Origin of the sequence: Micromonospora ureilytica (genome assembly GCF_015751765.1) — a bacterium.
Taxonomy (GTDB): domain Bacteria; phylum Actinomycetota; class Actinomycetes; order Mycobacteriales; family Micromonosporaceae; genus Micromonospora; species Micromonospora ureilytica.
Window position 1 is genome coordinate 1 of record NZ_JADOTX010000001.1, and the last position, 57,671, is coordinate 57,671.

Below are 57,671 nucleotides of genomic sequence, written 5' to 3' on the forward strand. Positions count from 1 at the left end.
TCCGGGCCCGCACCGCCGCTACGGCGCCGACCTGGTGGTGCCCCGACTGGTCCGGGCGCAGTGCGCCCTGCTCAAGGGCATCGCGCTGCGGTACGTGATGCGTCGCAGTGGCTTCCGGGGTCGCTACGAGCGGCAGCGCACGATGCTGGCCGAGGTGGTCGCCGCGCTGGTCCGGCGCGCCCCGGAGGGGCTTGATCCGATCTTCGCCCCGCTGTGGCGGGCCGCACCGGACGACACGGCCAGGCTGCGGGTGGTGATCGACCAGGTGGCGTCGCTCACCGACCCGGCGGCGGTGACCTGGCACACCCGCTTGGTCGGCAACGGGACACCCCTGACGGACAACTAGCCAGCTTAGGCTAGCCTAACTGGCATGACGGAACGCCCCAGGAACGTCACCTCGGCCCAGGTGCTGCGCACCGAGCGGCCCACCCCGCACCTGATCCGGCTCGTCCTCGGTGGGGACGAGCTGGTCGGTCTGCCGGTGGGCGAGTTCACCGACCACTACATCAAGGTGGTGTTCCCGCAGCCGGGTGTCGCGTACCCGCAGCCGTTGGACCTCGCCGCGATCCGCCGGGACCTGCCCAGGGAGCAGTGGCCCCGGCTGCGCGCGTACACGGTGCGCCGCTGGGATCCGCTGGCCGGGGAGCTGACCGTCGACGTGGTGCACCACGGCGACGAGGGGTTGGCCGGCCCGTGGGCCGCCGCGCTGCGCCCCGGCGATCCGGTGCACTTCGTCGGCCCCGGCGGCGCGTACGCCCCGAGCCCGGACGCGGACTGGCATCTGCTGGTCGGTGACGAGAGTGCCCTGCCGGCGATCGCCGCCGCCTTGGAGCGCCTGCCGCTGGGCGCCCGGGCCCACGTCTTCGTGGAGATCGCCGACCCGGCCGAGGAGCAGAAGCTGCTCAGCCCCGGGGCTGTGGAGTTGACCTGGCTGCATCGCGGCGATCGCCCGGTGGGCGAGGCGCTGGTCGCGGCGGTGCGGGCGTTGGAGTTCCCGGCTGGCCAGGTGCACGCGTTCGTGCACGGCGAGGCCGCCTTCGTCCGGGAGTTGCGCCGGCTGTTGCGCGGCGAGCGCGGCATTCCGCTCGGCCAGCTCTCCATCTCCGGCTACTGGCGGCGCGGCATGGACGACGAGGGTTGGCGCTCCACCAAGGCCGACTGGAACCAGCAGGTGGCGGCCGAGGAGGTAGCTGTCGCGGCGGCCTGAGCGCCGGTCATCCCTCGGGCGTGTTCGCCTCCTTGCCGGCCCGGGAGAGCCGTCGGCTGAGCAGTACGGCGTACCCGACGACCGCCAGGGAGAGCAGCGACAGCATCAGCCTCGGCTGGTGCACCGTCGCGGTGATCAGACTGACCGAGACCACGCCGTAGGCGGCGATCGCCAGCCGGGCGGCGCTCGGTCGGGTCCACAGCCAGTACAGGGCGAGCCCGCAGGCCGTCCACACCACCATCGAGGCGCCCAGCAGCAGCCGCAGCTCCAGCGGTAGCCGTGCCGCGTTGTCGTCGACCAGCCGGACCACCTGCCCGAGCGCCCAGCCGAGCAGCAGCAGGGCACCGCCGAGCGGGATGTGCAGATAGCTGTACGCCTGCCCTCCGCGCAGGCGGTTCTGGAGGAGTCGGGTGGTGACGAAGGTGGTGTAGACCCACCAGACGGCGGCCGGGATCAGGAACGCCATCGCGGCGGTGAGGATCATGTGTGGCGGTGGGTGGTCCGGCACGGCGAAGAGCAGGCTGGCCAGCGCGCTACCCAGCACGATGATGGTGAACTGGCCGATCCGCTCGGGCAGGTGCCGGTTGTCCACCGGCCAGCGGTTGAGCCAGCGCGCGCCGACCCACGGCGTGGCCAGTTCGATGACCATCGCGACCACCCACAGCGTCGGGCGCCGCTCGGCGGGGAGGGTCAGCGACACGAACCAGATCAGCCAGCCCGACCCGAAGCCGATCAGGTAGATGGTCGTCACCAGGCGGGCCATCGGGCTGGTCGGCCGGGCACGCAGGTACAGCAGGAGCAGGACGCCCCGCACGATCAGGTACCCGACCGGCAGGAGCACGCTCTCCGGCACCTCGTCGACGCCGAGCGTCATCGCGCCCGCGCCTACCAAAGCGACAAGCACCAACAGCCGGTGCAGCGCGTCGTCCGGGTCGAACCGGGTGTCGTAGAAGACCTGCCCCACCCAGGCCCACTGGATCACCACGAAGAGCCCGATCACGGCCAGCACTGCCGTCGGCGACGGGGTCGGATCGCTGCCCAGTCGGGCCACCACCGCCGCCAGCGCGTACACGAAGATGAGGTCGAGGAAGAGCTCCAGCCAGGTGGCGTGCCGGTGGCCGGCCTCGTCCGTCTCCGGGGCCTGGCCGCTTAGCCCCAACCACGCGCCGAACCATCGCGGCACGTGCGGGCCGTCGGTCCGTACCCTGCGCATCTGGTCATGGTCCCCGCGCGGGCCCGGCTCCCGGGCCGGAATCGCGCAGCCGGGGCAGCGGCCGCCGCCACACCGGCGTCCCCCGGCCGGCGTGTCGTCGGTCCGGCAGGGCAGGATGTACGGCGAGGGGGTGGCGCATGGCTGGGCGGATCCGGGACGAGGACATCGCACTGGTCCGGGAACGCACCTCGATCGGGGATGTGATCTCCGAGACGGTCACCCTGAAGTCCGCCGGCGGCGGCAACCTCAAGGGTCTGTGCCCGTTCCACGACGAGAAGAGTCCGTCGTTCAACGTGTCTCCGGCCCGCAACGTCTGGTACTGCTTCGGCTGCGGGGCCGGCGGCGACGCGATCAAGTTCCTGATGGACGCCGACCACCTCAGCTTCGTGGAGTCCGTCGAGCGGCTGGCCGGCCGCGCCGGCATCCAGCTGCGCTACATCGAGGACGACAAGGGCGCCCCGCGCCCCCGCCCGCAGCAGGGTCAGCGGCAGCGCCTGGTCGCCGCGCACGCCGCCGCCGTCGAGTTCTACCGCGCGCAACTGAGCACCGCCGGCGCCCGGCCGGCACGGGAGTTCCTGGCGCGACGGGGCTTCGACCGGGCCGCCGCCGAGCGCTACGGCTGTGGCTTCGCCCCGGATGGTTGGGACCTGCTCACCAAGCACCTGCGCCAGCAGGGCTTCACCCACCAGGAGCTGGTCACCGCCGGGCTGTCCCGGGAGTCCCGCTCCGGCACCCTGATCGACAGGTTCCGTCGCCGGCTGCTCTGGCCGATCCGCGACCTCGCCGGTGACGTGATCGGCTTCGGCGCGCGCAAGCTCTTCGATGACGACGACGGCCCGAAGTACCTGAACACCCCCGAGACGCCGATCTACAAGAAGTCGCACGTGCTCTACGGCATCGACCAGGCCAAACGGGAGATCGCCAAGCAGGGGCGAGCGGTGATCGTCGAGGGTTACACCGACGTGATGGCCTGCCACCTCGCCGGGGTGACCACTGCGGTGGCGACCTGCGGCACCGCCTTCGCCGCGGACCACATCTCGGTCCTGCGTCGGCTGCTGTTCGACAGCGACGAGGTGGCCGGCGAGATCATCTTCACCTTCGACGGCGACGCCGCCGGGCAGAAGGCCGCGCTGCGCGCCTTCGAAGACGATCAGCGCTTCGTCGGGCGCACGTTCATCGCGGTCAGCCCGGACAACATGGACCCGTGCGACCTGCGGCTGGCCAAGGGCGACCTGGCGGTGCGTGATCTGGTCGCCCGCCGCGAGCCGCTCGTCGACTTCGCGCTGCGACACGTGATCAGCCGCTTCGACCTGGACACCGTCGACGGCCGGGTGGAGGCGATGCGTCACGCCGCGCCGTTGGTCGCGCGACTGAAGGACCGGGAAAAGCGCCCGGAGTACGTCCGCAAGCTCGCCATGGACCTCGGCATGGAGATCGAGCCGGTGCAGCGGGCGGTGCTCGCCGCCGGCAACGCTCCGCCGCCCGGCACCCGCGATTCCCGCGACGCCTCCCCCGCCGCTCGGCCGGCCCCGGCCCGCCCCGAGCCGGCACTGGACAGCCCGCTGTCGATGGTCGAGCGGGAGGCGCTCAAACTCGCCCTCCAGCAGCCGGTCCTGGCCGGGCCGATGTTCGACGCGGTCGAGGCCACCGAATACCGCCACCCGGTGCACGTCGCGGTGCGGACGGCCATCGCGGCGGCCGGTGGTGCCGCGTCGGCGACCGGCGGCGCGGTCTGGATCGAGTCGGTCCGGGACGCCTGCGACGACCTGGCGTCCGCGGCGCTGGTCGGTGAGTTGGCCGTCGAACCGCTGCGGATCGACGGCGAACCGGACCCGCGCTACGTGTCGATCACCATGGCCCGGGTGCAGTTCGGGTCGGTGACCGCCCGGGTCCGGGACCTCAAGTCGCGCATCCAGCGGATCAACCCGGTGAACAACAAGGACGAGTACTTCGCCGCCTTCGGTGAGCTGCTGTCGCTGGAGCAGCACGCCCGGGCGCTGCGCGAGCAGGCTGCGGGAGGCCTCTAAATGGGACTGTTCAGCCGCAAGCCGAAGCTGCCGCCGGCCGACCGGCCGCCGCTGACCGCCGACGAGCGGGTGTTGGCCTGGGCCGCCGCCGGCAACGGCGAGGGCGACGGGGTGGTGGTCGCCACCAACCTCGGGTTGTGGCTGCCCGGTCGAGGGCAACGGCTCGGCTGGCACACCATCCTCAAGGCGGTCTGGTCCGGGCGGGAGCTGACCGTCACACCCGCCGAGCCCGTCGTCGAGCGGGACGGCTACACGATGGTCGCCGACGGTCCGGCCGAGACGTACCTGCTGCTCGACCCGGGGGAGCTGCCCCACCAGGTGCGGGCCCGGGTGACCCGCTCGGTCGCGTACACCGAGCACCAGCCGGTGCCCGGCGGTGCCGCGCGGGTCGCGGCCCGGCGCGTGGCCGGGGTCGACGGTCTGACCTGGACGGTCCGACTCGACCCCGGCACTCCGGCGGACGACGAGGCCCTGCTCGCCGAGACCGACCGGCTGGTCGGCGTGGCCCGCGCCGCCACCGCGCCGGCCGACGTCTGACCGGCTGGGTCAGTTCGCCCCGAGGTCCTTCAGCGCCTTCTCGGCACCGCGGTGCAGCGGCACCGGCAGGGTCCTGCGGGCATTCTCCAGCGAGATCCCCTTGGCCGCCGGGTTGGCCTGGGCCAGGGCGTCGCGCTTGTCGAACACCGTCCGGGTGATCGCGCAGGCCACGTTGGCGTCCAGGTCCTTGCGGACCAGCAGCACGTTGGGCACGACGATGGTCGGGGTGTCGGTCGCCGTCCGGTACGCGTCCCGCCCGATCGTGCCTTCCTGGTAGCCGGGGCTCAGCGCGGTCAGCTTCGGCAGCAGCGGCGAGATGTCGACGAACCTCACCGAGTCGCCGGCCGTGGTGAACAGGTCGGTGAGGCCACCGGTGGGCAGACCCCCGGACCAGAAGAAGCCGTCGACGCTGCCGTCCTTGATCCCCTCGACAGTCTTGGTCAGGTCCAGTCGCTGCGCCCGGATGTCAGTGGCCGGGTCGAGGCCGGCGGCCTCCAACAGCCGGTTGGCGATCACCTCCGTGCCGGACTTCGGCGAGCCGGTGGAGATCCGCTTGCCCCGCATGTCGGCCACCGAGGTGATACCGGAATCGTTGCGGACCACCACCTGGGTGTAGTTGTCATAGATGCGGGCCAGCGCCTCCACCGGCTGCGGCGCGGTGAAGCTGCCCTTGCCCTCGACCGCGTTGACCGCCGTGTCGAACAGCGAGAACGCCACGTCGTACTGGCCAGCGACGAGTTGCTCGACGTTCTGCACCGAGGCGCCGGTCTCGGCGGCGGTGCCGGTGAGCTTGCCGCCGGTCGCCCCGGACAACTGCCCGGCCAGGGCGTTGCCGACCACGTAGTAGACGCCCGTCGCGTTGCCGGTGGCGATGCCCACGCGGGTCTCCCGGGTCACTTCGCAGGTGACCTCGCTGGCCGCGTCGTCGGTGGCCGCGCCGCCCTGCTGACCTCCGCAACCCGCGGCACCGACCGTGACGAGGGCGAGCACGCTCAGGCCCGCAGCGAGCCGTACGTCGATTCGTCTCACAGTTGTTCCTCCACAGGGTTGGCTGGTGATCCGGACGATGGCCGACCGGCGGATCTCCGTCGGACGAACACGCCCGCCGCCGCGACGGCGGCCAGCGTCGCGCCGACAGTGACCGGCACGGGTTCGAGCCAGAGCAATGTGACGCCGGCGACGGCGCCGATGGTGCGTTCCGGGGGGCCGGCGGGGCCCACGCCGGGCAGCCAGCCACCGGCGGCGACGGCGAGCACCGCCACGCTGAGCGCGACGACCACTGCCGCGAAGGCGATCCGCTGGACACCACCGATGCCGAGCAGACCGAGCCCGGCCGGCGTGATGACGAACGCGACAGGGGTCAGGTACGCCGGCAGCGCGTACCGCAGGGTCTGCCACATGGTCGGCACCAGCCGGCCGCCGGTGACCGCGGCGGCAGCCACCGCGGCGAGTGCGGTCGGTGGGGACACCTCGGACAGCACCGCGAAGTAGAAGACGAACATCGCCGCCGCCGGCGCGGTGACGCCCAGGTCGAGCAGGGCCGGACCGACGATCACCCACCCGATCACGAACGACGCGGTGACCGGCACGGCCAGTCCCAGCAGGGTGAGCGCCACTGCGGCGAGCAGCGCGGTGAGCACCAGCACCAGCGTCGGGTCCGACGTGGCCGCCTGCGCCCCGCCGATCAGCAGCGCCGCCGCCTGCGGCCCGAGGCCGGTCTTCGTGGTGGTCGCCGTGATGATGCCGGCGGCGGCGCAGACCGCGGTGACGGCGAGGACGCCGCGTACGCCGGTGACGAGCGCTGTCACCAGCCGGCCCGGGGTGAGCCGGTGGGTACGGTCCAGGAACGACAACGCGACGGTGAGCAGAATGGCGAAGACGACAGCCCTCGTCGCGGACACGCCTACCGCGAGGAACACGATGATGGCGATCAGCGAGGCGAAGTGGTAGCCGAACCGGGCCAGCAGACGCCAGGGTGAGCCGACCTCGATCACCACGGGGCGTACGCCGGAGCGGCGAGCGTCGATCTCCACGGCGAGCAGGATGCCGAGGTAGTAGAGCACCGTCGGCACGGTTGCCCAGCCCAGCACCTGGAGGTACGAGACGCCCAGGTACTCGGCGATGATGAACGCCGCCGCGCCCAATGTGGGCGGGGAGAGGATGGCGCCCACACCGGCCGCGGCCAGCATGCCGCCGGCCCGCTCCGGCGGGTAGCCGGCGCGGCGCAACAGCGGCCAGGTGACCGCGCCGATGCTCACCGTCGTCGCCGCGCCGGAGCCGGAGACGGTGCCGAGCAGGAAGCCCGAGGCCACCGCCGTCCGACCGGCGGCGGTACGCGAGCGCCGGAACGCCGCGGCCGACAGCTCGACGAAGAACCGCCCGGCCCCGGACAGCTCCAGCGCCGCGCCGTAGATGGTGAACAACACGATGTACGAGGCGGCCACGTCGAGTGGCGTGCCGTAGAAGCCGCTGTCGGAGTTGTAGAACGCGTCGACCAGCTGACTGAAGTCGAGCCCGGAGTGCGCGACCGGCCAGGACTGCGGCAGCAACCCGCCGTAGTAGCCGTAGCCGAGGAACAGCAGGCAGACAGCGGGCAGGATCCAACCGGTGGTACGTCGACACGCTTCGAGCAGCAGGAGCAGCAGGACGGTGCCCAGCACCAGATCCGTCGGCGCCAGCAGGCCCTGCCGGTCGAGGAACGCGTTGTAGCCGCCGCCACCGCTGCCGATCCGGATCGGCAGGACGGGGTAGAGACAGGCCGCGACAGTCAGCGCGACCAGAACCCAGTCGGTCACCGTGGGTCGTGTCGACGCCTGTCGCGACCGTGCGCTTGCGGTGTTCGCGGCGTTGTCGGTCTTCTCGGCGTTGTCGGCGCGGCGTCGCCGGCTGCGGAGGCGGGCCGGCAGCCGCAGGTCGGCCGGGTAGGCGAGGAAGACCAGCGGGAGTACGCCGGCCAAGAAGATGATCAAGTAGTACTTGCTGCCCTGCGACAGAGGGCGGAACACCTGCCACAGGGCGAGAGCGCCGACCGCCAGCGCCGCCGAGGTGAGGAGCAGACCCGCCGGCCCGGAGAGCACGCGTCCCGGTTTCTCGTCCTCGAACTGGGCGGCCAGGTCCCGGGTCGCCCGCTCGGCGACGCCGGGCTCCGTCGGCTCGGCTCCCGGTCGTGGTCGGGGTGGCGCGCCGCCGGGGCTCGCCGCGGGCCCACCGGTGGGAGAGTTGGCTGGTCGGGCAGCTGACGACGAACCATCGGGCGCGCTGATGGGCGACACGAAAGGACGATACACGTCGATTGGCTGACGGGTGGGGCATCGAATGGCGTTTCGCCGTCAGTGGTACGGACGCCGGGGTGACCGGCCGGTCGTCGGGCGTATTGGCGTGGAGGGTTGTCGGATCCGGCGGTTAGGGTCGGGCGGTGACTTCGGGGCGACCACTGATTCGGGCTCGCGGGCTGGTGAAGCGGTTCGGCGATTTCACCGCCGTGGACGGCATCGATGTCGACGTGCGTCCGGGTGAGGCGTTCGGCTTCCTCGGGCCCAACGGCGCGGGCAAGTCGTCCACCATGCGGATGATCGGCTGCATCTCCCCACCCAGCGCGGGGGAGCTGCGCATCCTCGACATGGATCCGGTGGCTGACGGGCCGGCGATCCGGGCGCGCCTCGGTGTGTGCCCCCAGCTGGACAATCTCGACCCGGAGCTGACCGTCCGGGAAAACCTGACCGTCTACGCCCGCTACTTCGGCATCTCCCGCCGGGCGGCCCGGGAGCGCGCCGCCGAGCTGCTCGACTTCGTCCAGCTCACCGAGCGGGCCGACAGCTTGGTCGAGCCGTTGTCCGGTGGGATGAAGCGTCGGCTGACCATCGCCCGCGCGCTGGTCAACGATCCGGAGATCGTGCTGCTCGACGAGCCGACCACCGGGCTCGACCCGCAGGCCCGGCACCTGGTGTGGGAGCGGCTGTTCCGGCTCAAGCAGCAGGGCGTGACGCTGGTGCTCACCACGCACTACATGGACGAGGCCGAGCAGCTCTGCGACCGCCTGGTGGTGATGGACGGCGGACGGATCGTCGCGGAGGGCTCGCCCCGGGCGTTGATCGAGCAGCACTCGACCCGCGAGGTGGTCGAGCTGCGCTTCGCCGCCGAGTCGCAGGAGCCGTTCGCCGGCAAGCTCGACGGGCTGGGGGAGCGGGTCGAGGTGCTGCCCGACCGGGTCCTGCTCTACGTGCCCGACGGCGACGCGGCGGTCACCGAGGTCACCGCGCTGGGTCTCCAGCCGGCGAACGTGCTGGTGCGGCGCAGCGGCCTGGAGGACGTCTTCCTGCACCTGACCGGCCGCACCCTGGTCGACTGACCGCCCGCGATTGATCGTTGGCAGCGTCGCACGGTTGATCTGCCGGCGGCTCCAACGTGCCCGTGACCGCCACTCGATCCGCAGATCTTGGACACTTTCCGTTAACAGCTAACGGAAACTGTCCAAGATCTGCTCATGTCGCGGGCGATGTGCAGGGGAGCTGCCAACGATCGCCGCTCAACGGGCTCTGGCCCAGGTGATGAAACGGTCGGTCAGTCGGTCGTGGCCGGCGAGATCCCCGGCCGCCTCGTAGAGCAACGTGGCGAGGTAGATGAGCAGGCCGATCCGGTCCTCGCGGTACTCGCCGAGCAGCGCCAGGCGGGCCGGCGAGCAGGGCCATGCGGCGCCGCAGACCCGGCAGCGCCAGGACGGGCGTGCCGCCACGTGTGGGCGGTACCGCGGCATCAGAGCCCGCCGCTGTGGTGAGCCGACCAGGCGAGTCGCACGAGGAACCTCCATCGGGTGGGTGGGAGCGCCCCGGATCGGGGGTCACAGGGCGCTCCCGGCCTGGTTCCGCCCGCCGTCTGGATCCCGTGAGCGGTTCCGCTGCGTGACAGTCTGGTGAGGATCCGACTACGGTGGGAGGTTCCGCACGCCGACGACCAGGGCGTACGGCGATCGGCCCGGCACGGTACGAGGATGTACGGAGGCTGTCCGTGGAGAGTTCGTCCATGCTGGAGCACTTCGCCGAGGAGTTGCGGCTGGCTCGGGCCGCCAACGGGATGTCACAGGCCGCGCTGGCCGAGGCGTTGAGCTATTCCGGAGCGTTGGTCGCCAAGGTGGAGACATCCGAGCGGCGGCCGAGCCTGGACTTCGCCCGCCGGTGCGACGCCGTGTTCGGGGCAGACGGGCGGTTCGAGCGGATCCAGCGGCGGATCAGCCGGGAGGCCGTGGTGCCGTGGTTCCGCGACTGGGCCGGCATCGAGCAGGAAACCACCGCGCTGCGGTGGTTCGAGCCGCTCTACGTGCCGGGCCTGGTGCAGACCGAGGATTACGCCCGCGCCATCCTGGCCGGCGCCGGGCTCTTCGCGGCGGACGAGGTCGAGCAGCAGGTGACCGCCCGGCTCGATCGGCAGGGCGTGCTCACCCGGGACCGGCCGCCGCTGCTCAGCGTGGTCGTCGACGAGTACGTGCTGCGCCGTCACATCGGCGGGCCGGAGGTGATGCGCGAGCAGTTGCGTCACCTGGTGAAGCTCGGCTCCGCCCTGCCCCGGGTCCGAATCCAGGTCGTGCCGCTGTCCGCCGGTGCGTACGCTGGGCTCGATGGTCCCTTCGTGATCGCCACCGCCGCCACCGGTGAGGATGTCGTCTTCCTGGACGGGCAGCGCCACGGCCAGGTGATCGACCGCGTCGAGTACGTCCGGCAGATGGTCGAGGTGTGGGAGTCGATCCGGGGTGAGGCACTATCGCAGCAGCAGTCCCTCGACCTGATTGCGGAAGTGGCGGAGACATGGAGCTGACCGGCGCCCGCTGGCGCAAGAGCACCCGCAGCAACGGCAGCGGCGGTGCCTGTGTGGAGGTTGCCGCCAACCTGCCCGGGCTGGTGGCCGTCCGCGACTCCAAGGACCCGGCCGGCCCCGTACTCGTGTTCCCGCCCGACGCGTGGCGCGCGTTCGTCGACTCCGACTCGGTCCGCAGGTGACCGGCGGTCCCGCCGTCTAGATCCACTCGGCTTTCAGGAAGCCGGGGCATTGAGGTCGCTCTGACACCCCGACTTTCAGGAAGCCGAGTCGATCAAGTGCGACGCGGCGACGCGGCGACGCGGGGCCCAGGGCGACGCGGCGAAACCCGGGCGACACGTCGGTGGGGTCGTCGTAGGGTGGCCGGCGGTCTGTCGTACCCCGGGGGTAGACAGGTCGTGGTGGTCGGCGCGGTGGGCGGGGTGGTCGGGTGAGTGCGGCGGGGTCGGCGCGGTTCCCATGGGTGCCGGCATATGCGGTGTTCGAGCACTACCTGGTGGGGCTTCGACGCACCTGGCGGGCCGGGGTGTTCTCCTCGTTCCTGCTGCCGGTGCTGACGGTCCTCGGCTTCGGGGTCGGCGTCGGCGCCTACATCGACCAGGGCGTCGGGGGTGTGCGTTACCTCGACTGGCTGGTCCCCGGGCTGATCGCCTCGACCGCCCTCCAGGTGACGGTCGGTGACTCGACCTGGCCGGTGTTCAGCAACTTCCAGTGGGTCAAGACCTACTTCGCACAGGGCGCGTCGCCGCTGCGAGTCTGTGACATCGTGGCCGGGCACCTGGCCTTCGTGTTGTTCCGGGTGCTCACCACGATCGCGGCGTTCCTGCTGGTCACCGGGCTGTTCGGGGCGTTGCGATCGCCGTGGGCGGTGGCCACCCTGCCGGTGGTGGCGTTGCTCGGGCTGGCCGTCGCCGCGCCGACGTTCGCGTACGCCGCGTCGGTGTCGAGCGACAACTGGCTCGCGATGCTGTTCCGGTTCGCGGTCATCCCGATGACGCTCTTCGCCGGGGTGTTCTTCCCTGTCGAGTCGTTGCCGGACGCGCTGCGGTGGTTGGCGTACGTGACGCCGTTGTGGCACGCCGTGGACCTGTGCCGCGCGGCCACGCTCGGTGTCGCCCCACAGTGGTCGATCGTCGGGCACCTTCTCTACCTGGCCGCCTGGGCGGTCGCCGGCTGGTTGCTGGCGGTGCGCGCGTTCCGTCGCAAGCTCGTCGTCTAGGGAGGGAGGGTGTCGTGGTCACGCTGATCCTGCCCCGGCTGGTCGACGTCTCCGCCGCGTCCCGGCGGTCGGCGTCGGTGTTCGAGCGCAACGTCGCGGCGCTGAAGCCGGTCTACTGGCTGCTGCTGCTCTCCGGCTTCGTGGAGCCGCTGCTCTACCTGCTGTCCATCGGGGTGGGCGTCGGCGCGCTGGTCGGCGACCTGCCGTTGCCGGGCGGGCGGCTGGTCTCGTACGCCGAGTTCGTGGCCCCGGCGATGCTCGCCTCCTCGGCGATGACCGGGGCGATCTCGGAGACCACCTTCAACTTCTTCGGCAAGATGAAGTACATGAAGCTGTACGACGGGGTGATCGCCACCCCGGTACGGCCGTTCGAGATCGCCGTGGGCGAGTTGGGTTGGGCGATGCTGCGGGGGAGCGCCTACTCGGCGGCGTTCCTCGGTGTGATGGTCGCGCTGGAGTTGACAAGCGTCACCCGAGCGCTGACCGCTCTCCCGGCCGCGGTGCTTGTCGGGTTCGCGTTCGGGGCGCTCGGCATGGCGATCTCCACCTTGATGCGCAGTTGGCAGGATTTCGACCTGATGGCCTCCGCGCAGTTCACGCTGTTTCTCTTCTCCGGCACCTTCGTTCCGGCGCAGGCCTACCCGACAGTGCTGCACTGGCTCGTCGAGATCACCCCGCTGTACCGGTCGGTGCACCTGATCCGGGGGCTCGCGCTGGGCGGTGACGGCTGGCTCTGGCTGCTCGACGTGCTCTACCTGCTGGCGATGATGGCGGCCGGCCTGCTGGTGGCTTCCCGCCGAATGGCGAGGTTGCTCTACAAGTAGGGGTTATCCGCGCCCGTCCACGGGGCATGTCCGGAGGTGACACTGCCGACCAGGAGGAGGGGCGATGACCTCGGACGAGTCTTCCGCCCAGCGTGAGCGTGATCCGGCCACCGCGCCGGTCGGGCCCGACGCGGGCCCGGACAGCCCCACCGACCTGCCCGGCAGTGGCTGGAAGGCGGCGATGCGCCGGACGATCACCGAATTCCAGGACGACAGCCTCACCGACTGGGCCGCCGCGCTGACCTACTACGGGGTGCTGTCCATCTTCCCCGGCCTGCTGGTGCTGATCTCCCTGCTCGGCCTCCTCGGCGAGAGCGCCACCGAGGGCGTCAAGGACACCGTCGACCAGGCGGTGCCGAACGACAGCATCCAGGAGATCATCGAGGGCGCTATCAACACCGCCCAGCAGAACGGCGGCCTGGCCAGCATCGCGGCGATCGTCGGTCTGTTGGCCGCGTTCTGGTCCGCGTCCGGCTATATCGGCGCGTTCATGCGCGCGTCCAACACCATCTACGACGTGCCGGAAGGCCGGCCGATCTGGAAGACGCTGCCGATCCGGGCCGGTGTGACCGCGGTGATCGGCGTGCTGCTGCTGGTGTGCGCGGTGATCGTGGTCTTCACCGGCCGCCTCGCCGAATCGGTCGGTGACGTGATCGGGCTCGGCTCCACGGCTGTCACGGTGTGGGACATCGCGAAGTGGCCGGTGCTGCTGATCCTGGTCAGCCTGATGTTCGCGATCCTCTACTGGGCCTCACCGAACGCGCGGCACGGCGGCTTCCGCTGGGTCAGCCCGGGTGGCGTGCTGGCCGTGGTGATCTGGCTGGTGATCTCCGGCCTGTTCGCCTTCTACGTGAGCAACTTCGGTTCGTACGACAAGACGTACGGGACGCTGGCCGGGGTGATCATCTTCCTGGTCTGGCTGTGGCTGAGCAACATCGCGATCCTGCTGGGTGCGGAGTTCGACGCGGAGTTGGAGCGCGGTCGCGCGATCTCGGCCGGGCACGCGGTGGACGACGAGCCGTACGTCGAGTTGCGCGACGATCGCAAGCTCCGCAAGAAGCGCAACGCGGCGGGTCGCCGCTGACGGTCCCGCCCCCCAAAACGCCCCGCCACCGAGGATCGGCTGGCGGGGCGTTTGCGTGTCCGTCGATGGAACTGCGGGCGAGGGGCCGCGGGCCGTCCGTGATCCTTTCCTTGATCGACTAGTAGCTTTTGTTCTTTCGGACAAAAGTTGGTCGCGAAACGGTTGAAGCTCTGGACAGGCGGCGTGGAACGCTCTTACTGTGTCGGACACAACACATCGGCATTGCGTCGATGTGAACGCTGCCAAAGAAGAGGGGGCTCCCGGTGCGGACCGTCGACCCCCTACACGTGCGCCTGTTGCGGCTGCTTCGCGACGAGGGCGCCGTGTCCCGGGCCGAGCTGGGCGACCGCCTCCAGATGCCGCGTCCCCGCATGCTGGCCGAGCTTGATCGCCTGGTCGCGCTGGGTTACGTCGCCGAGGCCGGGCTCGCCGCATCCCGAGGTGGGCGTCGCTCGACCCTTGTCGAGTTGAACCCGAAGCTGCGCTTCGCCGCCGTCGACCTCGGCGCCAGCTCGATGGACGTCGAGGTGGTCAACGGCCGCCTCGAACCGGTGGCCCACTACGCCGAGGCGGCCGACATCCGCAACGGCCCGAAGGTGACCCTGCAACGGGTCAACGAGCTGCTGCACAAGGCCCGGGTCGACGGTGCGTACGAGCGCCTGGACGCGGTCGGCATCGGCGTACCCGGCCCGGTCAGCTTCCGCGACGGCGTTCCGGTCTCACCGCCGATCATGCCGGGCTGGGACCGGTTCCCCGTGCGTGAGCTGCTCAGCCGGGAGCACGGCTGCCCCGCGGTGGTCGACAACGACGTCAACATCATGGCCATCGGTGAGCGGCACGGCGGGGTCGCCCACTCGGTGGACGACTTCCTCTTCGTGAAGATCGGCACCGGCATCGGGTGCGGCATCTACCTCACCGGCGAGGTCTACCGGGGCACCGACGGCTGCGCCGGCGACATCGGCCACATCCAGGTCGACTCGCACGGTCCGATGTGTTCCTGCGGCAACGTCGGCTGCCTGGAAGCGCTGTTCAGCGGTGCCGCGCTGGCCAAGGACGCTGCCGCCGCCGCCCGCAGTGGGACGTCGCCGGCGCTGGCCGAGCGGTTGGCCCTGCGCGGTGTGGTGACCGCGCTGGACGTCGCCGAGGGCGCCGTCGAGGGCGACGTGACCTGCATCCAGTTGATCCGGGACGGCGGACGGCGGGTCGGCGGAGTGCTCGCCGGCCTGGTCAGCTTCACCAACCCGTCGATGATCGTGATCGGCGGCGGGCTGGCCCAGCTGGGCCACATCCTGCTCGCCGAGATCCGCAGTGTGGTCTACCGCCGGTCGCTGCCGCTGGCCACCGGCAACCTTCCCGTCGTCCTGTCCGAGCTGGGCGGCCGTGCCGGTGTCACCGGCGCGGCGGTGCTCGCGAGCGACGTCGCCTTCGGGGAAGCATCGTGAGCGCGAGGAGTGAGCCGGGTTTGCGAGCCCCGCAGTCGCGAACAAAGGCCGGCACCGTGAAGCTGTTCGAGATTCCGTCGTGAGCGAGGAGGAGACTGTGGCTCTGCCCGAGGATGACCCCGCCACCGCGTCGGCCGAGGCCGTCGCCGAGGCGCCGCTGGTCGAGGCTCCCGCCGACACCGTCGCGGGCGAGGTGGTCCTGCGCCTCACCGATGTGGTGAAGACCTTCCCCGGCGTACGCGCGCTCGACGGCGTGCAGCTGGAGGTGCGTGCCGGCGAGGTGCACTGCCTGCTTGGGCAGAACGGCGCCGGCAAGTCCACCCTCATCAAGGTGCTCGCCGGAGTGCACCAACCGGATTCCGGGCAGGTGGAGTGGCGCGGTGAGCCGGCCACGTTCGCCAACCCGCAGGCCGCCATGAAGGCCGGCATCGCCACGATCTACCAGGAGCTCGACCTCGTCGAGGACCTGTCGGTGGCGGAGAACGCGTTCCTCGGGCACGAGTACCGCAACTTCGGGTTCGTCCGGCGCGGCCGGATGGCCCGGCACACCCGGCAGATTCTCGGCCGGCTCGGCCACGGTGAGATTCCGCCGGGGCGGATGGTCCGGTCACTGCCGGCGGCGGGCAAGCAGATCGTCAGCATGGCGCGGGCGCTGTCGCACGAGGCCCGACTGATCATCATGGACGAGCCGAGCGCGGTGCTGGCCCACGACGAGGTCGGCAACCTATTCCGGATCATCCGTGAGCTGACCGCGCAGGGCATCGCCGTCATCTACATCTCCCACCGGTTGGAGGAGATCCGCGAGATCGGCGACCGGGTCACCGTACTCAAGGACGGCCGGACCACGGCGGCGAACCTGCCGGCGCGCGACACCCCGACCCGCGACCTGGTGAGCCGGATGACCGGCCGCACCATCGAGTACGTCTTCCCGGACCGGCCGACCGAGGACCCCGCGGGCGCCGACCTGCTCCAGGTGGAGGGGTTGACCCGCCCGGGCGAGTTCGCCGACGTCTCGCTGAGCGTGCGTGCCGGGGAGATCGTGGGTATCGCGGGGCTGGTCGGCTCCGGTCGTTCCGAACTGCTGGAGACGATCTACGGTGCCCGCCTCCCGGAGGCCGGCACGGTGCGGATGGACGGGAAGGTCCTGCGTCCCGGCGTCGGCGCTGCGGTTCGCGCCGGCATGGGGATGGCCCCGGAGGAACGCAAGAGTCAGGCGCTGCTGCTCGGCGAGCCGATCTACCGCAACGTCACGCTGGCCACCTTCGGCCGGTACGCGCGACTCGGCTTCACGAACGCCGCCAAGGAACGCGCCGAGGCGGACCGGATCGCGGAGACCCTGGAGCTGCGGCCCCGGGACGTCGACCGGCCGGTACGCACGCTGTCCGGCGGCAACCAGCAGAAGGTGGTGGTCGGGCGTTGGCTGCTCGGCGGCACCAAGTTGCTGCTTCTCGACGAGCCGACCCGGGGCGTGGACGTGGGCGCCCGGGCCGAGCTCTACCAGGTCATCCGGGCATTGGCCGCTCAGGGCGTGGGGGTGCTGCTGGTCTCCAGCGAGGTGCCTGAGGTGCTGGGTCTGGCCGACCGGGTGCTGGTGATGCGGGAAGGACGGGTCGTCCGCGAAGCCGCGGCCGGCGAACTCGACGAGAACACTGTGCTTGACCTCGTTATGGCGGGGTCCTTGATGGAAGGCGCACCGGCATGAGCGACGCGACTCCCACTCCCACCGCGACACCGGAGCGCCCGCAGCTTCCGGCGCAGTCGCCGCCGGTGGATCCGGCGGAGACGGCGGTGGCCAGCAACAAGTCAGGTTCTGGGGGCAAGCTCTCCTGGTGGCGGGGTGACGGTGGCGACGGCGCCAAGCGCAACCTCGGTCTGATCGGGGTGCTGGCCGCGCTCATCGTGGTCGGCGCGGTCACCAAGCCCGACCTGTACGGCGACCCGAACTGGGTCTGGAACAACGTCCTGGCCATCCTCCAGTTGGCCTCGGTCGTCGGCGTGGTCACGGTCGGGATGACCTTCGTGATCATCGGTGGTGGTATCGACCTGTCGGTCGGCGCGATCGTCGCGCTGGCCGGGGTCTGGTGCACCACGGTGGCCACCCAGAGCTACGGCGCCGCCGGCATGATCTTCACCGCCCTCGCGGTCGGCATCTGCGTCGGCCTCGTCAACGGTGTGCTCATCTCGTACGGGCGGCTGGTCCCCTTCATCGCGACGCTCGCGATGCTGGTGGCCGCGCGGGGGCTCGCGGCATCGATCTCCAACAAGCAGACCCAGGTGTCGAGCAGCACCTTCATCAACGACATCGCGGCGCGCAAGGTGATCGGGATCCCGATCCTCGTCTACATCCTCGGCGCGGTCGTGCTGGCCGGTTGGGTAGTGCTCAACCGCACGACCTTCGGCCGGCGGACCATCGCCGTCGGCGGTAACCCGGAGGCGGCCCGGCTGGCCGGCATCAACGTCCGGCGGCACACCATGCTGCTCTACGCGCTCTCCGGTCTGTGCTGCGGAATCGCGGCCATCATGCTCACCTCGCAGGCCACCTCGGCACAGGCGGCGATGGCCAACCTGTACGAGTTGGACGCTATCGCCGCGGCGATCATCGGTGGGACGTTGCTCAGCGGTGGTCGGGGCACGATCGTCGGCTCGCTGCTCGGCGTCATCATCTTCGCCACGATCACGAACCTCTTCGCCATCAACGGCCTCTCCATCGAGGCGCAGAACATGGTCAAGGGCGGCATCATCGTCGCCGCCGTCCTGGTCCAGCAGTTCCAGTTCAAGTCCGTCACTCGGCTCCTCGCGCGGAACAGGGTCACCACCGCAACCTGACGCACCGCACCGTTGTCCTGGCGACGTCGAGACATTTCGACGCTGGCCGGGCCTCGCACACCCTCAATAAGTCAAATCCCGCTCCCAGGAGGTCATTAATGACCCAGCACAGTCGCGACCTGTCGCGCCGCCGGTTGCTCTTCGGTGGAGCCGCGGTAGGCGCTGCCACCCTCCTCACCGCCTGCACCAGCAACGACACCCCGGCCGCCAGCACCCAGACCAAGGCCGCCGGAAACAGTGAAGGCAACAACGCCCCGGGCAAGAAGGTCGTCATCGGCTTCTCCGCCCCGGCCGCCGACCACGGCTGGATGGGCGCGATCCACGCGAACGCCAAGGCCCAGGCCGCGGCCTACTCGGACGTGGAGTTCAAGGAGGTCGACGGCGGCTCGAACTCCGAGGCCCAGCGCTCCACGCTCGGCACGTTGATCGCCCAGAAGCCGGACATCATCGTCGTGCTGCCGCACGACGGCAAGGAGGTCAACGCCGTTGCCCTCCAGGCGATGCAGGCGGGCATCCCGATCGTGAACCTCGACCGGGCGTTCCCTGACGCGCTGGCCTCGCGGCTGGTCATCAAGGGCGACAACTACGGCATGGGCGTCTCGGCCGGGCACTACATCGGCAAGATGCTCAAGGACAAGGGCGTCGCCAACCCGATCATCGGTGAGATCGCCGGTCTGGAGATCCCGCTGACGGTCGAGCGCAGCGAAGGCTTCAAGGCCGCCCTGGCGACCTACGGCTTCAAGGTGAACAACCGCCGCTCGGCGGAGTTCACCTCGGACAGCGGCCAGCGCGAGGCGTCCCAGCTGCTCCAGGCGCTGCCGAAGATCGACGCCATCTGGAACCACGACGACGACCAGGGCATCGGTGTGCTCGCGGCCATCAAGCAGGCCAACCGGTCGGAGTTCTTCATGGTCGGCGGCGCGGGCTCCAAGCTCGCGATCGACGCGATCAAGGCCGACAACACCGTGCTGAAGGCCACTGTCACCTACAACCCGTCGATGGCCTCCTCGGCCGTCTCGCTCGCGCGGCTCGTCGCGCAGGGTCGGGGCCTGGGCGACCTGACGGAGCTGCAGGTGCCCAAGGAAGTGACCCTGGCCTCGGAGACGATCACCAAGGAGAACGCGAGCAGCTACGACAAGCTCGGGTTCTGACATACCGGGGGGAGACCCACCTTGTCCACGACAGACAAAGAACTGCGGGTCGGCATGGTCGGCTACGCGTTCATGGGCGCCGCGCACTCACAGGCGTGGCGCACCGTGAACCGCGTGTTCGACCTGCCGGCGCGGGCCCGGATGGCGTTGATCTGCGGCCGAGACACAGCGAAGGTGGCCGACGCCGCCGACACACTCGGCTGGGACGCGTACACCACCGACTGGCGTGACCTGATCAACCGGGACGACATCGACGTCGTCGACATCTGCACCCCGGGCGACAGTCACGCCGAGATCGCTCTCGCCGCGTTGGCCGCAGGCAAGCACGTTCTGTGCGAAAAGCCGTTGGCCAACTCGGTGGAGGAGGCACGGGCGATGACCGCTGCGGCGGATGTCGCCCGGGCCGCCGGAGTGCGGTCGATGTGCGGGTTCAACTACCGCCGGGTCCCCGCGGTCACGATGATGCGCCAGTTGGTCGCCGACGGACGGCTCGGGGTGATTCGACACGTCCGTGCGACGTACCTGCAGGACTGGATCGTGGACCCGCAGTTCCCGCTGGTCTGGCGGTTGCAGAAGGACAGGGCGGGCTCCGGCGCGCTCGGTGACATCGGTGCGCACATCATCGACCTGACCCAGTTCGTCACGGGTCAGCGGATCAGCGGCGTCAGCGCGGTCACCGAGACCTTCGTCAAGGAGCGGCCGTTGCCGGCCGAGTCGAGCGGTCTGGCGGCCTCGGTGGACGGCCACACGGCGCCCACCGGGCCGGTCACCGTCGACGACGCCGCGGTCTTCGTGGCCCGGCTCGACGGTGGCGCCCTGGCCACGTACGAGGCGAGCCGGTTCGCGACCGGCCGTAAGAACGCGCTGCGTGTCGAGATCAACGGCTCGTTGGGCAGTGTGGTCTTCGACCTGGAGCGCCTCAACGAGCTGGAGTTCTACGACGCGACCCGCCCGGCCGTGGAGCAGGGCTTCACTCGCATCCTGGTGACCGAGGGCGAGCACCCGTACATGTCGGCGTGGTGGCCCCCGGGCCACATCATCGGCTACGAGCACTCGTTCACGCACGAGATGCGCGACTTCATCGAGGCGGTCGCCACCGGCGTGGACCCGACTCCCTCCTTCGCCGACGCGTTGCAGGTCCAGCTGGTGCTGGACGCTGTGGCCCGCTCGGCGGAGCTCGGCTCCTCGTGGGCCGAGGTGGAACCGACGCTGACCGCGGCGGCTGTCTGACCATTGACCATCCGCGATGGCGGTGTTCGCGCCGCCATCGCCCGACCGGCTTTCCGAAGCCGACCGGCGAGGGACCAGCCACGGATTGCGCCCCGTGGCCGGGACAGAGGTCGGAATCGGAGAGCGTGCAGCCGGGCCGTACGGCCCGGTGGCGCACGAGCAGGACGGTCGTCCGGTGCGACCGGACCGGGATTCCCCGGCCGCACCGGAGGACCGCCACCGCCGGTGAAATCCGGCGGTCTGAGACGCCCGGCCGGGACGTGCCAACGCCCCGACCGGCCGGATGCGGGGGAGGCAGGGTCGAGACGCCGACCCGACCCTGCCTACCAGCCCCGTCTGCTCGCACCTGCCGGGATCCGGTCCGGTGTCGTCGCCGCCGACGCCGACGTCGGAAGCCGGTGCTGTTCCGGTGTGGGCGGGCGGACGGGGCCATCCACCCGGCCCGAAAGTTTTCCGAAACCGGGCCGTATCTTTCCGAAACATATTCTGATATTCCTATATTTAGCGGTACCGACGGTTCCTCGTGATTGGGGAAGGAGCACCATGCGAACAGGTGTCTGGCTGGTAGGAGCGCGCGGTTCCGTCGCGACCACCAGCATCGTCGGGGGGCTCGCGCTGCGGGCCGGCCTGGCCGGGCCGACCGGCTGCGTCACCGAGCTTCCCGAGCTGCGTGGCCCTGCCCTTCCGGCCTTCGCCGATCTGGTCTTCGGCGGGCACGACCTGGCCACCACCCCCCTGTGCAAGCGCGCCGAGGCGCTGGCCGACGCCGGTGTCATCCCCTGGCGGCTGGTCGCCGCGCTCCGCGACGAGCTGGGAGTGGTCGACCAGGAGCTGCGCCCCGCGCCGGTCGGCGAGACCCAGGCCGAGCGGGCCGCCGCCGTGGTCCGCGATCTGACCAGCTTCCGCGAGCGGCACGAGCTGGACCGGGTGGTGGTGGTCAACGTCTCCGCCACCGAGCCGGCCCCCCTGCCGCACCCCGGGCACGCCGACCCGGCCGCGCTGCGCGCCGCCCTCGACGGGCCGGACGAGGTGCTGCCGGTCAGCTCCCTCTACGCGTACGCGGCGGTGCTGGCCGGCTGCCCGTACGTCGACTTCACCCCGTCCACCGGGCTGCGGCTGCCGGCGCTGGCCGCGCTGGCGGAGGAGGCCCGACTGCCGTACGCCGGGCACGACGGCAAGACCGGGGAGACCCTGGTCAAGTCGGTGCTCGCGCCGATGTTCGCGATGCGCAACCTGGACGTGCGCTCCTGGTCCGGGGTCAACCTGCTCGGCGGTGGCGACGGCGCGACCCTCGCCGACCCGGCCGCGAACGCGGCGAAGGTGCAGAGCAAGCAGCGCGTGCTCGGCGAGACGTTGGGCTACGTCCCGCAGGGCGGCACCCGCATCGAGTACGTCGAGGACCTGGGCGACTTCAAGACCGCCTGGGATCTGATCACCTTCAGCGGTTTCCTCGGCACCGGCATGCGGATGGAGTTCACCTGGCACGGCTGCGACTCCGCGCTGGCGGCGCCGCTGGTGCTGGACCTGGCCCGACTCACCGCCGCCGCGCACGCCGCCGGGCAGGTGGGGCCGCTCGCCGACCTGGGCTTCTTCTTCAAGGACCCGCTGGGCTCGCCCACCCACTCGCTGGGCGAGCAGTGGGCCCGGCTGACCGCCTTCACCCGACACCTGCACGACGGCCGGGACGGTGTCCATGACAACGTTGGCTGATCTCGCCGAGTTGGTCCGGGCGCCGGCCGCGCTCTCGGTGCCCGGTGACGTGATCGCCGGAGCCGCGGCGGCCAGCGCGTTGAGCCCGCGTACCCCTGCCCTGGCCGGCGCGTCGGTGCTGCTCTACTGGGCCGGCATGGCCGCCAACGACTGGGCCGACCGACGCCTGGACGCCGAGGAACGGCCCGAGCGGCCGATTCCGAGCGGGCGCGTCTCCCCGGCCGCCGCTGTCGGTCTCGCGGCGGGCCTCACGGCCGCCGGCGTGGGCCTGGCCGCCGCCGTGGGCGGTCGCCGCGCCGCCGCGCTCGCCGTGCCGCTGGCCGCCACCATCTGGGGGTACGACCTGCTGGCCAAGAACACCGCCGCCGGCCCGGCCGTGATGGCGGCCTGCCGAGGGCTGGACGTGCTGCTCGGCGCGTCCGGCGGCCGGATGACCCGGGCGTTGCCGGCGGCGGCGACCGTCGCCGCGCACACCTGGACGGTCACCGAGCTGTCCCGCCGGGAGGTCACCGGCGCCGACGCCACCCTGCCGATGCGTACCCTCGTGGGCACCGCGTTGGTCGCCGCCAGCGCCGCCGTCGCCGCACCTCGGCGGGTTGGGGTGCTGCCCGCCGTGCTGGCCGGCTGGTACGCCGCCCGGTACGGCGCCGCCCAGGCCGAGGTCGTCCGGGACCCGTCGGCCGGACGGGTCCGCGCGGCCGTCGGCGCCGGGATCACCGGGCTGCCGGCCCTCCAGGGTGCCCTGACCGCGCGGGCTGGAGCAGGTCTGCTCGGGGTGGCCGTCGCGGCGGCCGCGCCGCTGGGTCGACGGCTGGCCCGGAAGGTCTCCCCGACATGAGCGTCCCCGAGCCCCGGCCCGGCGCGTCGGCCGCCGACGCCACGACGCTGCGACTCGGCTACGGCACGAACGGCTTCGCCAACCACCGGCTCAACGACGCGCTCGCCGTCATCGCCGATCTCGGCTACGACGGGGTGGCGCTCACCCTGGACCACGACCACCTGGACCCGTTCGCGCCCGGGCTCACCCGCCGGGTCGCCGCGGTCGGTCAACGGTTGGAGTCGCTGGGCCTGGCGGTGGTCATCGAGACCGGGGCCCGCTACCTGCTCGACCCGTGGCAGAAGCACGCCCCCACGTTGCTGCACGACGACCCGACCCGGCGCATCGAGTTCCTGCGCCGGGCCGTGCGGATCGGCGCCGACCTGGGCGCGGAGGCGGTGTCGTTCTGGGCCGGTGTCCGACCCGAGGCGGTGTCCCAGCAGTGCGCGTGGGACCGGCTGGTGGCCGGGTGCGCCACAGTGGTCGACGCGGCCGACACCGCCGGCGTCACAGTCGGCTTCGAACCGGAACCGGGCATGTTGGTGCAGGACATCGCCGACTGGCGTCGGCTGCACGCCGCGCTCGACAACCCGGCCCGCTTCGGCATCACCCTCGACATCGGCCACTGCCGGTGCCTGGAACCGTGGCCGGTGCCGCAGTGCGTCGCCGAGGTGGCCGACCACCTGGTCAACGTGCAGATCGACGACATGCGCCGGGGCGTGCACGAGCACCTGGAGTTCGGTGTCGGCGAGATCGACTTTCCGCCGGTGCTGGCCGCGCTGCGCGACGCCGGCTACCGGGGGCTGGTCGCTGTGGAGCTGCCCCGCGACTCGCACGCCGCGCCCGCCGTGGCCGCCCGGTCCATCGAGTTCCTGAAGGCCGCCGCGGCCACCGACAGCCACCCCGCCCACACCCTTTGCTCTGCACCCGCCGAGGCGACACCCGCCGAAGAGGCCCCGGTGCATATGTAGGTGCAGAGCAAAGGCTGGCGGGGCACCGGGGAGCAGCACAAGGGGAGGAGACGGGATGACACCGGATTCACTACGGGCCGCGCTGGGAGGCGTACCCGATCCCGATTGGCTGGACACGGCGCTGCGCCGGGTCACGGCCGAGCCCACCGCGATCGCCCGGCTCTTCCCCGCCGTCGGCCGCCGCTGCGGTCGAGCCGCGCTGCCCGACGCCCCCGGCTGGACCGCCGACGACGCGGCCCGGGTGCTGCTGCTCACCAGCCTGCCCGGCGACCACGCGGCGTACGCCGAGCGCCTCTACGAGCACGGTGACGCGGCCGAGCGACGAGCCGTGCTGCGGGCCCTGCCGCTGCTGCCGATCGGCGCCGACGCGGTTCCGTTGCTGCACGACGCGATCCGGACCAACGACACCCGGCTGGTCGCCGCCGCGCTCGGCCCGTACGCGCGGCACCTCGACCCGGCCGCCTGGCGTCAGGCGGTGCTCAAGTGCGTGTTCAGCGGCGTCCCCCTGGCCAACGTCGCCGACCTGGACACCCGGGCCGACGGGGAACTGGCCGCGATGCTGGCCGCGCTGGCCGCCGAACGGCACGCCGCCGGCCGGGAGTTGCCCGCCGACGCCACCGACCTGCTCGACCGGCTCACCGCCGCACTGCCCCGGGAGGCGTGAATGCGCATCTTCGACCCCCACATCCACATGACCTCACGCACCACCGACGACTACGAGCGGATGGCCGCCGCCGGGGTACGCGCTGTGGTGGAGCCGGCGTTCTGGCTGGGTCAGCCACGCACCAGCGCCGCCTCGTTCACCGACTACTTCGACTCGCTGATCGGCTGGGAGCCGTTCCGGGCCGGGCAGTTCGGGGTGCGCCACTTCGCCACCATCGCACTGAACCCCAAGGAGGCCAACGACCCGCGCTGCCGTCCGGTCCTCGACCTGCTGCCCCGCTACCTGGACAAGGACGCGGTGGTGGCGGTCGGCGAGATCGGGTACGACTCGATGACGCCCGAGGAGGACGAGGCGTTCGCTGCCCAACTCGCCCTCGCTGTGGCGTACGAGCTGCCGGCGCTGGTGCACACCCCGCACCGGGACAAGGCGCGCGGCTGCGAACGAACCCTCGCCGTGGTCGCCGAATCCGGCATCGACGCGGGCCGGGTGGTGGTCGACCACCTCAACGAGGTGACAGTCAAGCTGGTCCGCGACAGCGGCTGCTGGCTGGGCTTCTCCATCTACCCGGACACCAAGATGACGCCGCAGCGAATGGTGGAGTTGCTGCGGGAGTACGGCACGGAACGGATGCTGGTCAACTCGGCAGCCGACTGGGGACGCTCCGACCCGCTGCTGACCCGGGCCACCGGCGAGGCGATGCTCGCGGCCGGCTTCAGCGACGACGACGTCGACAAGGTGCTGTGGCGAAACCCGGTGGAGTTCTACGGGCAGTCGGGGCGGCTCGACCTCAGCGACCTGGACGTCGCCGCCGCCGTGGACCCGCAGACCGGCAACTCGATCCTGCGCGGCGGCAGCTGATGCGGCTGCGACATGCCGGCGGCGAGACCGTCCACCTCGGCTACTGCACAAACGTGCACCCCGCCGAGGACCTCGCTGGCATCCTCGGTCAACTGGACACCTACGCGGTGCCGGTCCGCGAGGCGCTCGGCAGTGACCTGCTCGGGCTCGGCCTGTGGCTGGCCGCCCCGGTCGCCGCCGAGCTGGCCGCCGACCCGACGCTCCGCCGCCGGTTGCGCACCGAGCTGGACGCACGCGGGCTGGAGGTGGTCACCCTCAACGGCTTCCCGTACGCGGCCTTCCAGGCCCCCGTGGTCAAGCAGGACGTGTACCACCCGGACTGGACCACCGAGCAGCGCCTGACGTACACGCTGAACCTGGCCCGGGTGCTCGCGGACCTGCTGCCCGACGACGCCGCCCGGGGCTCGATCTCCACCCTGCCGCTGGCCTGGCGGCAACCATGGGACACCGACCGGGCCGACGCGGCCCGACGCCGGCTGGACCAACTGGCCGCCGGCCTGGCCACGGTGCAGCGGGACACCGGCCGCGAGGTGCGGATTGCCTTCGAGCCGGAGCCCGGCTGTGTCGTGGAGAGCACCAGCCAGGCCGCCGAGCTGCTGTCCGGGATGGACACCGACCGGCTGGGCGTCTGCCTCGACCTGGCCCACCTGGCCTGCGCCTGGGAAGAGCCCGCCGAGGCGCTGGACCGACTGCGGACGGCCGGACTGCCCGTGGTGAAGGTGCAGGTGTCGGCCGCCGTCGAGGCCGCCGACCCGGAGGGTGGGGCCGAGGCGTTGCGCCGCTGGGTGGAGCCCCGCTTCCTGCACCAGACCCGGGGCGCCGGTTGCGCCGGTCTGGCCGACCCGGCCGACCCGACGTACGCGGCCGACGACCTGGACGAGGCCCTGGACAAGGCGCTACCCGGCCCGTGGCGGGTGCATTACCACGTGCCCCTGCACGCCCCACCCGAGGAACCGCTCGGCTCGACCCTGCCGGTCCTCCGCGCGGCCCTGAGAGCGCTCTTCGACGGCCCGACCGCAGGCTGCGACCACCTCGACGTCGAGACGTACACCTGGGGGGTGCTGCCGGCCGCACGACGGCCCGGCACCGACGCGGAGCTGGCCGCCGGCATCGCCGCGGAGCTGGCCTTCGCCCGAGACGAACTGGTCGGCCTCGGCCTGACCACAGAGCGAACCGTGAGCATGGGGGTGACGCGATGAGCAGGCGACTGGTGGTCCTCGACGTGGTGGGGTTGACACCACGACTACTGGCGCACATGCCTCGACTGCGGGGTGTCGCCGACGGCGGCTTCCGGGCCGAGCTGGGCACCGTGCTGCCCGCCGTGACCTGCTCGGTGCAGTCCACCTTCCTCACCGGCGAGCCGCCCAGTGGGCACGGCATCGTCGGCAACGGGTGGTATTTCCGGGACCTGGGCGAGGTGTTGCTGTGGCGGCAGCACAACGCGCTGGTCGGCGGGGACAAGCTGTGGCAGGCCGCCCGTCGGGCCGAGCCCGGCTACACAGTCGCCAACGTCTGCTGGTGGTACGCCATGGGCGCGGACGTCAACTGGACGGTGACGCCCCGCCCGGTCTACTACGCCGACGGGCGCAAGGAGCCGGACTGCTACACCGACCCGCCGGAGCTGCACGACGCGCTCACCGGGCGGCTGGGCACGTTCCCGCTCTTCACCTACTGGGGGCCGACGGCCGGGCTGCCGTCGTCGCGGTGGATCTGCCAGGCGGCCGAGCAGATCCTCGCCGACGTGTCACCCGACCTGACGCTCGTCTACGTGCCGCACCTGGACTACGACCTGCAACGCTTCGGTCCCTCGTCGGCCCAGGCCGCCGCGGCGGCAGCGGAGCTGGACGCGGTGCTCGGCCCGCTCCTGGACGCCGCCCGGGCCCGGGACGCCACGGTTGTGGTGCTGTCGGAGTACGGCATCACCGACGTGTCCCGGCCGGTGGACGTCAACCGGTTGCTGCGCGCCGAGGGCCTGTTGCACGTGCACACCCAGGCGGGCATGGAGTACCTCGACCCGTGGACGTCGAAGGCGTTCGCGGTCGCCGACCACCAGATCGCGCACGTCTACGTGAAGGATCCGGCCGACGTGCCGGCCGTGGCGAAGCTCTGCGCCGGCCTGCCCGGGGTGGCCGAGGTGCTGGACGCCGAAGGCAAGGCCGCACACGGTCTGGACCATCCGCGCGCCGGTGAGCTGGTGCTGGTGGCCGAACCGGACGCCTGGTTCACCTACTACTACTGGCTGGACGACGCCCAGGCACCGGACTTCGCCCGGCTGGTGGAAATCCACCGCAAGCCGGGGTACGACCCGGCGGAGCTGTTCTTCGACCCGGCCAACCCCGGTGCCGCGAAGGCCCGCGCCGGTGTGGCGCTGGCCCGCAAGAAGCTCGGCATGCGGTACCTGATGAGCGCTGTCGGCCTGGACGCCGGCGCGCGGGCGGTGCGCGGCTCGCACGGGCGGCTGCCGGACGACCCGGCGGACGGCCCGGTGCTGCTCTGCTCCGACCCGACCGCGGCCCGGGACAAGATCGCGGCCACCGAGGTCAAGGCGTTGCTGCTGGAGCTGGCCGGGCTGAGCCCCGGCGGTGCGGGCGGGTCGGGGGAGGGCTCATGACTGTCACTGTCGCGCCCACCGACGCCAGCGAATTGCGGGCGCGCTTCGACGCGGAGCTGGCCGGGTTTCTCAGCCGGCAGGGCCCGGACTGGCCGGATGGAGCGCCGCGCGGCGTGTTCACCGCGCTCCAACGGTTCGTGCTGGCCGGTGGCAAGCGGTTACGACCGCTCTTCTGCTACTGGGGCTGGCGCGGCGCGGGGGCCGCGGACGGCACCCCGATCGTGGTGGCCGCGGCGGCTCTGGAGCTGTTCCACGCGTTCGCGCTGATCCACGACGACATCCTGGACGGCAGCGACCGCCGTCGGGGTGAGCCGTCGGTGCACCGGCTCTTCGCCGACCTGCACGCCCGCTCGTCGTGGCGCGGTGACCCCGAGGCGTACGGCCGCAACACCGCGCTGCTCTGCGGGGACCTCTGCGCGGCCTGGTCGGATCAGATGTTCCACGAGTGCGGGCTGAGCACCGAGCAGGTGCACCGGGGGTACAGCGTGTTCGCGCTGATGCGGACCGAGGTGATCGCGGGGGAGTACCTGGACCTGGTCTCGGGCGTGGGTGACGGCTCGGTGGCCAGCGCGCTCACCGTGATCCGGATGAAGGCCGCCAGGTACACGGTGACCCGCCCGTTGCAGATCGGCGCGGCCCTGGCCGGCGCGGAGCCCGAGCTGATCGCCGCGCTGGGCGAGTTCGGTGACCCGCTTGGTGACGCGTTCCAGCTCCGCGACGACGTCCTCGGTGTGTTCGGCGACCCGGCGGTCACCGGAAAATCGGTCCTGGACGACCTGCGTGAGGGCAAGCCCACGGTCATGATGGCGCTGGCCCGCAGCGCCGCCGACCGGCCCCAGACCATCCGGCTGCGGGAGCTGTTCGGCAACCCGGCGTTGGACGCCGAGGGCGCGGCGGAGCTGCGTGACATCATCGAGGCGACCGGCGCCCGGGAGCGGATCGAGCAGATGATCCGGGTCCGGACCGAGGCCGCGCTCTCCGCCCTGCAGAGCGCAATGGTGGCCGACGAGGCCCGCGTGGCCCTGGTCGCGCTGGCCGGGCAGGCGATCGACCGACGCGCCTGACCGGCGACTTTCGATCAAATTGACAAAAGTTGATGCTGAACCGCCGGAAGGTATGGACACATCGACACGTGCGACTTAGTGTCGTGACCAACACGAACATGTTTCGTCGAGGTGAACCGGCGGCGCGGTAACCCATCGACCCCCTCACCGCTACGGCATCCGGCGCGACGGCGCGCGCCCGGCCTGGCAGTCATTCGTCAGGAAGGGACAGCACAGATGTCCATGAAGGACGCTCCCAGACAACGGTCCCGACGATGGTTCTCCGCCGGATCAGCGCTGCTGCTGGCGGTCGCCGCCGGCACTGTCACATTCGCCGCCGGTTCCGCCCCCGCACAGGCGCACACGATCGTCGCCAGCGACTTCCAGCAGGTCGAGCTGGCCCGCGGCGTGACCGACATGGGTGAGCCGATGTCACTGGCGGTGCTGCCGGACCGCTCGGTCCTGCACACGGCCCGCAACGGCACCCTGCGCCGCACCGATTCCAACGGCACCACCACCGCGATCGGCACCCTGTCGGTGTACAACCACGACGAGGAGGGGTTGCAGGGCGTCGGGGTCGACCCGGGCTTCGCCTCCAACCGGTACATCTACCTCTACTACGCACCGCCGCTCTCCACCCCTGGCGGGGACGCGCCGGCCACCGGCACCGACTTCTCCGCCTGGGACGGCGTCAACCGGCTCTCCCGGTTCACCCTCAACTCGGACTTCACGCTCAACCAGTCCAGCAAGGTCGACGTGCTCGACGTCCCGGCCAGCCGTGGCGTGTGCTGCCACGTCGGTGGGGACATCGACTTCGACGCCGCCGGCAACCTCTACCTGTCCACCGGCGACGACACCAACCCGTTCGAGTCGTCCGGCTACTCACCGCTGGACGAGCGGACCAACCGCAACCCCGCGTACGACGCGCAGCGCAGCGCCGGCAACACCAACGACCTGCGTGGCAAGGTCCTGCGGATCAAGGTGAACGCCAACGGCACGTACTCCATCCCGTCGGGCAACCTGTTCGCCCCCGGCACGGCCAAGACCCGGCCGGAGATCTACGCGATGGGGTTCCGCAACCCGTTCCGGATCAGCGTGGACAAGGCCACCGGTGTGGTCTACGTCGGTGACTACGGGCCGGACGCCGGCTCCACCAGCTCCACCCGCGGGCCGTCCGGCCAGGTGGAGTTCAACCGGGTCGCCGCACCTGGCAACTACGGCTGGCCGTACTGCACCGGCACCAACACCAGCACCGAGACGTACAACGAGTTCGACTTCGCCACCAGCGCCAGCGGATCCAAGTACAACTGCACCGGCGGACCGACGAACAACTCGTTCCGCAACACCGGCCTGACCACCCTGCCGCCCGCCCAGCCGGCCTGGATCCGGTACGCCGGCGACGCCGGCACCCCGACCGAGTTCGGCGGCGGCTCCGAGTCGCCGATGGGCGGCCCGGTCTACCGGTACAACGCCTCGTCGACCTCCACCACCAAGTTCCCGCAGTCGTTCGACGGGCAGTTCTTCGCCACCGAGTTCGGCCGCGGCTGGATCAAGCCGATCCACGTCAACTCCGACGGCTCCCGGGGCACCATCGACACCTTCCCCTGGGTCGGCAAGCAGGTGATGGACTCGGCGTTCGGCCCGGACGGCGCGTACTACGTGCTCGACTACGGCACCGGTTACTTCAACGGTGACGCCAATTCGGCGCTCTACCGCTTCGACTACGTCGGCGGCGGCAACCGGGCGCCCACCGCGAAAGCCAGCGCCAACCGCACCTCCGGGGCAGCCCCGCTCGCGGTGACCTTCTCCTCGGCCGGCTCGTCCGACCCCGAGGGCGGCACGTTGACCTACTCGTGGGCGTTCGGTGACGGGACCACCTCGACCGCCGCCAACCCGACGAAGACCTACAGCGCCAACGGCACCTACACCGCCACGCTGACCGTGCGGGACCCGCAGGGCGCCACCGGCAGCAGCAGCGTGCAGATCAGCGTCGGTAACACCGCGCCCACTGTCACGATCAACAACCCGGGCAACGGTCAGCTGTTCAGCTTCGGGGACACCGTGCCGTACAGCATCACGGTGACCGACCCGGAGGACGGCACCATCGACTGCACGAAGGTCAAGATGACCTACGTGCTCGGGCACGACCAGCACGGGCACCAGATCACCTCGAAGACCGGTTGCTCGGGCTCGATCACCATCCCGGTCGACGGCGAGCACGACGACGCGGCGAACATCTTCGCGATCTTCGACGCCGAGTACACCGACGGCGGTGGGCTGACCACGCACACCCAGCACACGCTGCCGCCGCGGCACCGCCAGGCCGAGTTCTACGGCACCTCGTCGGGGATCAACGTGTTCAGCAAGACCCCGGCCGAGGGCGGCAAGACCGTCGGTGACATCAACAACGGCGACTGGATCGCGTTCCAGCCGTACCGGCTGGGCAACGTGACATCGTTCAACGCCCGGGTCTCCTCGGCGGGCGCCGGTGGCACCCTCCAGGTCCGGGCCGGCTCGGCCACCGGCACGGTGCTCGGCTCGGCCACGGTCCCGGTGACCGGCGGCTGGGAAACCTTCGCCACGGTCACCGGGTCGATCACCAACCCGCCGACCGGCACGACCACGCTCTACCTGACCTTCGCCGGGTCGGGCACCGGGGCGCTCTACGACCTGGACGCCTTCTCCCTCGTCACCGGGACGCCCCCGGCCGGTGGGGCTGGGGCGATCAAGGGCCTCGGTGGCAAGTGCCTGGACGTGCGGAGCGCCGCCACCGCCGACGGCACGCAGATCCAGATCTACACCTGCAACGGCAGTACGGCGCAGACCTGGGCCGTGACGCCGAACTCGACGATCAAGTCGTTGGGCAAGTGCCTGGACGTCTCGGGTGCTGCCACCGCCGACGGCACCAAGATCCAGCTCTGGACCTGCAACGGCAGTGGCGCCCAGAACTGGGCCGCCCAGGCCGACGGCACGCTCCGCAACACCTCGTCGGGCAAGTGCCTCGACGTCTCCGGTAGCAGCTCCGCCGACAGCACGGTGGTCCACCTGTGGACCTGCAACACCGCCGCCAACCAAAAGTGGACCCTGCCCTGAGCTGGCGGGAGGGGCCCTTCGACAACGCCTAGAGTGGTGCGAGGGGCCCCTCCTAACCGCAATTAGGAGAGCGATATGCGCAGACGCCTGCGACCCGTCCTCGGTGCGGCCATGGCCGCACTCGCCGTCATCGCCTGCACCACCCCGGCCACCCCGGCCAGCGCCGCCGACGCCCCGTACGACGTGCTGGTCTTCTCCAAGACCGCCGGTTTCCGGCACGACGCGATCCCGGTCGGCATCCAGACCATCCGTGACCTGGGCGCGGCGAACAACTTCACGGTCACCGCGACCGAGGACGCCGCCGCGTTCACCACGAGCAACCTCAACCAGTACGAGTCTGTCGTCTTCCTCAACACCACAGGCGACGTGCTCAACGCCAGCCAGCAGACCGCCTTCGAGTCGTACATCGGCTCCGGCCGCGGGTACGTGGGTGTGCACGCCGCCGCCGACACCGAGTACGACTGGCCGTTCTACGGCAACCTCGTGGGGGCGTGGTTCTCCTCGCACCCCGCGATCCAGCAGGCCAACATGAAGGTGGAAGACCGGGGTCACGCGGCCACCGGGCACCTGCCGCAGACCTGGACCCGCACCGACGAGTGGTACAACTACCGCACCAACCCGCGTTCGACAGCCCACGTGCTGGCCACGCTTGACGAGTCGTCGTACTCCGGCGGCGGCATGGGCGCCGACCACCCGTTGAGCTGGTGCAAGAGCTACAGCGGTGGCCGGTCCTTCTACACCGGCGCGGGGCACACCCAGGCGTCGTACGCGGAGTCGGGGTTCCGGAACCACCTGCTCGGCGGCATCCGGTACGCCTCCGGTCGGAGCAAGGCCGACTGCCGGCCCGAGACCGGCTACACCCCGCTCTACAACGGCTCGACGACCGGCTGGTCGCAGGCCGGCCCGGGTAACTTCACCAACTCCGACGCCACCCTGACGTCGGTGGGCGGCATGGGGTTGTTCTGGTACAACGCCAAGCAGTTCACCAACTACTCGCTGAAGCTCGACTGGAAGATGGCCGGGGACGACAACTCCGGCATCTTCATCGGCTTCCCGCCGTCGAGTGACCCGCAGTCGGCGATCAACAACGGCTACGAGGTCCAGATCGATGCCACCGACGCGGTCGACCGCACCACCGGCTCGGTCTACACGTACAAGGCCGCCGACACCGCAGCCCGCGACGCGGCGCTGAACGCGCCGGGGGAGTGGAACACCTACGAGCTGCTGGTCGAGGGCGAGCGGCTGCAGGTCCTGCTCAACGGGGTGAAGATCAACGACTTCACCAACACCGACCCGGTCCGCTCGCTGGCCGGCCACATCGGCATCCAGAACCACGGCACCGGTGACGACGTCGCGTTCCGCAACATCCGGATCAAGGAGCTGGGCACCACCCCGACGCCCACCGGCACGATCCAGGCCGAGACGTTCAGCTCGGCCAATGGCGTCTCCGCGTTCACCAAGGACGGCGCCAACGGTGGGCAGACCCTCGGCTACATCGAGCCGGGTGACTGGGCCGCGTACAACGGGGTCAACCTGACCGGGGTCACCTCGTTCACGGCCCGGGTCGTCTCCGGCGGGGCGGGTGGCACCATCCAGGTGCGCACCGGCTCGGCCACCGGCCCGGTGCTCGGCTCGGTCGCCGTGCCCAACACCGGCAGTTGGACGACCTACGCCAACGTCACCACGGCGCTGTCCAACGTCCCGTCCGGCACCCAGAACCTCTACCTCACCTTCACCGGTAGCGGAACGGGGCTCTTCGACCTGGACGACTTCACCCTTGTCAAGGGCGGCGGCGGCACCGGGGTCGGCCCGATCAAGGGTCTGGCCGGCAAGTGCCTGGACGTGCGCAGCGGCGGGACCGCCGACGGCACCCAGATCCAGCTCTACACCTGCAACGGCGGCACGGCGCAGAGCTGGACCGTGTCCGGCTCGACCCTCAAGGCGCTGGGCAAGTGCCTGGACGTCTCCGGTGGTGGCACCGCCAACGGCACCAAGATCCAGCTCTGGACCTGCAACGGCAGCGGCGCGCAGAACTGGGCGGCGGCGTCCGACGGCACCCTGCGCAACCCGTCGTCGGGCAAGTGCCTGGACGTCTCCGGCAACAACTCCGCCGACAGCACCATCGTGCACCTCTGGACCTGCCTGAACGCGGCCAACCAGAAGTGGACCCTGCCCTGACCGACTGACCCCGGAGGGGCCGCGACTCACGTCGTAGGCCCCTCCGGCCCTCCGGCCTGAGCGCCGACGTGCCCGGCTGGTCGGTCGCAACGGCAAAGCGCGACGCGTGTCTCCAACGAGCGTGATGTCTGTGAGTCATCTTGATGACCCACAGACATCACGCTCGCACCGCTTCGTCGGCCGGGTCGTCGGGTGTGTTGGCGGGTTGCGGGTTTGCGTGGACGCCGCCGACCGGCGTACAGCTGGCTGCCGTACCTTGACCTGCATGGGGTTGTTCGCGCAGTGGCGTGGGACGGTGCTGGCGCGAGGTCATCAGCTGCTCGGTGTGCTGGGTCGGGCCGATGAGCCCGACGACCCGTCCGGGCCTACGCCCAGCCTGAACCGTCTCGACGCGTTGGTGGAGGGCTTCACCGCCGGCCAACCGGTGCGGTGGACCGTGGCCGGGCAACCCCGGCCGCTGCCCGGCCCGGTCGACGTGGTGGCGTACCGGATCATTGAGGAAGCGCTGACCAACGCCTGCCGGCACGCGCCGGGCGCTCCGGTCGGGGTCCGCCTGCGCTACGACGCCGCGGGCATCACCATCGAGGTCCGCGACGAGGGCGCCGGTCCCGCTCCGTCCGGCGGCGGCACCCAGGCCGCCGGCCGGGGTCTGGTCGGGGTACGCAGGCGCGCCGAGCGGCTCGGCGGCACGTTCTCGGCCGGCCCGCGCGCCGGTGGCGGCTTCACCGTGCGGGCTGTCCTGCCCGCTCCCGAGGAAATGGTCTGATGATCGGCCGACCGCAGGGCTTCCCCGATGGGGTGGCGCGGAAATAGGGTGGGGGACGGCGACCGTGCTGGTGGCCGGTGACCCGGTGGGAGGCGCAACCCGCCGGGCTCAGGTGTGCTCCGCACCCACCGGTGACCGCGCGAGTGCCGCGTACGTCCGGTCACCCTCGCCCCGGTCCGCACATGGAATCCCCATCACAAAGGGGAGAAGGACAATGGCGCGACCCATCACGCTCTTCACCGGCCAGTGGGCCGACCTTCCGTTCGAGGAGGTCTGCCGGCTCGCCTCCGAGTGGGGCTACGACGGTCTGGAGATCGCCTGCTGGGGCGACCACTTCGAGGTCGACAAGGCGCTCGCCGACGACTCGTACGTCGAGCGCAAGCGCGAGACCCTCGCGAAGCACAACCTTGAGGTCTTCACGATCTCCAACCACCTCGTTGGTCAGGCGGTCTGCGACCACCCGATCGACGAGCGGCACCAGGACATCCTGCCCGGCCGCATCTGGGGCGACGGGGAGCCCGAGGGGGTTCGTCAGCGGGCCGCCGAGGAGATCAAGGACACCGCGCGGGCGGCGGCGAAGCTCGGTGTGAAGACCGTCGTCGGCTTCACCGGTTCGTCGATCTGGCACACCCTCGCGATGTTCCCGCCGGTGCCGCCGGCGATGATCGAGCGCGGCTACCAGGACTTCGCCGACCGGTGGAACCCCATCCTCGACGTGTTCGACGAGGTGGGGGTGCGGTTCGCGCACGAGGTGCACCCGAGTGAGATCGCGTACGACTACTGGACGACGAAGCGGACGCTTGAGGCGATCGGCAACCGGCCCGCGTTCGGGCTGAACTGGGACCCGTCGCACTTCGTGTGGCAGGAACTGGACCCGGTGAACTTCATCTTCGACTTCGCCGACCGGATCTACCACGTGGACTGCAAGGACGCGAAGGTGCGTACCGGGGATGGCCGGCGTGGCCGGCTCGCCTCGCACCTGCCCTGGGCCGACCTGCGGCGCGGGTGGGACTTCGTCTCCACGGGCCACGGTGACGTGCCCTGGGAGGACTGCTTCCGCGCGTTGAACGCGATCGGCTACACCGGCCCGATCTCGGTCGAGTGGGAGGACGCCGGGATGGACCGGCTGCTCGGCGCACCGGAGGCGTTGGAGTTCGTCCGCCGGCTCGCCTTCGACGCACCGAGCGCCGCCTTCGACGCGGCGTTCAGCAGCAAGGACTGACCGCACCCCGGACAGACCACGGGCCGGTCGCCCTGCGGCGACCGGCCCGTGTACGTGCGGTTGGTCAGAGCGTGCTGGCGTTCGTGCCCGAGCCGGACGGCTTGGTGCGGGGGTTGGTGGACGACGGCGACCCGGAGGTCGTGCCGACCGTGCTGGTGCCCGCCTTGGCGCCCACTGTGGCGGGCGTGCCGGCGAACGCGTCGTCGGCGGCGGTCAGCTCCTGCGTGCCGGTGCTGCCGTTGCCGGTGCCCAGCTTCTCGCCCAGTTTGGTCTGGCCGAGCTTGTCCTTGCCCTCGCTGTAGAGCTTGTTGGCCTGGGCCTGCGCGACCCCGGCCGCCTCCTGCACGGTCGGGTGGTCGAGCACCTTGCGGCCCCGGACCACGAGCTCTTCGTACTTTTCCCGGCCGGCACGGGCGCCCAGGACGAATCCCGCAGCCAGCCCGCCAAGAAACATGATCTTTCCGCGCATGGCGGCTCCTTCCGTACCTGACGCGCCGTCACCCCGGCGAGTTGCCCCGTCGGAAGGCGACCTGTTCGCGCCTGCGTCCTCTGTCCGCAGCTAACTACCCATCCTGCTCTCCGCTCAAGCATGCTTGTGCCCGGATGGCGATTTACCCCTTTTGTCAATGCGACGGCGGGGCGGGAACCCACTGGACCACCACCGGGGGATGTCCTGTACTCTTGTCCCGTCGCAGGGCGTCGGGGAGATCCGAAGCCGTGCGGAGCACGATCCCCTGTAGCTCAATTGGCAGAGCAGCCGGCTGTTAACCGGCAGGTTATTGGTTCGAGTCCAATCGGGGGAGCTTTCCCACGTACGCCCGTCAGCCACCGGCCGGCGGGCGTTTTCGTGCGTGTGATCCGGTTTCACCCCACCCTTGACCTGCTTGCCCGGCAGGATGGGGCGAGTGCGAATGTCCGGACGAGGCGGCAAGGCCACGCTGATCGCGGTGGCGGTCGTGCTGGCCTGGCTGGTGATCGGCGGCGTGGCCGGCCCGTACGCCGGGCGCCTCAGCGAGGTCGCCACCAACGACAACGCGGCCTTCCTGCCCACCGACGCCGAGGCGACCCGCGCCCAGGACCTCGCCGGCGAGTTCGTCGACAGGCAGACCATCCCGGCTCTGGTCGTCTACGAGCGCCCCTCCGGAATCACCGACGCGGACCGGCAACGGGTGCGCGCCGACGCCTCCCGCTTCGCCCAGATCCCCGGCGTGGTCACCCCGCTGCCCCCGCCCATCCCGAGCGACGACGGCCAGGCACTCCAGGTCGTCGTACCTGTGGACGACGCCGAGGGCGAGGAGATCGGCACTGTCGTCGAGCAACTCCGCGAGATCACCGGCGGGGACCGGGACGGCCTCGCCGTGGACGTCTCCGGCCCGGCCGGCCTGCTTGCCGACCTGATCGAGGTCTTCTCCGCCATCGACGGGCCACTGCTGCTTGTCACCCTGGTCGTGGTGCTCGTCATCCTGCTGATCGTCTACCGCAGCCCGGTCCTCTGGATCTTTCCGCTGCTCGCCGCCGGGATGTCGTACGCCCTCGCCTCGGTTTTCGTCTACCTGCTCGCCGACGCGGACGTGGTCAAGCTCAACGGGCAGGCCCAGGGCATCCTCACCGTGCTGGTCTTCGGCGCCGGCACCGACTACGCGTTGCTGCTGATCGCCCGCTACCGGGAGGAGCTGCACCGGCACGACCGCCCCTGGGACGCCATGAAGACCGCCTGGAAGGGCGCCGCGCCGGCCATCATCGCGTCCGGCGGCACTGTCATCGTCAGCCTGCTCTGCCTGCTGCTGTCCAGCCTCAACTCCAACCGGGCGCTCGGCCCGGTCGCCGCCATCGGCATCGCCGCGACCCTGCTGGTGATGCTCACCTTCCTACCCGCCCTGCTGGTGCTCGGCGGACGGTGGGCGTTCTGGCCCCGACGGCCCCGAGCCGACCAGGCCGACCCGCGGGCCGAACACGGCATCTGGAGCCGCATCGCCGGCTTCGTCGCCCGGCACGCCCGCCCGATCTGGCTGACCACCGCCGTCGTGCTGGCCCTGCTGACGCTCGGCCTCACCCAGCTCGGCGCCACCACGCTCGGCCAGTCCGACCTGTTCACCCAGCGCACCGACTCGGTCGACGGCCAGGAGGTGATCTCCCGGCACTACCCGGCCGGCACCGGCAGCCCGGCCACCATCTTCACCACCGAGCAGACCGCCCGGCAGGTCGCCCGGGTGGCGAAGAACGTGCCCGGTGTCGCCGACGTCCGCCCCCTCACGGCCGGCCAGCAGTCCGGCCCACCCGACCCGAGCGCCGCCCCCAAGGTCGTCGACGGGCGGGTGCAGCTGGAAGCGACCCTGACCGACTCACCCGACAGCGACAGCGCCGAGCGGACCATCCGAGAGCTGCGGGTGGCCGTACACCACGTGCCCGGCGCGGACGCGGTGGTCGGCGGCTTCACCGCTATCAACGTGGACACCTCGGACGCCGCGAAGCGCGACCAGAACGTCATCATCCCGGTGGTGCTTGTGGTCATCGCTGTCATCCTGGCCCTGCTGCTGCGCGCGCTACTCGCCCCGCTGCTGCTGATCGCCACCGTGCTGCTCAGCTTCGCCGCGACCCTCGGCCTCTGCGCGCTGCTGTTCCGGCACGTCTTCGACTTCCCCGGCGTGGACTCGGCGTTCCCGCTGTTCGCGTTCGTCTTCCTGGTCGCGCTCGGCATCGACTACAACATCTTCCTGATGAGCCGGGTCCGCGAGGAATCGGTCAAGCGCGGCACCCGCGCCGGGGTGCTCGCCGGCCTCGCCGTCACCGGCGGGGTGATCACCTCCGCCGGCATCGTGCTCGCCGCGACGTTCTCCGCACTCGCCGTCCTGCCACTCGTGGTGCTCGTCGAGTTGGGTACGGCGGTCGCGATCGGGGTACTGATCGACACCATCATCGTCCGGTCGCTGCTGGTGCCCGCACTCGCGTACGACATCGGGCCGAAGATCTGGTGGCCGGGCCGGTTGTCCCGGGCGAACGGTGAGCGGGAGGCGCGCGGTGCTGGCTGAAACCGATGTGGTCATCGTCGGCGGCGGCCTGGCCGGCCTCGCCGCCGCCCGCCGGCTGCACCGCGCCGGCGTGCCCTGGCGGCTGGTGGAGGCCGAGGGTCGGCTCGGCGGCCGGGTCGCCACCGACGTGGTCGACGGTCACCTCATCGACCGGGGCTTCCAGGTGCTCAACACCGCCTACCCCCGGCTCGGCACGCTGCTCGACACCGACCAGCTCGACCTCGGGTACTTCACCTCCGGTGTGCTGGTCCGCAAGGGCGACAAGCTGCTGCGGCTGGTCAACCCGCTGCGCGAACCGACCGGCGGGCCCGGCACCGCGCTCGCCGGAGTCGGCTCTCTGCTCGACCGGCTGCGCTTCGCCGCGCTCGCCACCGGCTGCGCCACACTGCCCGCATCCCGGTTGCTCGCCGCGCCGGAAACCACGAGCGAGACGGCGCTGCGCCGCGCCGGCCTCTCCGACGCCATCATCGAGGAACTGCTGCGACCGTTCCTGTCCGGTGTGTTCATCGAACGGGAACTGTCCACCTCCAGCCACGTACTGGCGATGGTGCTGCGCTCCTTCGCCCGCGGCCGGATCGGCCTGCCCGCCGAAGGGATGGCCGCGCTGCCCCGGGCCATCGCCGCACCGCTGCCCGCCGACCTGCTCGACCTGGACACCCCGGTCGCGGAGGTCACCCCGGGCCGGGTCCGCACCCAGGCCGGCGACATCCGCTGCCGGGCCGTCGTGGTCGCTGTCGACCCACCCGCCGCGTCCGCGCTGCTGCCGGCCCTGGCGACGGTACGCATGCACAGCTACACCACCTACTACCACAGCGCCCCCGAGCCGCCGCTGACCGAACCGATCCTGCTCGTCGACGGCGACCGACGCGAACTCGTCGCCAACACTGTGGTGCTCAGCAACGCCGCCCCGACGTACGCGCCGGCCGGACGGCACCTGATCGCCACCTCGGTGGTCGGCCCGACGGCCCCACCCGAGCCGACCATCCGGGCCGAGCTGACCCGGCTGTACGGCCGCTCCACCGCCGACTGGACCCACCTCACTACCGTGGCCGTTCCTCGGGCGCTACCCGCCGCACCGCCGCCACAGGGACGGCTGCGCAAGCCGGTGGCGTTGGGGGAGGGCCTGTTCGTGGCCGGAGACCACCGGGACAGCCCATCGATCCAGGGCGCTCTCACCAGCGGCTGGCGCGCCGCCGGCGCCGTCCTGGACGAGCTGCGCGCCGGCTGACAGGCGTACCCGAGCTCGCTGTTATATTCCTGTTGCCCATCGTGCTGGTGCACGCGCGGGCACCGGCCGGCTCGATGCTGGCTGCTGACCGCCGAGCGGGATAAGATCCGGCGCGGTGTTCGGGGCGGTAGCTCAGCCGGTTAGAGCAGGGGACTCATAATCCCTCGGTCGCGGGTTCGAGTCCCGCCCGCCCCACCAGGTAAAACACTAGATCCACCACCTTCCCGTGGTGCTACTCGCGGTGCGAGCGCGCTACGGTCGGCCCCACGGCGACGGCGAACGGGCGCGGGAAGCGCCAGCGCGGCGAGATCGAAGAACTGCCCAGCGGCTCACTCCGGGTGAAGGTCTACGCGGGCATCGACCCCATCACGAAGAAGCGTCACTATCTGACCGAGACCACCCCCGACGGCCCGACCGCCCGCAAGGAAGCCGAGAAGGTGCGTACGCGGTTCCTCGCCCCGGTGGACAACCCGCGCACCCGCGCCACCGTCAACCAGCTGCTTGACCGGTGGCTCGAAGTGCTCGACGTGGAGACGTCGACCCGGCAGGGGTACGTCAAGAAGCTGAACAAACACGTCCGGCCGTTGGTAGGCCAGTTGTCGGTGGGTCGGCTAGACGCCGAGACGCTGGAATCGTTCTACGCGGTGCTGCGGAAGTGCCGGGATCACTGTGGAGGTGGCCGGAAGACCATCGAGCACCGGAAGGCAGCACCGCATGACTGCACCGACAAATGCCGGCCGCATGCGTGCAAGCCGCTGGCGCCCGCGTCGATACGGCAGATTCACTGGATCCTGTGCGGCGCGCTGAACCGGGCCGTCCGGTGGCGGTGGATCGCCGTGAACCCGGCAGATCAAGCGGAGACGCCCGGGATGCCTCAGCCCAGCCCGCACCCACCAACGGCGCCTGAGGAGGCCCGGCTGTGGTCACCCAGGCGTGGAAGGACCCCGACTGGGGCGCGTTCGTGTGGGTGGCCATGACGACCGGAGCGAGCGGTGCGCGCTGCGGTGGTCCGCGGTCGACCTGGACGCGGCCGTCTTTACCCTGCGGAGTGCCCTCTATGTGGACGACGCAGGGAAGCTGCGAGAGAAGGACGCCAAGACACACCAGCAGCGGCGGGTGGCCCTGGAAGCGGAGACAGTAGAGGTGCTGCGCGACCAGCTGGCGCGCTGCGAGGAGCGCGCGTCGGCCCTCGGGCTGTCGCTGCCAGGTGACGGCTACGTGTTCTCGCCCGCCCCGGATGGTCGTACGCCGCTCGTGCCAGATACCGCTACCCAGCGATTCGGCCGGATGGCGGCGCGCCTCGACATCACCACGAACCTGCATGCCCTGCGGGACTACTCAGCGACAGAGCTGATCGCGGCCGGTGTCGACGTTCGGACTGTTGCGGGCCGGCTAGGACACGGCGGGGGCGGCGCAACAACGCTGCGCGTGTACGCGGCCTGGCTGTCGGAGTCCGATCAGAGAGCCGCCGCTACCCGGGCGGCTCGGATGCCTCCAAGGCCAGTGCCACCAGGGTCGTGAGGTGACAGACGTCCTGCGTCCGCCCGTCCAGAAGGAAGAGACGCTCGGCCTCCCGCTCCGGTGCTGCCCGATCCGCCGGGCCCGACGGCTGCATGCCACCATGTCTGCATGACCGCCGACAACACGCGTCGAGGTGGGCGCAGGTGGGGACGCTACCTGGCGGGCGTTGTAGGGGTACTGTCCGTTGCTGGACTCGGCGCGATGACGAACATCGGTACCAACCTTCCCTTACCTGACTGGGAATGGTTGAGCAAACCGATCGTCGTGTGGTCTCTAGCGGGCGTCCTGATCATTGTTATCTGTATCGCGGCGATCATCGATATACGTTCTGGCGACGACGAGGGCGATGGCAGTGGACAACAGAGGGTCGTTGATCAGGTTGACGCCGGGCAAGTAGTTATCAACTCTCCCACTGGTCCAGTTTTTACCGGACCAGTGCACGCGCAGTCGGCGCCACACGCAGACCTGACCCAAATAGACCTGCCGAGGCAGGCCGGCCGTGCTGCTGAAGCCTTCGCGGCCTCTGTAGTCGCCGGGGGGCGCGTTGGCCTGGTGGTGACTCGGTTCATGAGTGACCCCTCAGGCATTCAGTGGGAAGAGATATACAATCAGGTCCGAAAAGGCGCAACGACTACGGAAATCACCGTCCAGGACGCGCGGGATGCGCCGAGTGCTCGCGTCGACATCCTGATAATCGTGCACGAGGCGCGGTTGGTTTTCATATCGCAGAGTCCTCTAAGAACCACCATGAGCCGCGCGCGTACTGCGCTGCGGGAGCAGCCGTCGATGTCAATTGGAATCTACTTAGTCGGGCCAGAATGTGAACCGGCCAAGGAGCAGGTGAACCATTGGTTGGACTTGGACTCACCCATGGCATCGGTATACATCACAGGCGTTGAATCTGCGGCTGGCCTCCCAGACGAGATGGCCCGCCTGCTGCAGGTAGTTATAGATCGCGACCCCCGACGCAGTCGTCCTTCCAATCAGGCCGACGATTTTGATGGCCCGGGAGAGTTGTACGATGCAAGGATGGGGGATTACTGATGAACCTGGCCTGGATTGCAGCAGTCCTTGAGCCGCTAGATGTTGCCCTAAATCCACACTTCCCCGACGACGAGTACGACAGTACTGGGCCGGCCCGATTGGCTGCCACCGTTCTTGGACGGCAATGGCGGGGCCAGTTGGAGCCTGACGCGTCTGCGGCCGAACCACGCGACTTAGTGGACTTGGCTCAAGGATGCTTGAGGAATGACTTAATCGACGAGTCTGTACCGCGGCTTGCGGCTGCTCTCATTGAATCGCCCCCTGCCGACAGGGCTGAGTCGGCCGCTCTTGCTCTGATTGTTGCTAGCGCTTCTGGCGAGCTGGATGACTACGGCACTTGTCTCATGGTTCTTGATTCGCAATTGAGCACGACCCAGAAAGAAACGACTGCCGATGACGCTCTTCTAACGGCCATTCTGTTGCAGCAGAAGGCTCTCAGGATGCGTGATGCTGGCAAACCCCATCTCGCGGTCTCGGTCGAGGCGGGAAGGGTTCTGTCGAGCTTGGTCATCGAGCGCTGCAGCCCGTTCCGAATGGGGCCTTCGGTCTCGCACTCGCCCTACCTGACTCTTGCGCGAATGCGAGGCGGCCTCTTGCATGCTATTAGTAGCCTCATTCCGTCAAATGTGCCGGAGCGGCAGGAGATTTCGGGACTACAAACGCGACAAGAGCACGCATTCAGCCAGGAGGATAGCGTTATTGCGCGAACGGCTAGAGGTCGCGCTAGCAGCTATGCAGAATATGTTCGCAACGCCTTCACTCGTGAATTTGATACCCGGTCACGCGTCGTAATAGGCGGCACTGGGTACGTCGATCTTTTCCCGAATATTCTGCTGTTTGAACTTTTTGGTGATAGTGCTGTCTATCCTGCGCGCCGTGAACTAGCCCTTTCGCGGCTCCTGCAATCGGATGGCAGGGAAATTGACTTGGCGGACGCCCTGCGTCTGCTGCGCCAAGCCGCAGCGAAAAATGATCTTGCTCTAGTGTTACGGCGGCTACGCGATGCTGGTCCGCTATCCGCAATAAGTCGAGATGGCCGTCAGATTTTGCAGAGACGAAGGTCGCCGGAGTTGCTGCGAACAGTCGAGTTGCAGGTTCTGGAGGCAGCCGCAGACTTGCTCACCCCGGCCGAGGCTCGCCTGGGCCTTGAAGCCATTAAGGCGAGTCTAGCTGCAGGTGGCCCGCCGGACTTGCCAGGGATGTGGCAACTCGCTGTACTGCGCCGCGAAGTAGCTTGGCGGGCAGCTGCCGCATTGGCGAACACGTGCGGTGCAGTGGTTGAAGTATCCGACATGCTGCTAGCTGAAGTGAAGGCAGAACACCGAGACCATCAACTGTTCGACACGGCAGTGCGGCGAGCCTTGTCAGTGCTCGACTGGGATCCCCTGCCGGAGCATGCAAAAGAGGCCTGGGCGGCAATCATGCTATCGCATCACGATCGTCTACCTCGCGTGGCGAATGTGATTGCGGATCGTCTGGGTCGGATGGAACCGCTCGCTGCGGATGCTTCCCCTCTCGATATAACAGTTCACCAAATCAACCTCGCACTCAAGGGCCAAATGCCTGATCCAGCTCATGTTGAGGGTGCCGAACTAGTCCGAGAGCTGCTTGAGAGCATTCGCTCACAGGCGGCACAAGGATCGTACTCGTTCGGTGGCGTCGATCCGGGTGACATTGCAGCCGCTTTAGTTATAGCGACTGGTTCCCGTGGTCTCTGGGACTCTCTGGCAGGGTTCTTGACCGATATGCGTGTACCGCGTGATGCTCGAACGAGTGCCTTTGAACGGCTCGCGCGCGCCAAGGTGCTCATACCGCAAGGGCCGGCAGAATTGTTCCGCGTGCACGCTCAGCGGTTGCTTTACGGAGAGTCGTCCTTCGAATCTGGCTCTCCAGTTTTTCCGTATCCTGCTGCCTTGAGATTTCTTGCTGCCTGCGAACTTCTGCAAGATGTCGATGTGTATGACGCCGTTGCAGCGCTCGCTGGCGGCCGTAGCGCAGTCGCTCGTCGTGAAGCGGCTGTGACAGCGGCCGTTCTCGTCACTAAAAGGCCGCTGCCTGCGCTGCTGGCCTTGGTATTGCCATTGGCCGGCGATAAGAACCCGGAGGTCCGAGCCGTTGCGGGAGGTGCCCTAGTGCTCCTGCAGTCTCCGGACGACTACCTTAGCGTGGTCGCAGGCCGCCGTATAGTGGACCTTCTTTCCGAAGACGGCATCCTGGTTCCCATGGTTGTGCTTCGGGAGCTGAGTGACGTATCAGGTCCGCTGTCGTCGTCACTGCGACGGCGAGTCGAGGAAGTTGCTGACAGACATAATTCGCGAATTGTGCGCGCTCGCGCTAAGCAAGTTGTTGGGCAACCGAGTCAGCGGTAGCTGCGGGTGCTCGTGCTGCCTGCACAGAAGTGCGGAGATCATTAGAAAGAAAGATTGAAAGAGGGCTCGCGGTGAGAGCCATCGCCCGTGTTGCGCTACTGGTGGGCATCTACCGACACCAGGCGCCCTACATATCGTGGGGGCGTAGACATTGTGACTGCTGGTAGGACGGCCGCTGAGGGCCTGCTCGCGCAGGCGTTGTCGCGTCCGTGGACCCATGTCATGGCGGTATCCGTCAAGGCATCTGAGGTTTCGATGATCCTGGACGAAGTCGAGCGCCCGCTTTTGGTGGCCGCCGCCTGGTTGCATGACATTGCCTACGCACCCGAGGTGATCGATACGGGATTGCATGCGCTCGGTGGTGCCCGGTGGCTTCCCCAACACGGCTATGGTGAGCGTGTGGTGGCACTCGTTGCTCACCACTCATGCGCGATCCTGACTGCTGATGCCGACGAGGCGGGAAACGTGTCAACCCGTGTGCGGCTGCTCGCCGCCGTGCGGACCGCGTTCACTGTGCTCGGCGACCCGCCCGCCGCGTCGACTCATGACCTGCTCGCCGCGCTCAACGGCGACGAGGAGGCACCCTGGGCCGGGTTCGGGCCGGCCGGCCTCACCGGCAAGCGACTCGGCGACCTGCTCCGCGAGTTTGGGATTATCTCGACCACCATCCAGTTTCCGTCGGGCAGGCGAAGGGCTACACCCGAGAGGCCTTCACCGACGCCTGGCAGCGGTACTGTCCCGCCTCATCCGTACCAGCCGTACCAACATCGTCTCCGCAGGGCCAACCCCGGTACGGATACCACCCCCGGTACGGATCAATCCGTACCGGTCACTCAACCCGTACCGCGCTTGAACAGGCAAAACGAGCTTGGTACGGCTGGTACGGGTAACCCCTGGCGCCCGAGTCAAACCGGCAATCGCTTCAAGCCTAAACACGGCCTGTCATCCGCCGGCTCTTGGTGCTGCATCGGTTGACGGTGCCACCAGGAGCCGGCGGCCGGACACAGAGACGTTGCGCTAGAAGTGGGGAACCTCGTATGGAAGTATTGGCGGGCCGTTGGGGGCAGTGCGTGAGCCGAGTGGGGGTGCGATGCGCGATAGCGATATTCGTCAGGCGCTAACGGCTCGTCTCGCCACAAAGTACGACTCGCAGCCCGATACTCAGATCCGGCACGAGCTGGGTCTCTGCGCCGGTCGGACCAGAGTGGATGTGGCTGTCATTAACGGTCACATCTCGGGTTTCGAGATTAAGAGCGACCAGGATAAGTTAACCCGGTTGGAGCTCCAGGCCGAATTATATAGCCGGGTGCTGGATCGAGCCTCGTTAGTGACGACGGGCCGGTACTTGGACCAGGCTGCCGAAATGATCCCGTCTTGGTGGGGGGTTTGGCTCGCCCTTCCTGGTGAGCGTGCGGTCCGGCTTCGGAATGTGCGCCGCGGCAGCCGTAATCCGAGTCCTAATCCCTTTTCAATTGCCCAACTGCTCTGGCGGGATGAAGCGATGGCTCTGCTGCGCGAGCGCGGCAGCCACCGTGGTCTGTCCAAGGCGCCCAGGTGGTTCGTCTGGGAACGCCTCGCCGAGACTCTTGAGTTGGGGGAGTTGCAGGCAGAGGTGCGGCGCGTGCTTAGGACGCGTGTGGATTGGCCAACTCGCCCATGACATGTGCCAGGTGATGTGAGGTTCCCCAGGCTCGCCACTGTGTGGCACCCCCTGGTCCGGGCTGCCGTCTGGCGCACCGCGCAAGCTCGCTGTCGCCCCAGGAAAATTCTGAGCTCTCGGTCGGCCAATGGTCCGATGAGACTAAGGCTTGACACAGATCGTAAAAGCTGTCGTTACCGCCGGTCTGGTTACGAGCCCAACGGTAGATCCACCAGTTGTCACTCGCGGTATACCTAAGGCTGGGCAAGGGGCCGCGGGCGCCAGCTCCCGGCATCGCCGGATGTGCAATGGCGTAGTCGCCAAAATCTGGGCTGAGGTCGGCTAGCCGTTTCCAGAGCTTCCAATCCCATCTAGGCAGGGGAGTCGCTTCGTTCCGGGGGAGGGTTGAGATGGCGGACGGCATGGCGCCTGATGCAACCACGATGGATGCCCATCCTTGGTCGCCCAGCGAGTCCAGCACGTTCCTAACGACCAGCTCCGTTCGGCTGACGTCCCTGTCGGACGCGACCTCGCCCATGTCCACAACCAAGTGACATCGGCCGACACTGATTTTGGCGATTGACAGAGCTCTGGCTATCCGAGGTGCGTCGGCGACGGGGTCGGGATCTGTGGTAAGGCTGCCGAGACGGACGATAGCTGTTTCGTTGTGGAGGCGAGCAGCCTCGCCACATGCGGACAACTGCTCGTCCGGGTCATGCAGGTGGATCACCGGCGCGATGGGGACTCCCCACTGTGCCAGGTCGTTGGCGATCTCCTTGATCAGTGGTTCACCGTTGTCGTTGACCCTGGCGTACGTGGTATCCACTCCGAAGGTCAGGCCAGCTGGCGCCGCCTCGCGGACCTTGCGTACGAAGTTGAGGCCGGCTTTAGTTGGACCGTCATTCGAGGGATTGACCTCAAACAGGGGATGTATGCGGCTGACATCGCGATCTTGAAGTCGCCCTAGCGCTTTGAATTCGCCTTCGCGCGCCTTGAGCACGGGCCAGTATCGAGCCATAGCCGCCCCCTGTACGTCTCGCATGGTTGCGCCTTCGACTACTCAATGTATCTGAGAGCATTCGAGTTGTAACGAGTTGACATTGACCGACAAGGCTGCTTCGAAAATTTGGGTGGAATGACCAATAAAGAAGTATCGCTAATATTCGTGTCTTTTGCCCCTTGCTGGCTTGTTCTATCGTTTCCAGCGTGGCGTGGGACATTCCGATAGACGACGTGCTCATTCGGCGACAGCTTCACCAGCGGATGGGCGCTCCTGGCAGGGATGCATAACGCGGCCTGCCAAGAGCGCGGACGTTTTGCTCTTCTCGTCCCCGGCTGGTGCTCGCCACGATTACGACTTTGATGGCTGGAAGCCTGACGGGGCATTCCACTACACGGGCGAGGGGCAGGTCAGCGACCAGATTTTCGTGCGTGGCAACGCAGCAGTGAGGGACCATCTTGACCGCGGTCTACAGCTCCGATTCTTCGACCAGGTCAAGCGCTCAGTCGTGCGCTCTCTCGGCGAGTTCCGGGCTGACCCTGAGCACCCCTGGTACGCGGAAGAGGCAAGGGACCGGCTGGGGGACCTGCGGAAGGTCATCGTGTTCCGGCTCCTGCCCATCGATGCCGAGGCGCCCAAAGTCGATAAGGCGGGCGCGGGCAAGCCGACAGTGCGGGATGTCCCGATGGAGGCCCACCGTGCCGAGACCTTCCAGGTAGAGCCCAAGCGTGATCCGACAATCGCTGAGCGGCGTGAGGCTGACCTCGTGGACCGATACGTAGGTGCCGTGACAGGGGAAGGAGGCACCACGACGCGCAAGGAGACCAAGCTCCCCGATCTCGGCGGGGCTCTCTACACCGATCTCTTCGATGGAGGCCGAGCTGAGTTGGTCGAGGCGAAGAGCTCCGCGGCTCGCCACCATGTGCGCCTGGCGCTCGGCCAGTTGCTGGACTACGCGCGTTACGGCGAGCACAAGTCGAGGGCTGTCCTGCTCCCGTCCTACCCGGGCTCGGGTCTCGTCGATCTGCTACACAGCGTCAATGTCGCCTGTATCTACGAACAGGAGGGTGGCGGCTTCGTGCGCCTGGATCCGTAGGCCACCCATGGTGCGGGTTGTGGTGCGAAGCCGTGCATCACCGAGTGACTGGGGTGACCTGTAGCGGACCAAGCTGACAGCCAGTGACCTTCTGAGGCAGCGGTCATGGGGTTGAAAGCCACTCGTAATCCCTCGGTCGCGGGTTCGGGTCCCGCCCGCCCCACCATGCAATCCCCCTTGTCAGCCATGCTGCCGGCGGCCCAGGCGAACCGCATCGAGGTTCGGACCAACGCTCTCGGTGTCAGGGGATGAACCGCACCTCTGGGAAGGCCCGGTTCGGGCCGTTGAGCAGGTGTCCTCGGTGGCGTAGGTGCAGGTCGAAGAACGCGAGCGGGTACGCCTGCTGGATCCGCACCGCCCGGGCCGGGTCGAGGGTCCCGATCCAGCCGGCGAGGTCCTCGTCGCTCATCCCGATGATCGTCGCCAGTTGCGGGATCAGCCACTGGTTGTCGCAGTACGACGAGTGCGTCGCCCCGTCGGCGTGCACGTTGAGCCGCCATCCGTGCAGGTACGACCAGAACTGCTCGACGCTCGGCTCGGCGGCCCGGGTGAACTCCGCGGTCATCAGCATGAACGGCCGGTCGATCTCGGCGACCGGTGGCACCGACTGCATCGGGCCGTCGAAGCCGAGCCCGGCCCGCACGCGCCGGTCCTGGTTCATGACGAGGGCGGTAGCGGTCGCGCCCTTCGACCAGCCGAACATGCCGATGCGACGCACGTCGAGCGCGGCGCCCAGACCGGCCGGCAGCGGACGCCGCTCGGCGTCGGGGTTGCGGCCGGCGGCCAGGTCCTCGATGCGGTCGAGGACGAACCGGATGTCGTCGGCGTGGTCCCATGGCGTGAACGACAGATCCTCGGGGACGGTGAGACGGCCGTCGGGGAACTCGCTGAACCCGTCGTACGTGTGATCCACAGTGACCACGACGTAGCCGTGGCTGGCGAGTTCCTGGACCACGATGGTGGCCTCGGCACGGTGACCATCGTTGCCGTGGGAGAACACGATCACGGGCAGCCGGTGGGGCGCCCGGAGTGCCGGAGCGCCCTCGTAGCCGGCTGTGAGGGGCGCCATCGCGGCACCGGCGTCGAACCCGGCGGACACGAGCAGCGCGCGCAGCGGCGCGGCGGGCATCCATGGCACCACCGGATGACGCCGGGCGTCCCGGACGGCGGGGTACCAGACGCTGGCCATCAGTTCGCGATGGCGCCCGGGGCCGGCGACCGGATCCGGGCGGGATCCGTCGACGAGGTGCAGCGACACGGTGCCGACACGGTGCGGCCCGGTGGGTGGGGGCAGCGTGATCCGTGCGGGGCCGTGCGGGGCCGGCGCCGCCCACCCGTGGCCGGCGCCGCCGAGCGGCACGGCGACCCCGGTCGCGAGCGCGGCTGCGAGCAGGTGTCGGCGGGTCAGTGCGGTGGTCATCGGTCCTCCGGGGTGTCGGTGGTCTCGACTCTGGCGATGAGCAGCTTCAGTCGCCGGATCTCTTCGGCGAGGGCGGTATCGCCGGCGGCGGTGAGCGTGATCCAGGTACGGGCGCGCCGGCCGGCGTAGCCCTTCTCGATCTGGACCAGGCCGGCCGTCTCCAGTACGCCGAGGTGCTGTGAGAGGTTGCCGGCGGTCAGTTCCAGTTGGGTGCGCAGGTAGCCGAACTCGACCCGGCGGGCCTCGTGCGCGATGGTGAGGATCCCCAGGCGGACCCGCTGGTGCACCACGTCGTCCAGGCCGGTGACCGGGTGGGCGGACGGCGCGTGCGGGTCCGGGCTCCCGGCGTCGTCGTTCACCGGTGCCTCAGGCGGGCTACCGCGAAGCCGACCGCGCCCAGCAGCAGCACGACGCCGTTGATGATCTGGTGCGGCAGGAACTCTCCCAGAATTCCCCGGTATCCCCAGTCGGGGTGCCAGATCTCGTTGATCGGCACCAGCACCACCGCCAGGTATCCGAGGGCGAACGCCAACAGCGCGACGTTGCGCTCCAGCCGGGCCAGCACCAGCAGCGCCACCCCGATCGTGCCGGCCGGTGCGATCAGACGGTCCAGCAGGAGCGCCCAGCCCGGAAGCGGGTCGGTCGGAACCGGGTGGTTGGCCAGGTACAGGCGCGCCAGCAGCCACGCGGCGGTGAACAGGACGGTCAGGGCGACGCCGGTGAGCGCGTACGGCAGCACCCGGGCGCCCAGCCCCCGCGCGCGGGTGACCCGCACCGCGTACACGGCGATCGCCGTGTACGCCAGCAGCAGCGCCAGCGGCCAGTAGAACATCGCGCCCTCCCGCCGGATGTGGCACATGGAGCTGCCGTCCACGTCGTTGATCCACGCACTCGCGGACCCGCAGTCGGCGTAGAGGGAGTACCAGTCGATCGGGATCGCCGCGAACGTCACCGCGGCCAGCACCAGCAGCGCGACCCAGGTCACCCGCTGGTCAAGACGCACCCGGTGGGCGAGGGTGCGCACGTCCGACAACAGCCGGCGGGGATCGCCGGCGGGCGGTACCGCATCAGTGGTCATGCCAATAGGTTTCCATCCCAAACCTATTGGCGCTAGTACCAACCTCAGCGATGGTCGTACGCGTGGCCTGACTCAGTCCTCCCGGCTCGTGGCGCAGCCGGTCGAGGAACTCGGTGCCGACTGTCGCATCGCCGGTGATGGCCCAGAGCGCGACGTGGGTGTCCAGCAGCAGGGTCATGCGCCAGCGGTTCGCGAGCACGCGGGTGATCCGCCCGCGCGGCGACGCGCGATTGTCAGCTGTGCGAGAACCAGTCGAACATCCGCACTGGCAGGAGTACGAGAACGACGGTCGCGGCGACGGCCAGCAGAACGCGCACCGTGCGAAGACCTCGCCACCACGGGATAGCCCAGAGCAGCAACCACATGGCGCCTGAGATGACCACATGTACGCCGACCACCCGGAGGCTGGTCTCCTCGCACATATTTGCAGCCACGGCCTCCTCGCAGAGCGGCGGCGGGCCGTTGTGGTCCACGAGGCTTCCCAACACCCCGACGGAGCAGGCCAACACCGGTGCCGCCACCAGGGTGAACAGCGGCGTCACCAACCACCCGGCGAGATCACGGTGCCGGTCCACTACCCGTCCCACTGGCAGAACGCTACAGAACGGGTCTCCTTCCTGCTGACCATGCGGTCGTTGTTCAGCACCTGTCGGCGGTGCGGGCGGGCGAGGGCGACGACGACGGTTGCCACATACAACACCGCGACGACAGCCGTCCCGAGTGTCGCGGCGGACACCCGATCGGCGCTCCGGCAGCCGGCACGCGCGGGCAGGACAACCGCGCAGACGTCAAAGCGCGGCACGGCCAACCACCAGAAGCCCGCCGCGGCAGCCGCCGCTATGACGGTGGCCGCCGCGACCCCGAGCCACGAGCGGACGCGCACGGGCATCCTCACCTCCGTCGGCTCGTTCATAGCCGGAACGATATTCGTCGGCCTCGCCGTGGACCCACAGCCAGGACCACCCGCTGACGCCGACGTCACCCGACAATGGCAGACATGCTGACCAGGGAACAGCTACCCGACCAGTCATCCCCGAGCTTCGATCCCGGGGCTGGTCAGGGCGGCGTGGTCCCGTGATGAATGCGAAGATCTCCTATATGAAGCCAGCCAAGAACCCGTGGTGGCAGACAGCAGAGACGCCCAAGCAGGGTCTCATCAGGGGAGGCGTCTGGCTTCTCCTGGCCGTCGGGTGGGTGTTCGTGGCCCTCGGAAACCCCACGTCGTGGCGTTGGGCATTTGCCGCACTGTGGGCGGTCGTCGGTGTGGGCTACCTGGTGTCAGCCATGTTGCTGCGGCGACGGCAGCGCGCGACTCAGGATGAGGCAGGGCCAGACCCTGCGGTCCGGGCCGACTGAGCGCGATTCGCTACCGCCTGCCAGTCGCGTAAAGCTCACTGCGGGGTCAGTCGCATCGTGGCGGCTAGCCGAGTCACGTCGGCCGCCGTCGGTCCGGCCCGGAACACGGCGGTCAGCGCTGCCCGGGCCACAGGGCGGATTCGTGTCTCCCAGGTGGCGATCCGGTCGGCGGCGACCAGCGCCCGGCCGGCGGAGCGCACGTCGCCGAGGTCCAGATAGGCGTGAGTGATGTCGATCAGGTGGGCGGCCCGGTGTTCGGCGGGGAGCAGATGCCAGGCGTTACCGCTGGTGGCGTGTTGGTGAGTGGCCACGGCGGATTGGTGGTCACCAAACCACATCGCGATCAGGGCGTGGGCGAGGTCGACAGGTGTCGGACCGAATCCGATGCCGTCGCAGTCGTGCTGACGCTGGCCGTCGGCGAGGCGAGCCGCGCGCTCGGTGAGTTCGCCTGCCGCGTTGGCGTCCCCGCTGACGGCGGCACCGAGCGCCGCTTCAATCAGGAGGGTCCCCATCACGCCGAGCCGGCGGACGTGGGACGGTGCCAAATCCAACTGGCCTACGGCGTCGACGGCGGCCGTCATCGCCAACCGGCCTCGCCCCAGGGCTCGCAGCGCCTGCGCGAGGGAGATCGCCGCGAGGCCGGCACGACAGGGGTCACCGGAGGCGGCGCTCATCGCCCGATCGGCGGCCAGCCAGGCGAGATCCGCCTCGCCGAGTTTGACCAGCACCTGGGCGGCGAGCCGGTACACCCGTACCAGCAAATCCGCGGTGTCTCCCGCCCGCGTGCGGCTATCGCAGAGCAGGTCGGGCAGTAGACGCAGCACCTGGGGGTGGTGGCCGTTGCGGTACGCGCTCCACGCGTACCCCGCCTGGGCATCGAGCTGAGCCAACGACGGCGCTGGCTTGCCGCCGGCGGGGAGGTCGTAGCGGGCCAGCGCAGCGCGGAGTCGTTCCACGTCGCCGCCGGTGTCGGGGAGTTGCTGGCGTGGGGCCTTGCCCGCGAGTAGGACGTCTGGGGCGACGCCGAGGGCCGCGGCGACCGTCTCGATCACCGAGAGCCGATCGAGGGTACGCACTCCTCGCTCGACCTTGTCCACCCAGCTCTTCGACTTGCGGATCCGGTCGGCGAAGACCTGCTGGCTCATGCCCCGACGTGCGCGTAGCTCTGCCATCCGCCGCCCGATTGGCGGTTCGTTGCCGTTGCGGCGGCCGGGCTGGTTCATTGCTCCCGCTCCGGCGATGGCTGGATGGCATCGGTGGACTCCCCGCAGCGCGGGCACCATCGCGACTTGACCCGGAAGGCGAGGAGCCCGCACAGGAACCCGGGCACCAGGCCGCCGAACACGATCGATACGACTTCGGAAACCATTCGCACGCTCGCTTTCTGGCGACGCCGGGACCGGGAGTTTGCCGCGCGCCGGTGACTCACGCTGTGACGATGCTTCATTGCTGACAGTCATCAGACTTGCGCATCATGTGATGCAAAGCAAGAAGATGTACATGATCGACACGCCGGGCACGTGAGTCAGGGCGGGCCGAAGAGCGCGGCGCGGTGCAGAATCACGACATGCCTCGATTTACGCCCGCGACACCGCGCTCCCGGCGACTGGGCCGGGAGCTACGCAAGCTCCGCGAAGCGAAGGGCCTGACCGGTGAGGGAGTGGCGGACACCGTCACCTGCTCACCGTCTCGAATCAGCCGGATCGAGTCGGGAGAGATCAGACCTCGCGTCGGCGACGTGATGGAGCTGCTGGTCGCGTACGGCGTCAAGATTGACGAGGAACCGGGGACCTCGCTGCTCGATCAGGCGCGCGGCCTGCGTGAGGACGGCTGGTGGCAGCGCCTCGGCGGCAAGTACGCCACCTACATCGCGTACGAGATCGAGGCCGTGGAGCTGAAGAACTTCGAGCCGATGCTCGTGCCCGGTCTACTGCAGACCGAGAGCTATGCCCGCGAAGTCAACGTCATCGGCCGCGAGACCGACCAGGAGACCATCGAGCAGCGGGTTTCCGCCCGGATGACCCGACAGGAGGTGTTGCGTCGCAAGCCGACGCCGCTGCGAATGCACGCCATCTTGTCCGAGGCGTCGGTACGTACCGAGGTGGGCGGCGCGGACGTGCTGCGTGAGCAACTCGATCACCTGGTCACGCTGAGTCGGCTGCCGAATGTAACGATCCAGGTGCTGCGCTTCGAGGCCGGTTCCCACTTGGCGGACAGCAGCGGCTTCGCCCTGCTCAGCTTCGAGCGCGACGAGCCGCCACTGGGCTACATCGAGACCCTGGCCGGCGAGCTGTTCCTTGAGTCGAGCCGCGACCTGGCGCGGCTGGCGGCGGCGTACGACAATTTGAAGACGCTGGCGATGTCACCCGCCGAGTCGATCAGGTTCATCAAGGAGCTGAGCAAGCATGGAACGTAACGCCTGGCGCACGTCGAGCCGTTCCGGCAGCAATGGCCAGTGCGTGGAGGTGCGCGACCGACGCGTCCAGGTCGACGTTCGCGACTCCAAGGCGCCCGATGCCGGGATGCTGAGCTTCGCGCCCGCCGCCTGGGACGCGTTCGTCGACACGATCAAGACGAACGCCGGCCGCCCCTGACCCGGGCGGGACCGGTGAAGTGGTTCATGGCACCCGCGAACCGGCGCACCTGTGCGCTGAGTGTCAGCGTGTCCGGCTGACGGACGAGACCCTCGGGTCTACGGAGTAGCGGCGGACGACGTCGTCGGCGTCGCCAGCGGTGGCACCGGGATCGAACAGCACCTCCAGGCAGGGCGCTTGCGGCCCTTCTGACCCGAAGCCCGCAACCACGCGATTCGGGTCGAAGCGGTGGTTCTCCAGCACCAGCTCCTCAGCGGACTGCCCCTGCCGCACACAAACCATCGCCTCGGGTTGACTACCACCCCAGGCCAGTGCCGGAGCCGACACACCGATGGTGAGCACCACTGCCGTCCCCACGCCGATCACTGTCGTCCGGCCAAGCCCTGGCCGGCTGATCGGCGAGATCACCGCCACCAGGGCGGACAGCGCGTACACCCAGAGGGCCCGCTTGTCGGCCGAGTCATGGAGGGCCAACGCGACGACGCCGGCTCCGACGGTCTGTGCGACCAGGCTGATCAGCCGGAAGCCTGGCGAGTCGACCAACGCCGCCGGTATTACCGCAAGCGCACCAAGCAACAGAACAAGCATGACAAGCCCGTACGCACTCCATTCACGGCGCGCGTCCAGGACGAGCAACACCAGGGCAACCAGGTGCCCCCAGACGACAAGCGCCGGGCGGAGGTGCACCAGCATCCGTACGGCCATCGACAGACCCTACGTGATGGAGTTGCTGTGCTGCTCGATTAGCCGGGCGGCCCACGTGAGGAGGGGCAGGACATGGTTCAAGGCAATCGCGACGAGCTGATCGGGCACCTGGTTGAGGCAGTCGGGTCCGTCATGGCGGCCCACCCGACGCGTGTTGCCATCGATGGACCACCCGCCTCCGGCAAGACCACCCTCGCCGACGAGTTGGCCGTCGTCCTGCGCGAACGGGGCCGTGACGTCATCCGCGCCACGATCGACGATTTCCTCTTTCCTCGGGCGCAGCGCTATGCGCGCGGCGAGTACTCGGCCGAAGGCTGCTACTACGACACCCACGACAACGAGGCGCTGAACCGGGTTCTGCTCGATCCGCTCGGGCCGGGCGGAGATCGACGCTTCCAGCCCGCGGTCTACGACCACACCGCGGATGCTGTGCTGTCCCCGCCGGTCACGACTGCGCCGGCCAGCGCTGTGCTCGTCTTCGACGGCGTCTTCCTCCTGCGCCCGGAACTGCTTGCTCGGTGGGACCTGCGCATCTTCGTGTCGACGGCACTGGATAAGACCGTCGAACGCGCCGTTATCCGCAAGCGTCCGGTGTCCACTCAGGTCGACATCGAACGACGCTGGCGTGAGCGATACATCCCCTCGCAGCAGCTCTACTTCGCCACGGCCCGCCCGACCCAGCACGCCGACATCGTCCTGCACAACGACGAGCCCCAGCAGCCGGTCTGGGAGACTGTCCGGCGAGGAGATCCACTCTTTGCAGCCCTGGCCGACGGCGGACCGACTCGTCGAATCCCAGGACCATGATGTTCGGTGCGGTGTACCCACTCACGGGCACACGGTGCCCGAACCGGCCGAGGAAGAGACGAAGGTCCGGGGCGACGCTTTCTTCAGGGAACGTCGGTAGCAGGTGTTGATCCAGCCCGCCCTACACCTTGAGGACGTCCACGTCGTACAGCGCTATCGAGGGGTCGCGGGAGACCAGGGTCAATTTCTCGATGATCGCCTGCGCCACCAGCATGCGATCGAAGGGATCGCGGTGGTGCGGTGGCAGGCGGCCGGCGGCGATGGCGTGGGAGTGAGTCACCGGG

General features: G+C 69.5%; 50 protein-coding genes, 2 tRNA genes and 3 pseudogenes (1 of these 55 running past the window's edge). 40 read left to right on the forward strand and 15 right to left on the reverse strand.

The annotated features are described in order from the left end of the window. Together IW248_RS00005 and IW248_RS00010 are read left to right on the forward strand one after the other, a co-directional pair. Positions 1-346, forward strand: a pseudogene (locus IW248_RS00005) (deoxyguanosinetriphosphate triphosphohydrolase); the annotation flags it as partial. Positions 347-370: 24 nt separating this feature from the next. Continuing rightward, positions 371-1,207 (forward strand): siderophore-interacting protein, encoded by an 837-nt coding sequence (locus tag IW248_RS00010; protein WP_124819686.1) that lies wholly within the window; start codon positions 371-373, stop codon positions 1,205-1,207. 7 nt (positions 1,208-1,214) lie between these two features. Here the strand turns inward: IW248_RS00010 and IW248_RS00015 are convergent, their stop codons facing one another. Beyond that, positions 1,215-2,420 carry a low temperature requirement protein A gene (locus IW248_RS00015; protein WP_196925117.1) on the reverse strand — a complete coding sequence of 402 codons (1,206 nt, stop codon included), beginning with the start codon at positions 2,418-2,420 and terminating at the stop codon, positions 1,215-1,217. Positions 2,421-2,557: 137 nt separating this feature from the next. Here IW248_RS00015 and dnaG point away from each other — a divergent pair, with 137 nt between their 5' ends. Both dnaG and IW248_RS00025 read left to right on the forward strand, forming a co-directional pair. Further along, positions 2,558-4,447, forward strand: a complete 1,890-nt coding sequence (gene dnaG, locus IW248_RS00020) for a DNA primase (RefSeq protein WP_196925118.1) — start codon at positions 2,558-2,560, stop codon at positions 4,445-4,447. Then, the gene (locus IW248_RS00025; protein WP_196925119.1) at positions 4,448-4,984 is read left to right on the forward strand and encodes a hypothetical protein; all 537 of its coding nucleotides are present in this window, start codon (positions 4,448-4,450) and stop codon (positions 4,982-4,984) included. A 9-nt stretch (positions 4,985-4,993) separates the two neighbouring features. Here IW248_RS00025 and IW248_RS00030 read toward each other — a convergent pair whose 3' ends face one another. Together IW248_RS00030 and IW248_RS00035 are read right to left on the reverse strand one after the other, a co-directional pair. Next, on the reverse strand, positions 4,994-6,013 hold the full coding sequence (locus tag IW248_RS00030; protein ID WP_196925120.1) for a TAXI family TRAP transporter solute-binding subunit: 1,020 nt from the start codon (positions 6,011-6,013) through the stop codon (positions 4,994-4,996). Continuing rightward, positions 6,010-8,256 (reverse strand): TRAP transporter permease, encoded by a 2,247-nt coding sequence (locus IW248_RS00035; protein ID WP_196925121.1) that lies wholly within the window; start codon positions 8,254-8,256, stop codon positions 6,010-6,012. The genes IW248_RS00030 and IW248_RS00035 overlap by 4 nt, the downstream gene beginning before the upstream one ends. Positions 8,257-8,399: 143 nt before the next feature. On the opposite strand from IW248_RS00035, the gene IW248_RS00040 reads away from it, so the two are divergent. Next, positions 8,400-9,332 (forward strand): ABC transporter ATP-binding protein, encoded by a 933-nt coding sequence (locus IW248_RS00040; protein ID WP_196925122.1) that lies wholly within the window; start codon positions 8,400-8,402, stop codon positions 9,330-9,332. Positions 9,333-9,509: 177 nt separating this feature from the next. Here the strand turns inward: IW248_RS00040 and IW248_RS00045 are convergent, their stop codons facing one another. Further along, positions 9,510-9,716 carry a flavin reductase gene (locus tag IW248_RS00045; protein ID WP_307787585.1) on the reverse strand — a complete coding sequence of 69 codons (207 nt, stop codon included), beginning with the start codon at positions 9,714-9,716 and terminating at the stop codon, positions 9,510-9,512. Between the two features lie 272 nt (positions 9,717-9,988). Between IW248_RS00045 and IW248_RS00050 the strand changes: the two genes are divergently transcribed. From IW248_RS00050 to IW248_RS00155, 22 genes are all read left to right on the forward strand, one after another. Further along, the gene (locus IW248_RS00050) at positions 9,989-10,792 is read left to right on the forward strand and encodes a helix-turn-helix domain-containing protein (RefSeq protein ID WP_307787586.1); all 804 of its coding nucleotides are present in this window, start codon (positions 9,989-9,991) and stop codon (positions 10,790-10,792) included. Continuing rightward, positions 10,783-10,974, forward strand: coding sequence for a DUF397 domain-containing protein (locus IW248_RS00055; RefSeq protein WP_196925124.1), 192 nt, complete (start codon positions 10,783-10,785; stop codon positions 10,972-10,974). Before IW248_RS00050 ends, IW248_RS00055 begins: the two co-directional genes overlap by 10 nt. 248 nt (positions 10,975-11,222) lie before the next feature. Beyond that, complete coding sequence (locus tag IW248_RS00060) at positions 11,223-12,011, forward strand: ABC transporter permease (protein ID WP_196925125.1); 789 nt, start codon at positions 11,223-11,225, stop codon at positions 12,009-12,011. A gap of 14 nt (positions 12,012-12,025) precedes the next feature. Beyond that, positions 12,026-12,835, forward strand: coding sequence for an ABC transporter permease (locus IW248_RS00065; RefSeq protein WP_196925126.1), 810 nt, complete (start codon positions 12,026-12,028; stop codon positions 12,833-12,835). Between the two features lie 64 nt (positions 12,836-12,899). Next, complete coding sequence (locus IW248_RS00070; RefSeq protein ID WP_196925127.1) at positions 12,900-13,919, forward strand: YihY/virulence factor BrkB family protein; 1,020 nt, start codon at positions 12,900-12,902, stop codon at positions 13,917-13,919. Between the two features lie 263 nt (positions 13,920-14,182). After that, positions 14,183-15,361, forward strand: coding sequence for an ROK family protein (locus tag IW248_RS00075; protein WP_196925128.1), 1,179 nt, complete (start codon positions 14,183-14,185; stop codon positions 15,359-15,361). Positions 15,362-15,554: 193 nt separating this feature from the next. After that, on the forward strand, positions 15,555-17,063 hold the full coding sequence (locus IW248_RS00080) for a sugar ABC transporter ATP-binding protein (RefSeq protein WP_196929971.1): 1,509 nt from the start codon (positions 15,555-15,557) through the stop codon (positions 17,061-17,063). Continuing rightward, positions 17,060-18,187, forward strand: coding sequence for an ABC transporter permease (locus IW248_RS00085; protein WP_196925129.1), 1,128 nt, complete (start codon positions 17,060-17,062; stop codon positions 18,185-18,187). Before IW248_RS00080 ends, IW248_RS00085 begins: the two co-directional genes overlap by 4 nt. A 98-nt stretch (positions 18,188-18,285) precedes the next feature. Beyond that, complete coding sequence (locus IW248_RS00090; RefSeq protein WP_196925130.1) at positions 18,286-19,338, forward strand: substrate-binding domain-containing protein; 1,053 nt, start codon at positions 18,286-18,288, stop codon at positions 19,336-19,338. Between the two features lie 54 nt (positions 19,339-19,392). Beyond that, entirely contained in the window at positions 19,393-20,568 is a 1,176-nt protein-coding gene (locus IW248_RS00095) for a Gfo/Idh/MocA family protein (protein ID WP_372432751.1), read from the forward strand. A gap of 543 nt (positions 20,569-21,111) precedes the next feature. After that, complete coding sequence (locus tag IW248_RS00100) at positions 21,112-22,278, forward strand: inositol-3-phosphate synthase (RefSeq protein ID WP_196925132.1); 1,167 nt, start codon at positions 21,112-21,114, stop codon at positions 22,276-22,278. After that, positions 22,262-23,116, forward strand: coding sequence for an SCO3242 family prenyltransferase (locus IW248_RS00105; RefSeq protein ID WP_196925133.1), 855 nt, complete (start codon positions 22,262-22,264; stop codon positions 23,114-23,116). The genes IW248_RS00100 and IW248_RS00105 overlap by 17 nt, the downstream gene beginning before the upstream one ends. Beyond that, a complete protein-coding gene (locus IW248_RS00110) occupies positions 23,113-24,066 on the forward strand; it encodes a sugar phosphate isomerase/epimerase family protein (protein WP_196925134.1) in 954 nt (317 codons plus the stop codon). Before IW248_RS00105 ends, IW248_RS00110 begins: the two co-directional genes overlap by 4 nt. Before the next feature lie 55 nt (positions 24,067-24,121). After that, complete coding sequence (locus tag IW248_RS00115; protein ID WP_196925135.1) at positions 24,122-24,730, forward strand: EboA domain-containing protein; 609 nt, start codon at positions 24,122-24,124, stop codon at positions 24,728-24,730. Continuing rightward, positions 24,731-25,588: a TatD family hydrolase gene (locus IW248_RS00120; protein ID WP_124818589.1), complete on the forward strand. Its 858-nt coding sequence runs from the start codon at positions 24,731-24,733 to the stop codon at positions 25,586-25,588. Next, complete coding sequence (gene eboE, locus IW248_RS00125; RefSeq protein WP_196925136.1) at positions 25,588-26,787, forward strand: metabolite traffic protein EboE; 1,200 nt, start codon at positions 25,588-25,590, stop codon at positions 26,785-26,787. Before IW248_RS00120 ends, eboE begins: the two co-directional genes overlap by 1 nt. Beyond that, entirely contained in the window at positions 26,784-28,199 is a 1,416-nt protein-coding gene (locus IW248_RS00130) for an alkaline phosphatase family protein (protein ID WP_196925137.1), read from the forward strand. The genes eboE and IW248_RS00130 overlap by 4 nt, the downstream gene beginning before the upstream one ends. Beyond that, positions 28,196-29,263, forward strand: a complete 1,068-nt coding sequence (locus IW248_RS00135; RefSeq protein WP_196925138.1) for a polyprenyl synthetase family protein — start codon at positions 28,196-28,198, stop codon at positions 29,261-29,263. The genes IW248_RS00130 and IW248_RS00135 overlap by 4 nt, the downstream gene beginning before the upstream one ends. A 216-nt stretch (positions 29,264-29,479) precedes the next feature. Continuing rightward, positions 29,480-32,335 carry a PQQ-dependent sugar dehydrogenase gene (locus IW248_RS00140; RefSeq protein WP_196925139.1) on the forward strand — a complete coding sequence of 952 codons (2,856 nt, stop codon included), beginning with the start codon at positions 29,480-29,482 and terminating at the stop codon, positions 32,333-32,335. Positions 32,336-32,410: 75 nt separating this feature from the next. Beyond that, a complete protein-coding gene (locus IW248_RS00145; protein WP_196925140.1) occupies positions 32,411-34,513 on the forward strand; it encodes a ThuA domain-containing protein in 2,103 nt (700 codons plus the stop codon). 265 nt (positions 34,514-34,778) lie between these two features. Next, complete coding sequence (locus tag IW248_RS00150) at positions 34,779-35,279, forward strand: sensor histidine kinase (protein WP_196925141.1); 501 nt, start codon at positions 34,779-34,781, stop codon at positions 35,277-35,279. Positions 35,280-35,493: 214 nt separating this feature from the next. Continuing rightward, complete coding sequence (locus tag IW248_RS00155) at positions 35,494-36,501, forward strand: sugar phosphate isomerase/epimerase family protein (protein WP_124818600.1); 1,008 nt, start codon at positions 35,494-35,496, stop codon at positions 36,499-36,501. 64 nt (positions 36,502-36,565) lie between these two features. On the opposite strand, the gene IW248_RS00160 is transcribed toward IW248_RS00155, so the two are convergent. Continuing rightward, on the reverse strand, positions 36,566-36,970 hold the full coding sequence (locus IW248_RS00160; protein WP_124818602.1) for a hypothetical protein: 405 nt from the start codon (positions 36,968-36,970) through the stop codon (positions 36,566-36,568). A 261-nt stretch (positions 36,971-37,231) separates the two neighbouring features. Here IW248_RS00160 and IW248_RS00165 point away from each other — a divergent pair. The 9 genes and pseudogenes from IW248_RS00165 to IW248_RS33820 all read left to right on the forward strand — a co-directional run bounded on the left by IW248_RS00165 (position 37,232) and on the right by IW248_RS33820 (position 47,352). Continuing rightward, a tRNA-Asn gene (locus IW248_RS00165) sits at positions 37,232-37,304 on the forward strand. 108 nt (positions 37,305-37,412) lie between these two features. Beyond that, positions 37,413-39,530: an MMPL family transporter gene (locus tag IW248_RS00170; RefSeq protein WP_196925142.1), complete on the forward strand. Its 2,118-nt coding sequence runs from the start codon at positions 37,413-37,415 to the stop codon at positions 39,528-39,530. Beyond that, a complete protein-coding gene (locus tag IW248_RS00175) occupies positions 39,520-40,758 on the forward strand; it encodes an FAD-dependent oxidoreductase (RefSeq protein ID WP_196925143.1) in 1,239 nt (412 codons plus the stop codon). Before IW248_RS00170 ends, IW248_RS00175 begins: the two co-directional genes overlap by 11 nt. Positions 40,759-40,879: 121 nt before the next feature. Then, positions 40,880-40,956, forward strand: a tRNA-Ile gene (locus IW248_RS00180). Between the two features lie 28 nt (positions 40,957-40,984). Further along, a pseudogene (locus tag IW248_RS33990) lies at positions 40,985-42,279 on the forward strand (tyrosine-type recombinase/integrase). Positions 42,280-42,387: 108 nt separating this feature from the next. After that, on the forward strand, positions 42,388-43,323 hold the full coding sequence (locus tag IW248_RS00190; protein ID WP_196925144.1) for a hypothetical protein: 936 nt from the start codon (positions 42,388-42,390) through the stop codon (positions 43,321-43,323). 344 nt (positions 43,324-43,667) lie between these two features. Then, on the forward strand, positions 43,668-45,692 hold the full coding sequence (locus IW248_RS00195) for a hypothetical protein (RefSeq protein ID WP_196925145.1): 2,025 nt from the start codon (positions 43,668-43,670) through the stop codon (positions 45,690-45,692). 222 nt (positions 45,693-45,914) lie between these two features. Further along, positions 45,915-46,667, forward strand: coding sequence for a DUF3631 domain-containing protein (locus IW248_RS00200; RefSeq protein ID WP_231396118.1), 753 nt, complete (start codon positions 45,915-45,917; stop codon positions 46,665-46,667). Between the two features lie 115 nt (positions 46,668-46,782). Beyond that, positions 46,783-47,352, forward strand: a complete 570-nt coding sequence (locus IW248_RS33820) for a sce7726 family protein (protein WP_196925146.1) — start codon at positions 46,783-46,785, stop codon at positions 47,350-47,352. On the opposite strand, the gene IW248_RS33825 is transcribed toward IW248_RS33820, so the two are convergent. After that, a complete protein-coding gene (locus IW248_RS33825) occupies positions 47,318-48,373 on the reverse strand; it encodes a beta family protein (RefSeq protein ID WP_372431616.1) in 1,056 nt (351 codons plus the stop codon). The two genes, IW248_RS33820 and IW248_RS33825, sit on opposite strands and share 35 nt — an antisense overlap. A gap of 274 nt (positions 48,374-48,647) precedes the next feature. Between IW248_RS33825 and IW248_RS00215 the strand changes: the two genes are divergently transcribed. Then, the gene (locus IW248_RS00215; protein WP_231396119.1) at positions 48,648-49,427 is read left to right on the forward strand and encodes an SRA domain-containing endonuclease; all 780 of its coding nucleotides are present in this window, start codon (positions 48,648-48,650) and stop codon (positions 49,425-49,427) included. Between the two features lie 241 nt (positions 49,428-49,668). Here IW248_RS00215 and IW248_RS00220 read toward each other — a convergent pair whose 3' ends face one another. From IW248_RS00220 to IW248_RS00250, 7 genes and pseudogenes are all read right to left on the reverse strand, one after another. Beyond that, positions 49,669-50,847: an alpha/beta hydrolase family protein gene (locus IW248_RS00220; protein ID WP_196925148.1), complete on the reverse strand. Its 1,179-nt coding sequence runs from the start codon at positions 50,845-50,847 to the stop codon at positions 49,669-49,671. Further along, on the reverse strand, positions 50,844-51,206 hold the full coding sequence (locus IW248_RS00225; RefSeq protein ID WP_196925149.1) for a transcriptional regulator: 363 nt from the start codon (positions 51,204-51,206) through the stop codon (positions 50,844-50,846). The genes IW248_RS00220 and IW248_RS00225 overlap by 4 nt, the downstream gene beginning before the upstream one ends. After that, on the reverse strand, positions 51,203-51,925 hold the full coding sequence (locus tag IW248_RS00230) for a hypothetical protein (protein ID WP_196925150.1): 723 nt from the start codon (positions 51,923-51,925) through the stop codon (positions 51,203-51,205). Before IW248_RS00230 ends, IW248_RS00225 begins: the two co-directional genes overlap by 4 nt. 82 nt (positions 51,926-52,007) lie before the next feature. Beyond that, positions 52,008-52,103 (reverse strand): annotated as a pseudogene (locus IW248_RS00235) (PIN domain nuclease); the annotation flags it as partial. 55 nt (positions 52,104-52,158) lie between these two features. Then, entirely contained in the window at positions 52,159-52,512 is a 354-nt protein-coding gene (locus tag IW248_RS00240) for a hypothetical protein (protein ID WP_196925151.1), read from the reverse strand. Next, on the reverse strand, positions 52,500-52,838 hold the full coding sequence (locus IW248_RS00245) for a hypothetical protein (protein ID WP_196925152.1): 339 nt from the start codon (positions 52,836-52,838) through the stop codon (positions 52,500-52,502). The genes IW248_RS00240 and IW248_RS00245 overlap by 13 nt, the downstream gene beginning before the upstream one ends. 478 nt (positions 52,839-53,316) lie before the next feature. Beyond that, positions 53,317-54,504 carry a helix-turn-helix domain-containing protein gene (locus IW248_RS00250; RefSeq protein WP_196925153.1) on the reverse strand — a complete coding sequence of 396 codons (1,188 nt, stop codon included), beginning with the start codon at positions 54,502-54,504 and terminating at the stop codon, positions 53,317-53,319. Positions 54,505-54,848: 344 nt separating this feature from the next. On the opposite strand from IW248_RS00250, the gene IW248_RS00255 reads away from it, so the two are divergent. Beyond that, on the forward strand, positions 54,849-55,697 hold the full coding sequence (locus IW248_RS00255; RefSeq protein WP_196925154.1) for a helix-turn-helix domain-containing protein: 849 nt from the start codon (positions 54,849-54,851) through the stop codon (positions 55,695-55,697). Then, complete coding sequence (locus IW248_RS00260) at positions 55,687-55,875, forward strand: DUF397 domain-containing protein (protein WP_196925155.1); 189 nt, start codon at positions 55,687-55,689, stop codon at positions 55,873-55,875. The genes IW248_RS00255 and IW248_RS00260 overlap by 11 nt, the downstream gene beginning before the upstream one ends. 63 nt (positions 55,876-55,938) lie before the next feature. On the opposite strand, the gene IW248_RS00265 is transcribed toward IW248_RS00260, so the two are convergent. Next, complete coding sequence (locus tag IW248_RS00265; RefSeq protein WP_196925156.1) at positions 55,939-56,580, reverse strand: hypothetical protein; 642 nt, start codon at positions 56,578-56,580, stop codon at positions 55,939-55,941. A gap of 72 nt (positions 56,581-56,652) precedes the next feature. Here IW248_RS00265 and IW248_RS00270 point away from each other — a divergent pair, with 72 nt between their 5' ends. Then, positions 56,653-57,387 (forward strand): cytidylate kinase family protein, encoded by a 735-nt coding sequence (locus tag IW248_RS00270; protein WP_231396120.1) that lies wholly within the window; start codon positions 56,653-56,655, stop codon positions 57,385-57,387. A 121-nt stretch (positions 57,388-57,508) separates the two neighbouring features. Here IW248_RS00270 and IW248_RS00275 read toward each other — a convergent pair whose 3' ends face one another. After that, positions 57,509-57,671, reverse strand: the end of a protein-coding gene (locus tag IW248_RS00275) for a type II toxin-antitoxin system VapC family toxin (protein WP_196925157.1). Its footprint extends 212 nt past the window's final position; the window shows 163 of its 375 coding nt (coding positions 213-375); its start codon lies beyond the right edge, outside the window — the gene reads right to left on this strand; it ends in the stop codon at positions 57,509-57,511.

Coding starts and splice junctions, on each gene's coding strand:
- IW248_RS00130 (WP_196925137.1), top strand. CDS start 26,784: ATGAGCAGGCGACTGGTGGTCCTCGACGTGGTGGGGTTGACACCACGA.
- IW248_RS00115 (WP_196925135.1), top strand. CDS start 24,122: ATGACACCGGATTCACTACGGGCCGCGCTGGGAGGCGTACCCGATCCC.
- IW248_RS00070 (WP_196925127.1), top strand. CDS start 12,900: ATGACCTCGGACGAGTCTTCCGCCCAGCGTGAGCGTGATCCGGCCACC.
- IW248_RS00140 (WP_196925139.1), top strand. CDS start 29,480: ATGTCCATGAAGGACGCTCCCAGACAACGGTCCCGACGATGGTTCTCC.
- IW248_RS00135 (WP_196925138.1), top strand. CDS start 28,196: ATGACTGTCACTGTCGCGCCCACCGACGCCAGCGAATTGCGGGCGCGC.
- IW248_RS00085 (WP_196925129.1), top strand. CDS start 17,060: ATGAGCGACGCGACTCCCACTCCCACCGCGACACCGGAGCGCCCGCAG.
- IW248_RS00150 (WP_196925141.1), top strand. CDS start 34,779: ATGGGGTTGTTCGCGCAGTGGCGTGGGACGGTGCTGGCGCGAGGTCAT.
- IW248_RS33820 (WP_196925146.1), top strand. CDS start 46,783: ATGCGCGATAGCGATATTCGTCAGGCGCTAACGGCTCGTCTCGCCACA.
- IW248_RS00230 (WP_196925150.1), bottom strand. CDS start 51,925: ATGACCACTGATGCGGTACCGCCCGCCGGCGATCCCCGCCGGCTGTTG.
- IW248_RS00155 (WP_124818600.1), top strand. CDS start 35,494: ATGGCGCGACCCATCACGCTCTTCACCGGCCAGTGGGCCGACCTTCCG.
- IW248_RS00220 (WP_196925148.1), bottom strand. CDS start 50,847: ATGACCACCGCACTGACCCGCCGACACCTGCTCGCAGCCGCGCTCGCG.
- IW248_RS00120 (WP_124818589.1), top strand. CDS start 24,731: ATGCGCATCTTCGACCCCCACATCCACATGACCTCACGCACCACCGAC.
- IW248_RS00055 (WP_196925124.1), top strand. CDS start 10,783: ATGGAGCTGACCGGCGCCCGCTGGCGCAAGAGCACCCGCAGCAACGGC.
- IW248_RS33825 (WP_372431616.1), bottom strand. CDS start 48,373: ATGCGAGACGTACAGGGGGCGGCTATGGCTCGATACTGGCCCGTGCTC.
- IW248_RS00025 (WP_196925119.1), top strand. CDS start 4,448: ATGGGACTGTTCAGCCGCAAGCCGAAGCTGCCGCCGGCCGACCGGCCG.
- IW248_RS00010 (WP_124819686.1), top strand. CDS start 371: ATGACGGAACGCCCCAGGAACGTCACCTCGGCCCAGGTGCTGCGCACC.
- IW248_RS00145 (WP_196925140.1), top strand. CDS start 32,411: ATGCGCAGACGCCTGCGACCCGTCCTCGGTGCGGCCATGGCCGCACTC.
- IW248_RS00170 (WP_196925142.1), top strand. CDS start 37,413: ATGTCCGGACGAGGCGGCAAGGCCACGCTGATCGCGGTGGCGGTCGTG.
- IW248_RS00160 (WP_124818602.1), bottom strand. CDS start 36,970: ATGCGCGGAAAGATCATGTTTCTTGGCGGGCTGGCTGCGGGATTCGTC.
- IW248_RS00105 (WP_196925133.1), top strand. CDS start 22,262: ATGACAACGTTGGCTGATCTCGCCGAGTTGGTCCGGGCGCCGGCCGCG.
- IW248_RS00245 (WP_196925152.1), bottom strand. CDS start 52,838: ATGAACGAGCCGACGGAGGTGAGGATGCCCGTGCGCGTCCGCTCGTGG.
- IW248_RS00260 (WP_196925155.1), top strand. CDS start 55,687: ATGGAACGTAACGCCTGGCGCACGTCGAGCCGTTCCGGCAGCAATGGC.
- IW248_RS00110 (WP_196925134.1), top strand. CDS start 23,113: ATGAGCGTCCCCGAGCCCCGGCCCGGCGCGTCGGCCGCCGACGCCACG.
- IW248_RS00190 (WP_196925144.1), top strand. CDS start 42,388: ATGACCGCCGACAACACGCGTCGAGGTGGGCGCAGGTGGGGACGCTAC.
- IW248_RS00090 (WP_196925130.1), top strand. CDS start 18,286: ATGACCCAGCACAGTCGCGACCTGTCGCGCCGCCGGTTGCTCTTCGGT.
- IW248_RS00250 (WP_196925153.1), bottom strand. CDS start 54,504: ATGAACCAGCCCGGCCGCCGCAACGGCAACGAACCGCCAATCGGGCGG.
- IW248_RS00200 (WP_231396118.1), top strand. CDS start 45,915: ATGGCGGTATCCGTCAAGGCATCTGAGGTTTCGATGATCCTGGACGAA.
- IW248_RS00015 (WP_196925117.1), bottom strand. CDS start 2,420: ATGCGCAGGGTACGGACCGACGGCCCGCACGTGCCGCGATGGTTCGGC.
- IW248_RS00270 (WP_231396120.1), top strand. CDS start 56,653: ATGGTTCAAGGCAATCGCGACGAGCTGATCGGGCACCTGGTTGAGGCA.
- IW248_RS00100 (WP_196925132.1), top strand. CDS start 21,112: ATGCGAACAGGTGTCTGGCTGGTAGGAGCGCGCGGTTCCGTCGCGACC.
- IW248_RS00265 (WP_196925156.1), bottom strand. CDS start 56,580: ATGGCCGTACGGATGCTGGTGCACCTCCGCCCGGCGCTTGTCGTCTGG.
- IW248_RS00095 (WP_372432751.1), top strand. CDS start 19,393: ATGGTCGGCTACGCGTTCATGGGCGCCGCGCACTCACAGGCGTGGCGC.
- IW248_RS00195 (WP_196925145.1), top strand. CDS start 43,668: ATGGTTCTTGATTCGCAATTGAGCACGACCCAGAAAGAAACGACTGCC.
- eboE (WP_196925136.1), top strand. CDS start 25,588: ATGCGGCTGCGACATGCCGGCGGCGAGACCGTCCACCTCGGCTACTGC.
- dnaG (WP_196925118.1), top strand. CDS start 2,558: ATGGCTGGGCGGATCCGGGACGAGGACATCGCACTGGTCCGGGAACGC.
- IW248_RS00255 (WP_196925154.1), top strand. CDS start 54,849: ATGCCTCGATTTACGCCCGCGACACCGCGCTCCCGGCGACTGGGCCGG.